The 57671-nt window shown below is 34.6% G+C and carries 32 protein-coding genes and 5 riboswitches (1 of these 37 running past the window's edge); of the genes, 31 read left to right on the top strand and 1 reads right to left on the bottom strand.

The features are described 5' to 3' along the window. The 14 genes from PP176A_RS04740 to PP176A_RS04670 form a co-directional block, all read left to right on the top strand. A protein-coding gene (locus tag PP176A_RS04740) for a hypothetical protein (RefSeq protein WP_071139318.1) crosses the window boundary here: on the top strand, positions 1 to 900 show its 3' portion. Its footprint begins 615 nt before the window's first position; 900 of the gene's 1515 nt are visible here — the last part of the coding sequence; its start codon lies beyond the left edge, outside the window; it ends in the stop codon at positions 898 to 900. Further along, positions 901 to 1872 (top strand): AAA family ATPase, encoded by a 972-nt coding sequence (locus PP176A_RS04735; protein WP_071139317.1) that lies wholly within the window; start codon positions 901 to 903, stop codon positions 1870 to 1872. After that, positions 1873 to 2718, top strand: a complete 846-nt coding sequence (locus PP176A_RS04730) for a DUF58 domain-containing protein (protein ID WP_071139316.1) — start codon at positions 1873 to 1875, stop codon at positions 2716 to 2718. After that, positions 2719 to 4269, top strand: coding sequence for a vWA domain-containing protein (locus PP176A_RS04725; protein WP_071139315.1), 1551 nt, complete (start codon positions 2719 to 2721; stop codon positions 4267 to 4269). Then, the gene (locus tag PP176A_RS04720; RefSeq protein WP_071139314.1) at positions 4259 to 6688 is read left to right on the top strand and encodes a VWA domain-containing protein; all 2430 of its coding nucleotides are present in this window, start codon (positions 4259 to 4261) and stop codon (positions 6686 to 6688) included. Before PP176A_RS04725 ends, PP176A_RS04720 begins: the two co-directional genes overlap by 11 nt. Position 6689: 1 nt before the next feature. Next, a complete protein-coding gene (locus tag PP176A_RS04715; RefSeq protein ID WP_071139313.1) occupies positions 6690 to 8009 on the top strand; it encodes a DUF4430 domain-containing protein in 1320 nt (439 codons plus the stop codon). 14 nt (positions 8010 to 8023) lie between these two features. Further along, positions 8024 to 9628 (top strand): S-layer homology domain-containing protein, encoded by a 1605-nt coding sequence (locus tag PP176A_RS04710; protein WP_071139312.1) that lies wholly within the window; start codon positions 8024 to 8026, stop codon positions 9626 to 9628. A 22-nt stretch (positions 9629 to 9650) separates the two neighbouring features. Further along, complete coding sequence (locus PP176A_RS04705; RefSeq protein ID WP_071139311.1) at positions 9651 to 10577, top strand: energy-coupling factor transporter transmembrane component T; 927 nt, start codon at positions 9651 to 9653, stop codon at positions 10575 to 10577. Continuing rightward, the gene (locus PP176A_RS04700) at positions 10559 to 12166 is read left to right on the top strand and encodes an ABC transporter ATP-binding protein (protein ID WP_071139310.1); all 1608 of its coding nucleotides are present in this window, start codon (positions 10559 to 10561) and stop codon (positions 12164 to 12166) included. Before PP176A_RS04705 ends, PP176A_RS04700 begins: the two co-directional genes overlap by 19 nt. Next, a complete protein-coding gene (locus PP176A_RS04695) occupies positions 12159 to 12839 on the top strand; it encodes an ECF transporter S component (RefSeq protein WP_071139309.1) in 681 nt (226 codons plus the stop codon). Before PP176A_RS04700 ends, PP176A_RS04695 begins: the two co-directional genes overlap by 8 nt. A 127-nt stretch (positions 12840 to 12966) precedes the next feature. Continuing rightward, positions 12967 to 13581 (top strand): hypothetical protein, encoded by a 615-nt coding sequence (locus tag PP176A_RS04690; protein ID WP_159429034.1) that lies wholly within the window; start codon positions 12967 to 12969, stop codon positions 13579 to 13581. Between the two features lie 243 nt (positions 13582 to 13824). After that, a riboswitch (cobalamin riboswitch) is annotated at positions 13825 to 14021 on the top strand. Positions 14022 to 14272: 251 nt separating this feature from the next. Then, positions 14273 to 15046 carry a DUF4430 domain-containing protein gene (locus PP176A_RS04685; protein ID WP_071139307.1) on the top strand — a complete coding sequence of 258 codons (774 nt, stop codon included), beginning with the start codon at positions 14273 to 14275 and terminating at the stop codon, positions 15044 to 15046. A gap of 598 nt (positions 15047 to 15644) precedes the next feature. Next, positions 15645 to 15841, top strand: a riboswitch (cobalamin riboswitch). A gap of 499 nt (positions 15842 to 16340) precedes the next feature. Further along, entirely contained in the window at positions 16341 to 17381 is a 1041-nt protein-coding gene (locus PP176A_RS04675) for a leucine-rich repeat domain-containing protein (RefSeq protein ID WP_071139305.1), read from the top strand. A 147-nt stretch (positions 17382 to 17528) separates the two neighbouring features. Further along, positions 17529 to 18431 carry an S-layer homology domain-containing protein gene (locus tag PP176A_RS04670; RefSeq protein ID WP_234958819.1) on the top strand — a complete coding sequence of 301 codons (903 nt, stop codon included), beginning with the start codon at positions 17529 to 17531 and terminating at the stop codon, positions 18429 to 18431. A 255-nt stretch (positions 18432 to 18686) separates the two neighbouring features. On the opposite strand, the gene PP176A_RS04665 is transcribed toward PP176A_RS04670, so the two are convergent. Next, positions 18687 to 18881, bottom strand: coding sequence for a PD-(D/E)XK nuclease family transposase (locus PP176A_RS04665; protein WP_143037640.1), 195 nt, complete (start codon positions 18879 to 18881; stop codon positions 18687 to 18689). Positions 18882 to 19037: 156 nt separating this feature from the next. After that, a riboswitch (cobalamin riboswitch) is annotated at positions 19038 to 19225 on the top strand. Positions 19226 to 19343: 118 nt separating this feature from the next. On the opposite strand from PP176A_RS04665, the gene PP176A_RS04660 reads away from it, so the two are divergent. From PP176A_RS04660 to PP176A_RS04585, 17 genes are all read left to right on the top strand, one after another. Next, positions 19344 to 26723, top strand: coding sequence for an S-layer homology domain-containing protein (locus PP176A_RS04660; protein WP_071139302.1), 7380 nt, complete (start codon positions 19344 to 19346; stop codon positions 26721 to 26723). Positions 26724 to 26908: 185 nt separating this feature from the next. Beyond that, positions 26909 to 27105: riboswitch (cobalamin riboswitch) on the top strand. A gap of 241 nt (positions 27106 to 27346) precedes the next feature. Continuing rightward, entirely contained in the window at positions 27347 to 31759 is a 4413-nt protein-coding gene (locus PP176A_RS04655; protein WP_071139301.1) for an Ig-like domain-containing protein, read from the top strand. A gap of 39 nt (positions 31760 to 31798) precedes the next feature. Then, entirely contained in the window at positions 31799 to 37477 is a 5679-nt protein-coding gene (locus PP176A_RS04650; protein ID WP_071139300.1) for a leucine-rich repeat protein, read from the top strand. Between the two features lie 66 nt (positions 37478 to 37543). Beyond that, positions 37544 to 39718, top strand: a complete 2175-nt coding sequence (locus PP176A_RS04645) for an S-layer homology domain-containing protein (protein WP_071139299.1) — start codon at positions 37544 to 37546, stop codon at positions 39716 to 39718. A 277-nt stretch (positions 39719 to 39995) separates the two neighbouring features. After that, a riboswitch (cobalamin riboswitch) is annotated at positions 39996 to 40184 on the top strand. Positions 40185 to 40621: 437 nt separating this feature from the next. Continuing rightward, positions 40622 to 41719 (top strand): sensor histidine kinase, encoded by a 1098-nt coding sequence (locus PP176A_RS04640; RefSeq protein WP_071139298.1) that lies wholly within the window; start codon positions 40622 to 40624, stop codon positions 41717 to 41719. 14 nt (positions 41720 to 41733) lie between these two features. Beyond that, positions 41734 to 41919, top strand: a complete 186-nt coding sequence (locus PP176A_RS04635; protein WP_071139297.1) for a GHKL domain-containing protein — start codon at positions 41734 to 41736, stop codon at positions 41917 to 41919. 23 nt (positions 41920 to 41942) lie between these two features. Then, complete coding sequence (locus tag PP176A_RS04630) at positions 41943 to 42686, top strand: LytR/AlgR family response regulator transcription factor (RefSeq protein ID WP_071139296.1); 744 nt, start codon at positions 41943 to 41945, stop codon at positions 42684 to 42686. Between the two features lie 322 nt (positions 42687 to 43008). Next, positions 43009 to 44751, top strand: coding sequence for an ABC transporter ATP-binding protein (locus tag PP176A_RS04625; protein WP_071139295.1), 1743 nt, complete (start codon positions 43009 to 43011; stop codon positions 44749 to 44751). Further along, entirely contained in the window at positions 44748 to 46490 is a 1743-nt protein-coding gene (locus PP176A_RS04620; protein WP_071139294.1) for an ABC transporter ATP-binding protein, read from the top strand. The genes PP176A_RS04625 and PP176A_RS04620 overlap by 4 nt, the downstream gene beginning before the upstream one ends. 37 nt (positions 46491 to 46527) lie before the next feature. Next, complete coding sequence (locus PP176A_RS04615; protein ID WP_071139293.1) at positions 46528 to 47466, top strand: hypothetical protein; 939 nt, start codon at positions 46528 to 46530, stop codon at positions 47464 to 47466. Positions 47467 to 47468: 2 nt separating this feature from the next. After that, positions 47469 to 47783 (top strand): thioredoxin family protein, encoded by a 315-nt coding sequence (locus PP176A_RS04610; protein ID WP_071139292.1) that lies wholly within the window; start codon positions 47469 to 47471, stop codon positions 47781 to 47783. Positions 47784 to 47828: 45 nt separating this feature from the next. Further along, complete coding sequence (locus PP176A_RS04605; protein WP_071139291.1) at positions 47829 to 50750, top strand: insulinase family protein; 2922 nt, start codon at positions 47829 to 47831, stop codon at positions 50748 to 50750. A 95-nt stretch (positions 50751 to 50845) separates the two neighbouring features. Beyond that, the gene (locus tag PP176A_RS04600; RefSeq protein ID WP_071139290.1) at positions 50846 to 54172 is read left to right on the top strand and encodes an FIVAR domain-containing protein; all 3327 of its coding nucleotides are present in this window, start codon (positions 50846 to 50848) and stop codon (positions 54170 to 54172) included. Between the two features lie 186 nt (positions 54173 to 54358). Continuing rightward, on the top strand, positions 54359 to 54565 hold the full coding sequence (locus PP176A_RS04595; RefSeq protein WP_071139289.1) for a DUF4177 domain-containing protein: 207 nt from the start codon (positions 54359 to 54361) through the stop codon (positions 54563 to 54565). 62 nt (positions 54566 to 54627) lie between these two features. Further along, on the top strand, positions 54628 to 55611 hold the full coding sequence (locus tag PP176A_RS04590) for a biotin--[acetyl-CoA-carboxylase] ligase (RefSeq protein WP_071139288.1): 984 nt from the start codon (positions 54628 to 54630) through the stop codon (positions 55609 to 55611). Beyond that, positions 55566 to 55892 (top strand): HAD family hydrolase, encoded by a 327-nt coding sequence (locus tag PP176A_RS15820; protein WP_083381792.1) that lies wholly within the window; start codon positions 55566 to 55568, stop codon positions 55890 to 55892. Before PP176A_RS04590 ends, PP176A_RS15820 begins: the two co-directional genes overlap by 46 nt. A gap of 136 nt (positions 55893 to 56028) precedes the next feature. Continuing rightward, the gene (locus PP176A_RS04585; RefSeq protein WP_071139287.1) at positions 56029 to 57528 is read left to right on the top strand and encodes an IMP dehydrogenase; all 1500 of its coding nucleotides are present in this window, start codon (positions 56029 to 56031) and stop codon (positions 57526 to 57528) included. The last annotated feature ends 143 nt before the right edge of the window (positions 57529 to 57671 follow it).

The raw sequence follows: 57671 nt of genomic DNA, 5'->3' as shown, positions 1-57671 counted from the left end.
TTAAAAAAACTGATAGATAAACTTTCGGATACTTATGATTATGAAGAAGGAGCCTATCATATTTTAGATGCCCAACGGGATTTGGATAATATAAATAAGAAATATGATCAAGATAATAGTATAATAGCAAGTATTTTTAACGGGACGGGGATTCAATCCTCCCTTAATAAAGAAGTGAGCAACATTTCCGGCGATTTGTCGGAAGAATATAGGCAAAAAGCCTTAAAAAATATTCAAGATATGAAATCCAATGGAGAAGAAAAGATGTCTCAAAAGGACTTAAATGTTATAAATCAAATGGAAAGGGAATTGAAGTCCGATGATTGGAAGGAGAATGTTAGGAATATTGCTGATGGAAAATCTCTTTCAAATTCCGTAGAGACAGCTCAGGTGGATTTGAATGACATGAAGGAGAGATTTTTGGACAAGGACGGGAACGGATTTGAGAGTATCGGAGGTAAGGATAAAACCGAAAGTTTTACCTCTGGAGAAAGGGATAATTACGAAGAAGGTGAAAGAAATAAGGGAGACTACAAAGAATCCATAGCAGGAAAAGGCCTTGGGGATTATGAGGATAGCGGAGGAATCGGAGGAGACGGCAAAGGGGAAAATGATGTTTCTTTGCAAGAAGGGAATGTGAAAAAAAGTACGAAGTCCACAAGAATAGACAATGAAAAATCCAACCTTTTAAATATACAGGGAGTCCAGGGAGAAAAAGGAGATATAATTACAAACTCCAATGAAAATGGTATAGGAACATCGGGAATTGATAATTTACTTACCGGAAGCTATAGAGAATTTGAGAAGGACAAATTAAAGTACATTAATAAATATAAGATACCAGAGAAAAATAAAGAGCTTGTAAACAGATATTTTGAAATATTAACGGAGGAAAAATAGATGGAAGAAAATATGATACTGAATTTCAAGGGAAAATTTGAGAGTGTACTGAAAGAAGTAAAAAAGCAGATTATAGGTCAGGATGAAGTGGTGACCAATACACTGATAGGAATAATTTGCAGCGGTAATATACTTATGGAGGGAGCACCAGGTCTTGGGAAGACCCTCTTAATAAAAACTTTGTCAAAGGTATTGGATCTTCCCTTTTCAAGAATACAGTTTACTCCCGATTTGATGCCTATGGATATTATCGGTACCGAGATAATAAAAAATAACGGAAACGGTATGGATATTTCCTTTGAAAAAGGACCCATATTCAGTTCCTTGATATTAGCAGACGAGATAAACAGAGGGACTCCCAAAACTCAAAGCGCACTTCTTCAAGCCATGGCCGAAAAATCCATAACTGTAGGCAAAAATACTTATATGCTGGAGGAGCCCTTCTTTGTTCTTGCCACCCAAAATCCTATTGAAATGGAAGGAACTTATCTTCTTCCCGAAGCTCAGCTGGACAGGTTCATGTTTAAGCTGAATATAGATATGCCTGATGAAAAGGTACTGATGGATATAGTGAATTTGACTGTGGGAGACAATGAAGAATTAAATATAGAGAAAAAGGCCGGAAAAGATGATGTTCTTCAGATGAAGGAAGTAGTAAGACATGTGGCTTTATGTCAAAGAGTAAAGGAAAAGGCCGTAGAAATAACACTTGAAACTCATCCGGAAAAGACCGGTTCGGATATTGTCAGGGAATATGTAAAATGGGGGTCAAGTCCGAGAGGAACTCAATCAATGATTTTGGGAGCCAAAGCTAAAGCTTTAATTGAAGGAAGGTATAACGTATCGTTGGAGGATTTATATTATTCCGCTTATTTATCCTTGAGACATAGGATTTGCTTGAATTTCAGAGCAATGTCCGACGGAATGACAGCAGATCATATAATAGAGGAAGTGCTGAAGAAGGTGAAATAAATGGATGATTTTCTCAGACAGATAAGTGATTTAAAGATCAAACCGAGGAAAAAGCTAACTTATGGGGAGATAGGAAATTATAGATCCCAGAGTCTTGGAAATTCCATGGATTTCTATGATCATAGACAATATATTCCTCAGGATGATGTCAGAAGAATCGATTGGAAGGCATACATGAGAACCAAAAATTTATATATAAGGCAGTTTACAGAAGAAAAGACAATACATATAAAAGTGATAATGGATAACAGCCTTTCAATGGACTATGGAACTTCCGTGAAATTCGATCTTGCAAAGGCCTTAACTAAAGGGATAGGATATCTGACATTGAACCAAGGAGATATATTCAGTTTTATTCCCCTTAATAATAGAACATATGGGGAAACATCAATTAAAGGTAAAGATAAATTTTATCAACTTTTTAAAGTGTTGGATAGCATAAGTTGTGAGGGCATGACCGATTATGAAAATATCATAAGATTAAATGAATTCAACAGAGAAAGAGGAGGAATAACCTTTCTCATAACAGACGGATTTGGTGAGAATATTGATAAAGTATTGGATTTTTTATGCGGCAGAGGAGAGGAAGTTTTATTTATTCAAATATTATCCGAAGATGAAGTAGAACCTGAAGTTAACGATAAGTTAAAGTTAATTGATAAGGAAACTAATAAAATTGTAAAGATAGATATTAACAGGACTATGAAGGATATGTACAAAAAAAAGATTAACTCCTTTATAGACAATAACAGGAACATGTCTCTTAACAGGGATATAGTTTATACTTTTGCATTAAGCAGCGATTCTCCTCAGGAAATTTTAAGAAAAACTATTGGAGGTATATAAATGAAACTTTTGAATATGCAGGGCCTCTGGCCGGTACTCCTTATACCTCTTATTTTGCTTCTTTATTTTAAAAAACATCAGGAAAAGGAAATAAAGATATCAAGTATAAAAATATGGGATGAAGTTTTAAAAGAAGCGGAAGGAATCAGGACAAAAAATATCAATAAATATCTTCTTCTGTTCTTAGAGATTATGATTGTAATATCAATAGCTTTGGCATTATCGGATCCGTATTTGGTTAAAGGAAAAGCTGAAGATGAAATAACGGTATTTTTGGATTCTTCCATCTCCATGAATTCTGTGGAGAAGGGAGAAAGCCACTTCCAATTGGCTAAAGAAGAAATAAACAAATTTCTTCATACTTTAAAGGATGATGTAAGGATAAATTTAGTCCTTATAGACAGTGATGAAAATGTACTTCTTGAGAGGGGAAGTAAAAAGGAAGGAATTGATATACTAAAAAAAATAAACTGCTCGGATCTTCCGCTGAATTTGAACAAGTTCTCGGAGATAAAATCTCAATTTAGTGGAGAAAAAGTTCTCATAACGGATAAGGATGTAAATTTTGACGGCAGTGTAATAAAAGTGGGGAAGGATTTTGATAATCTGGGAATTACATATGGTTACTATGATTATTATAACGGGGATTTGATATATAAAATAAAAAATTATTCTTCAAAGAAAAAAGAAGTTCATATATCAATATCCGATGAAGAAGGGAACAAGGCTATAGATAAATCGTCAATCGGACCTAAAGAAGAAAAGGATATGTTCTTTCACCCTGAAAATGAAGAAAATGTATTTATTGTCAGCATAGAAAATGAGGATTCCTTATCGGAAGACAATAAATATACGATTCCTGTGGGACAGAAATATAAGAAGAGCGTTGTTTTAGTAGGGGATAACCCTTTTTTTGACAGTGCATTGAAAAGTATTCCTCAAATTAATTATGTAAAGAAGGATAAGATTTCTTCCGGTGATGAAGAATTTGATTTATATATATTTGCCGATAATCAATCCGCTGCAAATAATATTAAAGATTCAGGCATGTGGTATTTAGATCCCGAACGGGAAATTTCCGGGTTAAAAACCCGGGCTGAAGAAATCCACGAAGATGATGGAAGTTTTTTATCCGATTTGGATATGAGCAAGACATATGTAAACAATGCTAAGTATTTAAAGGATATAAAGAATTTCCATCCTTTGCTGAAAGGAGAAGGGGGTTCCTTCATGGTTTACGGCATGGAGAGAGGCAAAAAGGTCATATATTCTTCATTGGACTTCAATAATACCAATTTTGCAATGACTCCATATTTTCCCGTAGTTATAAAGGAAAGTATCGACTGGTTTTTTGATGAAGATTATCTTTTAGATAAAGAAGAATTTATAAATCCACCTTTTCAGTTGGTTGTAGGGGATATGAATAATAAAGCTGCCAACGAAAGAAAAGCCGTTTCCTATACTCCTTTAAAGCCGATTAGAAATTATTTGATTCTTTTGGCTTTGGTATTGTTAGCACTGGAATGGAAGGTGTACAAAAATGCTTTCTAAAATTAAAAAGAATCTGTGGATTATTTTAAGAACGGGAGTTTTTATTCTTTTGATTCTTTCTCTTTTTGACATAAGAATTCACAGAGTTAATAAAAAAGACGATACCGTATTTTTGGTTGATCGATCCTTAAGCACGGCTGAAAATAAAGAATCAATAGAAAAATATATAAACGAACAAATTCAGAAGAAGGATAAAAAAAACCTTACAGAGGTTATTTCCTTCGGGGAAAACGCAATGACGGACATGCCTTTGACCGATAAGAAAGAAAAATTTGCATTTAATACAAATATAAACCCTGATTTTACAAATATTGAGAACGGAATTCGGTTTGCTTTGGACTCTTTTCCTCAGGATGTTAATAAAAATCTTGTGTTATTCACAGATGGGATTGAAAATTTGGGAAGTTATCAACAGGTAGAAGAAAAATTAAAAGAAGAAAATGTTAATTTGTTCATATATCCTTTAAAAAGAGCGGATAAAAATGACTGCCAGCTGAAATCCATGAAAGTACCTGCAAAAATTTATAATAACGAGGAATTTCCGCTGTCGGTAGAAATTTATTCAAATTACGGTACAACTGCCGATTTTCATCTCTATGGAGATGAGAAGGAGATACTGAATAAAAGAATAGAAATAAGAAAAGGCTTGAATTCATTAAAATATGATATCTCCCCCAAGGACAGCGATTGGAAGAGCTTAAAGGGAGAGATAAAAGCTGACGGAGATGCAAACTCTTATAATAATGTATTCACCATAGGATTAAATCCCGCCGGGAGCCCAAAGATATTGATTTTGGGCACAAAGGAAGATACGAAAAATGTGACTAATCTCTTAAACAGTATAGGTATTCAGATATCCCGTTATACTCCGAAAGAAGTGAACGGTTCTGTTGATTATTTGATACAGTTTGACGAAATAATATTGACCAATGTTTCCCATGATGATATATCGGAGGAATTGGAAAAAAATTTGGAATACTGTGTTAAGGAAGAGGGGACGGGCCTTCTGGTAATAGGAGGAGAGAACACCTTCTCCATGGGAAATTATAAGGATACCTTATTGGAATCGATGCTTCCCGTTAAAAGTCAGATAAAGGGAAATGAAAAGAAGCCCAATTCGGGAATTGTTCTGGCAATAGATACTTCGGGAAGTATGGAAGATGAAACGGGAGGAGTAAAAAAGATAGAAATTGCCAAAGAAGCGGCTATATCCTCTTTAGATATATTGGATGACAATGATTGGGCAGGAGTAATAGGATTTTCGGATAGAGCCGAATGGGTTGTTCCCTATGGGAAAATCAAGGATAAAAAAAATATTGAAGAAAGTATAGGAAAATTGAAAGCTCAGGGAGGGACCTTGATAATGCCTTCTTTAAAGGAAAGTATAAAGTCACTGTCTTCAGGTAATACCAAAATAAATCACATAATACTCCTGAGCGACGGGGAAGGGGAAAAGGAAGGGTATGAAGATATATTAAAGGAGATGGAAGAAAAGGAAATTACCTTATCGACAATTGCCGTGGGAAAGGATTCCGATGAGAAGTTTTTAAAATATCTAAGTGAAGAAACAAAGGGGAGAAGTTATTATGTAGAAGATCCGGCAGATATTCCTAAAATATTTGCCAAGGAAACTTATATGGCCACAAGAAAGTATATAAACGAAAGAGCCTTTTATCCCCAATTGGTCAATAGTCTGGGAATAATAAACGAAAATTTTCTGCCTAAAATAAAAGGGTATATTTCCACCAGCTTAAAGGACAGGGCAAATTTAATATTGAAAACCGATTTGGATGAACCCCTTTTGGCAGAATGGCAATACGGATCAGGCAATGTCTTGGTATGGACTTCCGATTTAAACGGAAAGTGGAGCAAATATTGGATAGAATGGGAAGAGTTTGAGAAAAACTGGTCTAATATAATAGACTATCTTTTAAGTCAAAGAAATTCGGGAGAAGATCATATTGAGATTATCCAAAAAGGTGGGAATGCTGATATATATGTGGATACTGAAAAAAATGGGGAAAAAGCCGATATATCCGTTACGGAACCCGACGGAAAGAAGTACGAACTCACTATGAAACAGTATGAAAAAGGAAAATTCAATCAAAATATAATATTAGATAAAAAAGGAAGTTATATAGTTAATTTAAAGGTAAGCAATGAAGACGGTTCAAATTCATTATATACAAGAGTGTTGTACTTAGATTATTCTCCGGAATATTTTTTGGAGGAAGAAAAGGATAAAAATTTGGAACTTATGAGTAAATACACTGTAATAAACGGTGAAACGGAAATTTTTTCACTTCCTATAAAGGATAAAAGCTATTCTGATATAAATATGAATTATATATTTTTACCTTTGGCTGGAATTTTATTTGTATCGGATCTTTGGGTCAGAAAAAAGTTTGGAGGGAATTAGTGTGAGAAAGAAAGTAATAAGGTTTATATCTGTTTTGTTGATTTTAATAATGTCCTTTTCAATTCTTACGGGATGCGGGAAAAGCAATACTAAAGAAATAACTAATATTGAAGATAAGGGAAATAAAGAAAACAATGACATATCAGGGTCAAAGGGAGAAAGTCCTGTAGAAATTTTAGAAAATAAAGAAGAGGATAAAAAGGAAGAAAAGGATAAAAATACGGAAGAAACAAAAGAAGAACAAGACAAATCTCAGGACAAAAAGACTGAAGAGACAAAAAAAGAAGAGAATGTGGTAGTGATAGACGGTGTAACATACAAAAATTATAAAGGGCCTGTCCAGGGAGAAAAGAAGTACAAGGAAGGCACACCGGCAAAGGAGAATTCCGATGAATATAAAGCAACGGGAGATATTGAAAGTCCATATAAGGTTAATCTGATAGTTACTACAGGATTTGGGCATAAAAAAGTTTTTGCGAAAAATGTGGGAATGGTAAAAGACGAAGTGGGAATGGAAGTCCTGTTTAGAAATCTTGATATTCAAACCGCATATGGGGGAGGATTCGTTAATGCCATTAACGGCATTGAATCAAAATATACATTTTTTACGGGAGACGAAAGAAAGGAAGAAGACTGGTTTTATTGGGTCAACGGCATCCTTGCTCCTATAGGGGTAGCGGAATACAGGCCTAAACCCGGAGATGTAATATGGTGGGATTATCACGATTGGAGTATAACAATGTTTATACCCGCAGTAATAGGCTCTTATCCTCAACCTTTTAAGAGCGGATTTCAGGGAAAAAATCCGGGAACCGTAATATTGTATACGTCTCCTTATGCCAATGAGGCTGAGAAGTTAAAGAAAAGCTTGCAAAAACAAGGAGTTACACAAATAGATATAGGAAAGTATGATGCAGCACTTATCGAAAACCCCAAAAAATATTATATTGTGCTGGGCGTTTGGAATGATTTGGTTGCCCAAAGCAATATAACAAACAGCAAGGGAAAAGAAATAAATCTGATGAAGGATATCAATGAAAAAAATAAATTTGTCGGAGTTAATTCAAAATTTGAAGGGGGGAAAGTCCATGCGTTAAACTTTAAAGGGGAAACTGTTTCTTCCTATGATCAGGGAGGGGCAATATATGCTTATGCAGCAGGAATAGGAAGCACAAAGCCCATATGGATGATAACCGGAACTGATGATGAAGGATTTAAAATGGCGTATAACGTGCTTCTCAATGAACCCCAAAAGATCAAGGATTGTTTCGGAGCAGTGGTTTCTAAGAATGGAGTTGAAAAAGTACCGTATTTAAAATAATGGGAGGGATATGAATGAATAGAAGGAAAAGAATAATTGTATCGTTATTGCTCGTTTTAGTTATATCGGCAAATATATGCACAGGTGTTTTTGCCGCTAACGAATCCTCGTTAACAAGGGAAGAGCTTTATAAGGCGGCTCAGAAAACAATAGAATATTATCATAAAACCTATAAATCAGGGAAATATCAAGGAATAATGGATTGGCCTGCCCTTGGATTATTCGGATTCGGAGAAGATGTAAGCAGTCCTAAGTGGACCGTAGACGGAAAAAATGCAGCTTATTTCAGAGAAGAAGAAGCTAAAAACGGGGTCGGTCTTTCCAAAACCAAGAATACCGATTTTCAGAGAACCATTATCGGTATTTGTGCGGCGGGAAAGGATCCGAGAAACTTTGCCGGGATGAATTTGGTTCAGATTGTAAAAGATACAATGCTTCCAAACGGGCATTTTGCAGATTCCGTAGCGGATAACAAAACAGGGAAACCCGTGGGGGACAATTTAATAAATGCTCATATATTTGGGGTTATTGCTCTACATTGTGCTGGGGAACCAGTACCGAATAGGGATAAATGTGTTGAATGGCTGGAAAATCAACAGCATAAGGATGGAGGATTTACTTGGGATGTAAAATACTTTGATAATCCTAAGGATTATGATTATATTGTTTCCGATGTGGATATGACGGCGGCAGCACTGATGGCTTTTGCCATACTTGGGGAAGATGAATCGAATCCTGTAGTTGCCAAAGCAATACAGTTTTTACATGATGAACAGCTTCCAAATGGGGGATTTCATTCCTGGGGGACTGACAATCCCGAAAGCTGTGCATGGACCATACAGGCATTGACCTTACTCGGACAGGATCCCATGGGGCCTGAATGGACAAACGCAAAGGGACAAAACCCCGTTACATCTCTTCTGAGATTTCAGAATTCCGACGGAAGCTTTGTTCATGTGTTGGAAGAAGATGATATGATGGATGTATATGAAAACAGTATGTCTACTTATGAAGCTTTATACGGAATGGCAGATGCCTATAACAATAAGTCGGCTTATGATATGCTTTATGAAAAGTACAGACCTGAAGGGGAAAAATATCTTTTTAAGGATTATAAACCGGGAGATTATGCATTTAAAGAAACGGCGGATTTGGTTTATGACTATATCATATCGGGATATACCGACGGTACTTTTAAACCGGATAATAACGTAACAAGAGCTGAATTTACAAAGATGCTGAACAACGGGAAGGGATTCAGAAACGAAGCGAGAGATTATTCGGGAGAAAGTAAATTTAATGATGTACCTGAAGACCACTGGGCCTACGGGAATATAGGAGTAAGTGCGGAAAAGGGATATATCACCGGAGTTACCGAAGATACATTTAAACCGGAAGATCCCATAACGGGAGAACAGCTTATGATAATTTTAATAAGAGCGGCAAGTCTTGAAGAAGAGGCCGACAAACTGAAAACAGGAGGCGGAGATTGGGTTGAAGGGTATATAAATTTGGCAAAGGAAAAAGGTCTTGTATATGAAAACTTTCAGCCTAAAGAACCCGTTACAAGAGCTCAATGTGCATGGAGCTTATATCAATTTTTGAATATTAACAATTAAATCTAATTGGAGGGAAGAACAGATGGAAAATATAGCTGAAAGTCAAAAAAAATATTTAGCCCGTGACAGGAATATTGGATTTTCATCTGTGCACCCCCTCCCTTGTTTAATATATTACATAGGAGTAATAATTTTTTCCATGATGATAAAGCATCCTTTATTTATATTTACGGGTTTGGTTTTAACCATATTTATCAATTATATAGGAGATGAAGGAAAAGCCTTAAAAAAAAGTTTAAAGTTTTATCTCTTTATAGGAATGATGGTAGCCTTGATAAACCCTTTCATATCCCATGAAGGAAATACAACGATTTTTTATTTTTTCAGCCGTCCTATCACTTTGGAATCAGTAGTATACGGGATTGTAATGATGTTTTCTCTCTTAATCATACTTTTTGTATTTATATCATTTAATCAGATAATGACCAATGAAAAAATTTTGTTTCTTTTTTCAAATATATCACCGAATACGGGACTGATTGTCATGATGATATTGAGATTTGTGCCTCTTTTAAAGGATAGAATTCAAGATATATCACTGATTCAGGAGCAAAGGGGAATCAGTACAAAAGAGGGAAAAATTAAAAAAAGGCTGGAAAACGGAATGAAAATACTAAATGTCCTTATCGCCTGGTCCTTGGAAGAATCCATTGAGACGGCAAGATCCATGAAAGGGAGAGGATACGGAGTTGTACACAGGAGAACTTTTTATAATAACTACAAGATGGATAAAAGGGACTGGACGGTTTTTTCGATGCTTTTGTTTTTAATATTCTTGATAATTGTTTTGCACGGTTTAGGTTACGGAAAATTTGAAATTTATCCGAAAGTGGGATATATATTGTTTAATTTAAAAGATGTATTTTTGTACATATTATTTATTTTATATATGAGTATTCCTATTGTTTTGGAAGGGACGGACAGATTGAAATGGAACAAATTCAGATAAAAAATTTATCCTTTACTTATCCCAATCAAAAGAAGAAGGCTTTGGATAATATCTCCTTTTCGGTAAAAGAGGGGGAATTTTTAGTATTATGCGGTCCTTCCGGGGGCGGAAAGACTACCCTTTTAAATCAGTTGAAAAGGGAAATTGTACCTTCCGGAGAAAAAAGGGGAGAGATATTGTATAAAGGGCAGTCAATTGAAGAAATGGATAGAAAAATCTCAGCCGAAGAAATAGGTATGGTATTTCAGGAACCTGAGACTCAAATTGTGACGGATACAGTATGCCATGAATTGTCTTTTTCTTTAGGAAATTTAGGATATTCCCCGGAGGAGATGAAAAAGAGGATCGGAGAGATAGTCAATTTTTTTGGAATGGAAAATAAGTTTTACGATGAGATAAAAAACATGTCGGGAGGACAGAAACAGATACTCAATTTAGCATCGGTACTGTGTCTTCATCCGAAAGTACTTCTTCTCGATGAACCTACTTCTCAGCTTGACCCGGTTTCGGCCAAAGATTTTATTCAGATGGTATATAGGTTGAACAGGGATTTCTTTATGACGGTTTTAATGACTGAGCATAGGTTGGAAGAAGTTTTTCCTATAGCCGACAGGATTATTATGATTAAGAATGGGAGAATAGAGTATGACGGAAGGCCTAAGGAGGTTGCCAAAAGTATATATGATAAGAAAGATAAATTATATATGAAATTTCTTCCGACAATAACCCAATTTTATTTTCAAAAGGAGAAGAATCCGGCAATCAGCAATATTCCCACTACGGTCAGGGAAGGGAGAAGATGGCTCAGCGGCATAGATATAAATAAAATAAAAGGAAAAGAAATTAATTCAAAAAATTTCGATTTCGTCATTATGGATTTGAAGGATATTTCATTTAAGTATGTAAGAGAAGGTCCATATATTTTAAACAAATTAGACCTGAAAATATACAAGGGAGAAGTATTATCAGTATTGGGGGGCAACGGAGCTGGAAAATCGACTCTTCTTAAAATAATAGGGAAAATGCTCAAACCTCAAAGGGGAAAGATCTTATCGAATGATTTTAAAATAGGATATCTCCCTCAGAATCCAATGAGCTATTTTCTTTATGACACCGTGGAAGAAGAAATATGTAAGGAAAAAGAAAATAAGGATTTTAGAAATGAAAAATTCGAAAGGATTATAGAACTTTTTTCTATAAAAGATTTATTGAAGAGGCATCCCTATGATTTGAGCGGAGGAGAAAAACAAAAGGTGATATTGGCTTCCATACTCATGACAAATCCAGATGTGATTCTCTTAGATGAGCCCACTAAGGGGATGGATGTTATATCTAAAGATGTTCTTAAACATATTATAGGTAAATTGAAAAACAAAGGGATGACTGTAATTATGTCCATTCATGACTTGGAATTTGCAGCGGAAAATTCCGACAGATGTGCTTTACTGTTTAACGGAGAAATAGCCGTTGAAGATATTCCCTCTCTGTTTTTCAGCAGAAATTATTTCTACACAACAGCTATTAACAGGATATTCAGAGATATAATACCTCAAGGGGTTATCAAGGAGGATTTGATAATTGATGATTAATTCGAAAAAATATATCATTTTAATTTTGCTTGGAAGTATACTTATATTGATATTTTCGGTATTGTGGACGGATAAACATTATATGATTTTCAGTATTCTGATAATTTTTTTGTCATTAGTTCCATTTTTTCTTAAGTTTGAAAGGAAAGAATTGAAAGCAGAAAACACGGTACTGATTGCCATACTGGCATCGACAGCGGTTCTTGGCAGGGTTCCCTTTGCAGCCATACCCAGTGTACAAGCCACATCCTTTGTTATAATAATGACTGCTCTTTCCTTTGGAGAGGAAACAGGATTCATGGTCGGCTCATTGGGGGCATTTGCTTCAAATATGTTTATGAGTCAAGGACCTTGGACCATATGGCAGATGTTTTGCTGGGGAATGATGGGGGTTTCGGCGGGAATATTGAGGAATACAAAATTTATGAAAAATATAATCGGACAGAGTATATTTGGATTTATATGGGGATTTTTATTTGGCTGGATAATGAATATATGGTATGTCCTATATTTCGGTGCTGACTCATTTTCCTTTCAGGTATTTTTAATGTCATGTATAACCAGCTTTAAGGTGGATTTGAACCATGCAATTTCCAATGTGGTATTTATACTCCTGTTCAGTAAGAGCTGGAAAAAGATTTTCGACAGAGTTAAAATAAAATACGATTTATAAGATAAAGATTAATTTTTTCTCTTTTTTCTTTTGTGATATTATTAGTATGAATAATCGTTATGTAATATTTCAGTTTATTGTCTTAATAGGTTTATTTTTCTAAATTGTATTGAGTAAGGAGGAATTATTGTTGATTGTTATAACCGTGATTATGGGAGTAATCGGAATACTTTTATTCATGTTTATAGCCTGCTCATTTAAAAGATTATTGTTAGCCAATGAAAGTGGGTTTTTACACTTGTTAATGTCATTAATGTTTCTTTGTTGGCTTCCAATCCCTTTTGCAATTTATATTAAAATGAAGGAATATGACTTTTTGCTGATTGGAACAATATTTGGCGTATTGTCACTTTTACTTTTTATATTTACGATGCTGTTACAAGCAGGTCATTTATCATATTCTGCAAAGGTTCAAGGTACAGACAAGATTTTATGGGAGAACAGAGATGAATGGATGTTGAATGGTCTTTTAGGCGGATTAGTTGAATTAATGGCGGGGTTTCTTAAAGGCATATGGGCTATATTTCTTACGATTTGCTTTAAATTAAACGGACAAACAATATTTTTCATGACAGGTATTGTTTATTGTATATTGACTCTTTTTTATTTAAGTATGTTATTTAACAGTAGTATCAATAAAAAACCAAAATTTTTAAAATACTTAAAACTTAATACTGCAGTTATGAATTTAGAAAATGTGGTATGGTTTGCCGTTTTATTGATATGGCTGGTAACGGAATAAGTAAAAAAGAGAAAATTCAAAATTGTTTTATGTTTACTTTTGTAGTCATATCAACCACCTCCCACCACATCCTGCTTTTTCCCGATTGCCTTTCTTTTATTTTACCAAAATATTCATGCTTGTACAATAAAATATCATTTAAAGAAAGTTTAAAAAATATTACAAAATTTGATTGTTAAATATTGAAGTAATTAGATTTATATGGTATACTGATTATAGTAAAAGAATTAAACTTTTAATAACTTAATAATAAATTGTTTAAGTTCTTTATCTCAAGACAAAGATTAAAAGGGAATCAGGTGAAAATCCTGAACGATCCGGTCACTGTAAGTGGGGAGCGTTCCTTCAAGAAGTCACTGTTTAAAAAATAAATGGGAAGACGAAGGAAAACGTTGTTTTGATCCACAAGTCAGGATACCTGCTTAGACATATTGCATTACCTTCCGATGAAAGGGATATGTAAAACTATACTTAACCTGTTTAATATGATAGATATCGTAAATTATAATATATGATGAGTTTAACAGCTCTGACTTTTATCGGAAGTTAGGGCTGTTTATTTTTATAATTTATTTTATAAAATTAGGGTAAGGGGGGACAAGGGATAAACATAAGATTTCAGAAGGGAGGAGATACAGAATATCAAAAGGTATCTTACTTTAAAAAATAAAAAATTTAAGGAGGAAATATCATGAAAAAATTTAGAGGAATTAACAAGTTTAAGAGTATTAGTATACTGGTTTTGGTGTTAACTTTATTTTTATCCAATATGGCTTTTGGAGCTCCTACCACAGTAAGCTATAAAATAGTGAGCACCTCGGATAAAGGCGGCATTGTATTTGAGAGTGAAGAAGTTGCTGCAGATACAAATGAGACATATTTTGACGTTCTGGAGAGGATTTGTTCGGATAATGACATTCCTTTAGATGCTTCCGGTTCGGGTTCCGGAATTTATGTCAGAGGAATAAACGGAGAATATGAAAAGAGATATCTTCCCAATGAAGATTATTATTCCGGATGGATGTTCAGGGTGAATAATGTTCTTCACGGATATTCCGCAGGAGATCCGGCTAATTCTAAAGTTGCAGAAGGAGATAAGATTACATGGTACTATGCATGTCCGTCTTATACCTATTTCCCAATCCTTGACGATAGTGATGTAAATTTTGATTCATCAGGAAACATGACAGTAGATGTTGATGCAGAGATATTTGAAGATGTATGGAATTGGCAGATAATTACGGTTCCGTTAGATGAAGGCAGAGTTGTATTAGAAGGCGAATCAGGAAATAAAATATATGCCACAATAAACGATGGAGAAGCTGTATTTGACGAAACTGATTTAGAAGATTTTGAGGAAGAAAATGTAAAAGTTTATGTTGAAGGAAAATGGTATGGGACAACAGAGAATCCAGACCATTGTCCAAAGATTGTCAAATCGGAGATAGTAAGAGTACAGTTATAGAATAATTTTATATCAATATATTTATTTTTATTAAAAGTTTTTAAGAGGAATTCAGTAAAAAATAAAGAAGATATCCGGGCGATATCTTCTTTATTTTTTATAAATATTATATTTTTGAATAATATTAATTTTGTATGATGTTGTTTATAATTAAAACATATTATCCTCATCTTTGACACTTACAAGGCATAAAAACTCTGATAAGTCTTGAGAATGGGACGTTCCAGTTTTTTTAACTTTTAAAAAGTACGTAATGTTTTTATCCTTTAAAATTTTTTTCTCCAAATAATATATTATTACACATTGTGCAACAACAATATTTGGAAGTTGACAAAAAAATAAAGTATTTTCAACGACTTCAGCGATTTTTTTTATTATTCGAATGTCAAAGACCCAAAAGAAAATCATTTCTCCCTCTTATTAAAATAAGAAAAGTGTAAAACTATCTGACACTTTTTTATTTTGCCAAAATATTTGCATATATGCAATAATAGATGTCATTTTTTAAAGAATGATATAAAATTTGATTATTAAATATTGAAGCAGTTAGATTTATATGGTATACTCATTCTAATAAAAAGATTAATTTTATAATAATTTAATAATCAACGGTTTAAGTTTTTTATCTCAAGACAAAGATTAAAAGGGAATCAGGTGAAAGTCCTGAACGATCCGGTCACTGTAAGTGGGGAGCGTTTCTTCAAGAAGTCACTGTTTAGATAATAAATGGGAAGGCGAAGGAAAACGTTGCTTTGATCCACAAGTCAGGATACCTGCTTAGACATGTGCATTACCTTCCGATGAAAGGGATATGTGAAATTATATTTGGTTGTTTTTTGATATAATAAATAATATTGTAGATTATAACACATGATGAGTTTAGCAGCTCTGACTTTTATCGGAAGTTAGGGCTGTTTATTTTTTTGAATTTCAAAATAGGAAAGGAAGAAAGTGAAGGAGGGATTACACGCAAAGGAAAATAAGATATCGTTTCTTATCGCTTGTTTTAGCATAATCCGTATAATTAAGTACCAATGAAGAACGATATGATTCTTACAACCTGGAAGAATTAAAATTCTATATAGGTGATGAAGAAGTGAAGACGAGGGATAATATAACCTGTAAAATTAGGTTGAATATTTAACATGTAAATCCTTTTGAAAGGGGGGAATGTTCAAGAGAGAAAATTATCCGTGATACACGGAAAGGGCGGCGCCGTATCATGGAAAGTAAGAAGCCGCTGATTAACTTAGTTTTTTCATCTTATTAAAATAAAAAAAGGAGTGTAGAAACAATGATAAGAAGGAAACGACAGTTGTTGTCAATAGTCCTGGTAGGGATCATGATGTTGGCCTCTTTTCCATTTTTCGTATTTGCTGAAGATGTTGGGCTGGATATACAGCAAAATGTAGAAACAGGTGCAGAAGCTCCGGAGAAAGAAGAAACGGAAGGTGAAATCCCTGAGGAACCTGAATCGGAGCCGGAAACTTTTGCTGCCGCTTCGGAAGAAGAAGTTCCAACTCCTGAAGAACTGGGATATGAATTTGATGCGGGAAAGAGAGAGATTACGAAATATACAGGGACTGAAACGGAAATTGTCATACCCAGTGAATTTAAAGTAAATGGGGAAGTAATTCCTGTTGAAAGTATCGGTACAGATGCTTTTAGTAGTTGTACAACCTTAAATAAAGTGACTTTAAATGAGGGGTTAAAAACAATAGGCGTTGGTGCATTTCAAGGAACGGCAATAGAAGAAATAGATATTCCGGGAAGTGTTGAAATTATCGATGAAAAAGCCTTTTATAGTTGTGTAAACCTAAAAGAAGCGACTTTAAATGAGGGGTTAAAAACAATAGGAAATGGTACATTTCAAGGAACGGCAATAAAAGAAATAGATATTCCGGGAAGTGTTGAAAGCATCCGTGAAAAAGCCTTTTATAGTTGTATAAATCTAAAAGAAGTGATTTTAAATGAGGGGTTAAAAACAATAAGCCGTCTTGCATTTGGTTCTACGGCAGTAGAAGAAATAGATATTCCGGGAAGTATTGGAAGTATCGATACCTCTGCTTTTTATAGTTGTACAAGCCTAAAAGAAGTGACTTTACATGAAGGGTTAAAAACAATAGGCTATGGTGCATTTCAAGGAGTGGCAATAGAAGAAATAGATATTCCTTCAACTATTGAGAAAATAGGGAGTAAAATATTTGATAAGGCAAAAATACAAAAGATAACGGTTTTAAATAAAAAAGAAAACATAGATATTGCGGAAGATGCTTTCCCGGCAGAAATTGAAGTTGTATATAAGGAGGATGAAGTGGAACCGGGAAAACCCTAGGAACCTGAGAAACCTGAAGGACCAGGAAAACCCGATAATTCAGACGACTCGAATTCAAATACGTCGAACGGTTCGGGAAAAACAACAACCGATTCGGATAAATCGACATCGACGGAAACAAAAGAAAGTGTAAAAGAACCGTTGGAAGTGGAAATACCCGTAGGTTTGAAAACCGAAAAAGAAATAAAATTAGAGAACGGAAAAATCAAGATTTCACCGGACACCTTTGGGGTAAAAGTAAAGCTTACGGCTAAGCAAGACGGTTCGACTTTGGAGTTAAATGCTGTGGATGAAAAAGGAAATACTGCAGAAATTAAGAAACCCATAGAGGTTCAAATAGCATTTGATGGAGAAGTAAAAAATCCTGACAATGTAACAGCAGTACTGATAAATGAAGACGGAACCGAAGAGTCTGTAGGCGGAGTTTATGATGAGGCGACTAAGACTATAAAGTTCTTGACAAACAAATGCGGAAAATTCGTAGTAAAAGAAGGAAGTAAGGAATTTAAAGATACGTCGGATGTGGAATGGGCGAAATCTGCAATAGAGTCTATGACGGTAAAGGGTATAATAAAAGGGAAAACGGAAAGTGAGTTTGTGCCATCGGATAATATTACAAGAGCGGAATTTGCCGCATTGGTTTCCAGAATGTTGAAATTAAATGAAAATTCAAATGGAGACATTCCTTTTGCGGATGTGGATAAAGATGAATGGTACTATGATTCGGTATCTGCAGTATACCAGAGTGGCCTGATCAACGGGAAATCAGATACGTCCTTTGATCCGAAAGGGAATATTACGAGAGAAGAAATGATTAAAATAATAGGAAATATATTGAAAAATAAATCATATGACAATAAAGATGAAAAAGCATTAGATAGATTTGAAGATAAAGATTCCATAGCATCATGGGCAAAGGACTCTGCAGCCATAGCAGTTCAGAATGGAGTTGTCGGAGGATTTGACGGTAACTTTATGCCGAAGAAAAATGTAACCCGTGCTGAAACCGCAGTGATGTTATATAGATTGTATGAATTGATCATGAGATAAATAAGGAATCCCGATTCGAGGATTGACCTTGAATCGGGATTCCTTATTTAGTAATGGGTAATGTAAAATAATCTGTGCTTTTGTGAAAATAAATAATTTTCTTTGTAATCTATTAGTTGTTATTTATACTAATTATTGACAAAAATGAGTGTTATTTTATTATAATGTTTACATAAAATATTTTACATTACTTTTTTAATAATTGGCATATATTGTTTATATAAATTATTTATTCTGTAATTCTTTTATTTCTTTTTACTTTAACTTCGGCAGTTCCAAAAAGTGAATCTGAAGGTCTTCGGTCAGCGGAAAATATTTATCCTTTTCCAATATCTTAAAACTGCTGTGAAGCTTTTTATTTTGAGGAATCATATCATAATCCGTTATATTCACGGATATTGTTTTCTTTAAAGCAGAATAATCTTCCGATTTGTTTATATATTTTATCATGTTATTCAGAATTTTTATACCGAAATATTTTAAAAATATCAACTGTTAAAAAGGAGAATATTTGACGATCACTTCGTGTTTTTCTTTTTATGATGTTGTTTATAATCAAAATATGTTATATAATAAAGATAGATTTGAAAGTAAACTATTGAAATAATTGAATATTACCTTTAGGTTCTCTGTTTTTAGAGATTAAAAGGGAATCAGGTGAAAATCCTGAGCGATCCGGTCACTGTAAGTGGGGAGCGGCCTTTCAAATATACCACTGAAAATTTTATTTTTGGGAAGGGGAAAGGTAACGTTGAGCCATAAGTCAGGAGACCTGCCTATATGGGGATAACGTTAACCTTCCGGGATTGAGGTAAAATGAAATTTATTATAAAGTGCTGACTGTTAAAAAGTCTCGGATTCTATGTGAAACCGGGGCTTTTATTTTTTTAGTTATAAAGAGGGGGAATATTAATGAAAAGGTTCAAACGTATTTTATCATTATGTATAATACTGACAATGATATTTACTAACGGGAGTTCTTTTTATGGAGAAATCTTTCGTTCTAAGGATTTTCCGAAGAGTATATCATATGCACAGGACAATTTAAATACGGAAAATCCTACAGATGAAGAAAACAGCGTAATTTCTGAGAAATCCAACAAGGAAAATACAACAATTCCGGAGAAGGGAGAGGAAGGAACGGAGGATACCGTGACTTCGGAAGAATCCGAGGAAAACAAGGATATTGTTCCTAATGAGGAGAGTCAAGAAAAGTCCGAACAGAATGATGAAATTAAAGAACAGTCGGAAGTGTCTGAAGGGATAAGCTTTGATAAAGATACATTTTCGGCAGAGGAAAATATAACAGGAGCCATAAATTATCCTGAACATAAAAACGAAAATGTGGATGTAATTTTTTATGATAGCTATACCGGAGAAGATAAAGGTTCGGTAGGCAATGTAACATTGGATGACAACGGGACAGGTAATATTGACATTTCGATACCGGGAGATCTTGCATCCAACGACATAAATGACAATATGTATGCTCTGAAATTTGTCATTGGAGATTCGGAGCTGTCCGTCAAAAAGGTAAATGTAGATTTCAGCGGTATGGTTAAATATGATAAAGAAGAAGTTTATGCTTCTAGGGATAACAGCATTGCCGTTTCCATAGATGAAAAAATTTTTAATGAGAATTTAAAAGTATATCTGGTAAATCCGGATAATGATGAAACAATACTGATTGCGGAAAAACCAGAGTCCAAGGATATGATTTTATCCGTTCCTGAGGATTTAAAATGGGGGAAAGCTCTTTTAAGAATAGAATCGGATTTGGAAACCTATACTTTGCCTTTCCCACTGAAAGAAAATGTTCTTCTCCATGAACAGACCGAAATACCCGAAGGGATAAGCTTTGATAAAGATATATTTTCGTCAGGGGAAAATATAACAGGTACTATAAATTATCCCGAGCATGTAAACGAAGATGTTGATATAATTTTTTATGATAGCTATACCGGAGAAGATAAAGGTTCGGTAGACAGTGTAACATTGGATGATAACGGGACGGGCCGTATTGACATTTCAATACCGGGAAATCTTGTATCCAACGACATAAATGACAATATGTATGCTTTAAAATTTGCCGTTGGTGATTCGGAACTGTCTGTCGAAAAAGTAAATATAGATTTTACTGATATTGTTACTTATGATAAAGATAGAATTAATACCTATGATGATACCGGAAAATTTGCCAATGACAGCATAACTGCCACTATAAATGAAGAAATTTATAACCCTGATTTAAAAATATATTTGGTTAATTCTTATACGAATGAATCAAGACCAGTAGAAAATACTGGTTCGGATATAGAGATATCTATTCCTGAAGATTTAAAATGGGCTAAAGCCGTTCTGAAAATAGAATCGGGCTCGGATATTTACACTGTACCGTTTCCGCTGAATCCGATAGTTACTTACAATAAAGGCAGTGTAGGCGCAGGAGAAAGCTTTGTTATAAATTTAAATATTCCTGAAAAAGCCAATAGCACTATTACTTATGTAAACATTATAGATACAACAGATTCCTCTTCAAAATTGAAGATTATAGGAGACAAACCATCTTTAGATAATGAGGGCAGATATACTTCCAATGAAATTGTTCTCAGTGATGAGGTATTAAAATATGGAACTCCGGGATTGAGGATTCGTTTATCCTCTCCAACCAAAGATTACTATGTTCCCTTTATCAATGTTGAAAATCCCGTTTCGAAATTTGATATAGGAGAAAACAGAATATTTGAGGCCAATAAGGATACTATAACGGCTGATATCGAAGCTACTGATTTAGCGGGAAAAGATTTTGAATTGGTTATTAAAGGTGAAACCGAAGATGGAGAGGATGAAAACAAGACCTTAAAGGAAGGACAATTTGACAGTAGTGGGAAAGCCAGTGTAGAGATTTTTCTAACTAAAGATATAAAGCCACTCAAATACGACTTAGTTCTTGAATCGGAGGGAATCGAGTATAAGCAGATTCCCATAAGAATAGTATATAGTCCTATGACCTTTGAGGCGGACAGATATGATCAAAATAATTTTATTCAGGGAAAATTCTATGCGGTATATGGTGAACCTGACTCTGAAGACGGATATGAGCCGGTTGATTCTTATAAAGCAGTATGGGGAAAAGATGTTGAATTTAATATAAATGTAAATTTAGGAGAGAAAGTCAACAAAGATTTTACTGTCACGCTGTCACCAGCGCTAGGTAGTGGAATAGAAACAGATGAAATTGAGGTTTCCGGCAGTACAGATTCTAATGGACTAGCAACTGTAAAGTTTACTTTGCCTCGTGATTTGAAATTAAGGGAAGACCAAGGGTCTACCAATTATTTATTTAATTTGGTTGTAGATGGCGAAACGTTATATAGTACAAGTTTAGAATGGGTTTTTTCCGTAAGAGAGTATTCGAAAATAAATAAAACAACTGACGGAAACAAATTGTATGTGGAACTTAATACTCCGGCCTGGGTTGACGGAGAAGTTACCTTGTCTCTCAATAATGAAAGTTCGGGGCAGGGAATCCCAATAGACGGAAAATCCATATATTCTTTAAATTTAGACGAAAAAGGGAAATATGAAGGAGAAATTCCTCTTCCCGACAAACTCGAGGGAGGTTCTTATAGCCTCCAGATAAGATACGGGGAAATTTATACTGCTGCTCTACAAGTACGCTATACGGCGGATATCACGATTAGTGTAGACAGTCTGATATTTAAGGATACCACATTTGACTTGAGCGTTAGATTAGATAGAGAGTCTTATAAAGGGAAAGAATACGAACTCAAAGTTTATGATTATATAAATAGGAAATATCCGTTGATTAGTGGGGAAGAAGTAGTGTTATCCCAAGGGATTTTGGAGGGCAATATTAATACAGGATTAAATACTCCCGAGAACATGGAAAAACTGAACCAACTTCCCAGCGGAAAATATGCTTTGGAGTTTTCAATTGATGGTGATAAATATTACGGATATTTTACATTGCTGGGCAGATTCGTAATTAACAAAAACTTTATAGTTGAGGGAAAAGAAACGGCAGTTGAGTTCCAATTCGGAGTTAAGGGTATTAATCCAAATACAGATTATAATGTATATTTATATAATGCCAATAATGAACCTGTAACGGATGAGGGAGGAAATCCGATAGGCATTGAAGGGAAGACTTCATTTACCAACTCAGGATATAATTCCGGAAGTATAGATATTCCTTCTACATTGGAAAAAGGTCTATATAAATTTATCTTAAAAATAAATGGGGAGGAATATCCAGCTTCTTTCCAAATAAGTGATGCTATTATTGATGAAGTGAGAAGTACTGTTGATGTCCTTTCCGACGTGGTACTTACTAATCATTACAGCATGGACTGGGTGTCCGTGGGAGTGAACAGGGCAGGAAAGAGTCTTCCGAGCAGTTATTTGGAATCGACGGAAAACTATATTGTAATGAATAAAGGAATTCTTCCCAACATAACAGATTACGAAAGAATAACTTTGGGAGTTACGGCAGCGGGAGGAGATCCTACCAATATAGGCGGGTATAACCTTATAGAAAAGATATATAACGGAGATATAGAAGGACAAGGGAACAACGGAGTTGCTTTCGGACTTATAGCAGTGGACAGTAAAAAATATGATATCCCAGCTGATGCAAAGTGGAATAGAGACAGGATGATTCAGTATCTTCTTAATAATGAATGTACAAATGGCGGTTGGCAATTAGCGGGGAAAGGAACAGATCCGGATCCCGATATGAGCGGAATGGTAATGACTGCTCTTGCACCCTATAACAATAAAGATTATCCTCAGGTACAAGCTGCCATCGCAAGAGCCGTAGATGCTCTTTCACAAATTCAAAGACCTGAAGGAGGATTTGTTTCTTGGGGGACGGTAAATTCGGAATCATGCTCTCAAGTGATAATGGGACTTTGTACCAACGGGGTAGATCCGACGGGACCTGAATTTACAAAGAATAAAAATTTAGTGGAAGCCCTTTTAAGCTTTAAGACTGCTGATGGAGGAATAGCCCATACGGAAGTAGGTGGAAGTCTGGCAACTAACGGTATGGCATCGGAACAGGCTCTTTATGCATTGGATCAATATATATTCTTTGTGGAGGGCAAAGGCTCCATTTACGACTGGACTCATGATGATGAAGATGAACATGACAGAATTGAACTGGGTAAAAAAGTAAAAATTTCTCAAGACGGTAAAATGTATTTTGCCGGAGGGATAGATGCTGAATTTCCTCAATCCTCATATAATCCCGATTCTTCTACTATAATGGTTTCAGATGTGACGGATTCAAAAAAACCGGGAGAAGAGAGTTCCCTAAAATTACACGGAAAGATAATAGAAATTTCTCTTGAAGGTGTAGATGAATCGGATGATATTTTACTTAGAATGCCTGTAAATTCAGGAGAAGATTTAACCAAATCCGCCATATATATTTTTAACAATGCTTCCAACAAATTTGAATATCTCGGGAATGATGTTTCCAATAAAAAGTTAACCGTAAACATTACCAATAATTCTTCAATATACGGAGTATTCGGGGATGAAACAAAACCGACGGGAGTAAAATTTGATTATGAAGTAAGTAAAAATAAAGTAACATTAAAAAATATAACGGCAGTAAGCCAATCGGGAATAAAGTATTTTGAAATCTATAGAGACGGCAAATATTTAGGAAATGCCGAGGGAGATTCTTTTGTTGATCCCGATGCCTTAAGTTATAATACGGAATATAAATATAAAATAAGAGCAGTTGATAATCTTGGAAATATTTCGGATTTTAGTGATGAAATCATAATAAAAACTAAAGATATAAATGATCCGACGGATCCAAACAATCCTAATCCTCCGGCGGATCCTAACGATAAAGAAGTTACCGTACAGATAAGAATTGAGGGATATGATCATACGGTAGTACCTATGAGAGATATAAAGGTATCAAGATTCGGATTGGATGATTATTTAGGACCGGCAAGCGGAAGTTCCGCCACACCGTCAAAAGGCTGGGGAAAAGAAAAATTCAAAGGATCTACTGTTGCCCATGCTACGATAAAGGCTATGGAAGCTGAAGGAGTTGATTATGATTATCAGGACTATGGTTGGTCTCTGTATCTTGCCATGGTGGACGGAGACAGGGAATTCGATTACAGATCTACATCAGGTTGGATGTACAGGGTAAACGGATGGCTTCCCAACTATGGATCCAATGCATATTATCTTAAAGACGGGGATGTAATAGAATGGTATTTCGGTGCCTATGGGTTTGAAAATTGGTATACAAAGATTTCCACCAACAAAACAAGTGTTAAAACTGGAGAAGAGGTAACCGTAACTCTCACGGGAGAGGCAACGGATTTAAACGATGAAAGCGGAAGAGGACCTACTATAAAAGAGAAAGTCGATAATGCGGAAATATACGTAAACGAAAGTGCATTTTCGGTAGATGGTGAGCCTGCAGTTACTGATGAAAACGGAAAAGCAGTATTGAAATTTAACAGCCCAGGGACATATTATGTATCGGCAGAAAGGTTTAGCGGAGAAGGTATAAGGAATATAGTCCGTCCCGTACCTGTAAAAATAACGGTAACAGGGGAAGAGATACCTCAGAAAGAAGTTATCAAAGAAGAGGAAGGAAAAGAGCAGGTAAAACCGATAAAGAATCCCGAATATGAAATAGAATACAAAACGGTAACAGATCCTAATTCCACGGAAGATCAGATATTAAGAGCGGTGGAATCGGCAGCAGGGAAATTAGCAAGAGACGGAAAAGAGATAAAAGAAGAAAAAACTGCATTAAAGATAGCTCAAGATATGAGAGACGTACTAACAATAATGAATAAAGCAACAGATAGGATAACTACAGAAGAAGGGATAAATATAATATTATCAAAGAATACGCAGATACAATCTATACTTATTAGAGCATCGGAAAAAGCTAAGTTGCAGGAGAGCAGAAAAGAAATAGAAGAAACTTCGGAAAAGGTACTGGAATTTGTACTCAAACTGATAAACAAAACACCATCGGAAACGAAAACGGAAGAATTAATAAATGAAACCATAACAAACCAAGGTAAGATAGTCAAAAATATAGGAAAGGAATATGGGAAGAAAATAGAAACAATATCTGCAAAATTAGTAGAAAAAGGAGCAGAAAAACTTTCAAGAGTAAAACTTTCAAAAGACGAAAAGACGATAGGAGAAGATTATATAAATAATAAATTTATAACTACAGCAAAAAAAATAGACCAAAAACTTAAAGAACAAAACATAGAACCTACAAGGAACATACAAAATAAGGAAGTAATAGAAATAGGGAAAGGACAGGAGTATGAAATAGGACTGTTCATAACAAAAGAAGCATTAAATAAAGCTAAAGAGGAAGGAATAGAAACAATAGAAATAAAAACAGAACTGGGGATAGTATCCTTATCTGAAGAATTGATAAACAGAGGTGAAAAATTAGATATAAAAATTATTAAAATAGCAGATGGAGTAGAAATATCAATAAAAGATGAGGCTGGTAAAGAGATAGTGCTAAACAAGCCAATAGAAATATCGATTCCTTATACAAAAGAAATAAAAGTACAGTCTAATATAGGAGTATTGCAGATAGGCAATGAAGGGAATAAAGAAGAACTGGGAGGAGTATATGACAATACAGACAATACGGTTAAATTCATAACAATGAATACAGGAAGATTTATTGCACAGGAGGGAGATAGAGAATTTGAAGACATTAAGGGAAACGATATAATAGGAGAATCAGTAAGAAGCTTGAGTTCAAAAGGGATAATCAAAGGAAGAACAGAAAAAGAATATGCTCCCAATGAGAACATAACAAGAGGAGAATTTGCAGCCTTAATATCAAGGATGATGAAATATGACGAAGAAGGAAATAAAGAATTGCCATTCAAAGATGTATCAAAAGATAAATGGTATTACAAATCAGTATGTGCAGTATATGGAGAAGGGCTTATAGATGGAAAAACGAAGGAAACCTTCGAGCCTCAAGCCAATATAACCAACGAAGAGATGGCAAAGATAATAGGAAACATACTGAAAAATAACTTTTATAGGGAACAGAAAGAAGAAGAAATAAAATATACGGATGCAGACGAAATATCGGATTGGGCAAGAAAAGGAGTAGCAATAGGAAAATATAACGGGATATTTGAGGGATTGGACGAAAACAGTTTTAATCCTAAGAAAGAGGCAACAAGAGGAAATACCGCAGTGATGTTGTACAGATTGTATGAATTGATCATGAAATAGATAAGAAATGCCGATTTGAGGGTTGACCTTGAATTGGCATTTCTTTATTTTGACAAGATATTTGCACATATGCAATAAAAAATGTCATTTTTAAAGAATCCCACAAATTCGGTTTTTAGATATTGCGGTAGTTAGATTTATATGCTATGCTGATTATAGGCAAAAGAATTAAATTTCATAATAACTTAATAATAAAATGTTTAAGTTCTTTATCTCAAGATAAAGATTAAAGGGGAATCAGGTGAAAGTCCTGTACGATCCGGTCACTGTAAGTGGGGAGCATTTCTTCAAGATGTCACTGTTTATACAATAAATGGGAAGGCGAAGGAAAACGTTGCTTTGATCCACAAGTCAGGATACCTGCTTAGGCATATTTGCATTACCTTCCGACGAAAGGCATATGTAAATTATACTTAGCTGTTTGATATAATAAATATTATAAATTATAGTATATAATGAGTTTAACAGCTCTGACTTTTACTGGAAGCCAGAGCTGTTTATTTTTTGTAAAATTTATTAGAGTGAGAAAGGATAAATAATAGACATGAGATTTTAGAAAGGAGGAGGCATAGAACAGCGAAAGATATTCTATCTTAAAAATAAAGAATACGAGGAGGTTGACTATGAAAAGTATAACTAAAGTATTGCTTGGCAGTATTATGGCATTGGTTATAATACTGTCAAGTATACCTGTGGCAGATATGAACGGTTATGCTGATAAATTAGGTGTGTTAGGATATCATGGGAATCAATTGGAAGATGATAGATTGAGTGCCGCAATAGAGGATATGAAAACATATTATTCTAAAGAAATAAAAGAATATACTTATTCTGAAGCAATGACATTAAAGAGTTTAGGTGTAGATGAAAAAACTATACGGGGGAAATTAAGATTAGAAGATTTATCTTTTGAAATAGGTGATAGTTATAGAGATTCAACTTCTAAAGAATATGCAAAATCTATTATGAGTCTTATTGCAGCAGGTTTTAATCCTGCAAGCTATGGGGGAAAAGATTATTTAAGCTTTTTAGCAGAGTCCCAAACGAAAGAAGGATTTTTTGAAACTAAAACGGATACGGGAGATGAGGCGGAAGATATAGCCTATTCCATAATAGCTTTGGATATGGCAGGGGCAGAATATGATGTGGATAAAGCTGTTAAATTGTTGGAAACCAAATTTACCGTTGAAGGGGATAAGGCCTTTGTAAAAGAATGGAGCTGGAGTTCGGATGGAGATCTGGAACTGACGGCTGTATCTTTAACAGCCCTTTCCAATCATCAAGATATTATTGGTACCGACTTGATTGATAAAACTATAAACTATATTGAATCCGAACGTTTTAACTCAGGAATGTATGGAGAAATAGATTGGTCTGGCAAAGAAGTAGAAAGTGCAAAGCTTACATCCAAAATGGTACAAGCTCTGATGGCCGTTAAAGAAAATATACCTGTTGAAACCATAAAAGGCCTTTTAGATTTAAGGGATGGAAATCAATTTAAAGAAAGTAAAAGTTCATATAATGATTATGCTACAGCTGAAGTTTTCTCAGCTTTAACGGATGTATATACTGAAAAATCCATGTTCAAAGAGATAAACGCAGGAATTGGAGACCCTACTGCTGTAAAAATATTTTTACCAGGGGGTTCCGGTGATTTAAAGATTGGAAAGAAAATGCAGTTGTTGGCTAAAACTTATGATGCAAATGGAAAATATGACTTTTCACAATCTTACATATGGTCATCGGATAATACTGAGATAGCAACCATAGATGAGATGGGAACAATCACGGGTCATAAGATTGGTACGGCTAATATTACCGTTAAAATAAAGGGATTTGAAAATGTGGAAAAATCAATTGCGATAAATATAGTTGGAGTAGAACTTAATAGCATAGATATAAAAATTGACGGAGAACTGTCAGAAATAGAGGTAGGTAAAAAAACAAAAATATCGGCTGATGTTTTAGATGCGGAAGGAGAAATGCTTGAGCAAATTGATATAAAGTGGAAATTATCACCGGAAGGATTGGCGGAATTAGACGAGGGCGGTATTTTGACTGCATTAAAATCAGGAAATATTACAATTACAGCATCGGTCGAAAAAAATGAAGACGAAGTGTTATCAGATAGTGTTGATTTAAAAATAGTAACAAGACAGGAGAGAATTGGTGAAGCATTAGAAGAAGTTAAAGAAGGCATTGTAAACAATCCCGACAAATATGAATACACTACGGCTATGGGTTTAAAGCTTATGGGAGTTGACGAAGACCATATAACCGAGAAAGCATCAAAATATAGCTATTTTCCCAATGCCAATACGAGGGCAGAGGATATAATGATGGCTATTGCCATTGGAAAAGATCCAAAGGATTATTATGATAAAAATTATGTTCAAGAAATATTGGATAGCAATTTTTATGAGGATACAAATCCAGAATGGTTAATCAATGCCATAATAGCCTTAGATATGGCGGGAGCAGATTATGACGAACAAAGAGCCGTAAATTCATTATTAAGTAAATTTATAAATAGTTCGGGAAGATATTATATAAAGAATACAAGTAATGATGACCCAAACAATGAACTTAACTCATTAGCCCTTATAGCTCTTTCAAAACATGAGGATTTGGAAGGTGTTGAAGAAGCTGTTCAAGGTATAAAAAACCATCTGAAATTTGTGCAAAATGAAAATGCATTAATAGAAAACTGTAAAACCCACTCTTTTGCAATTCAAGGATTAATAGCATCCGGTGAAGATATATATTCTGATGAATGGACAAAAGAAGATAAGTATGGGAATAAAATTACTCTATTAGATACATTATTGAGCTTAAAAGTAGGGGATCAATTTAAAGTATTGCCTGATAATGCATATCCAAAAAGCGGGCAAGAGGTATATGGATTTGCAGCTTTGGTGGATTTAAGTGCGAATAAATCCATGTATTATGAACTGGGTAATGAAAAACCTAAAGATTTCACCATAGAAATACAGGGAGAATCAAAAGAACTGACTTTGAAGCAAGGAGAAACAATTAAATTAGAAGCTAAAGTATTTGAAAATGGAGAACCTGTGAATAAGGAAGTTGTCTGGGAAAGTTTAGACAATACTATAGTGGAAGTTCAAGATGGAAATGTAAAGGGATTAAAAGAAGGACAGACCAAAGTAAGAGTAAAGGTAAAGTTCTTTGAAGATATATATGATGAAATAACTATTAGAGTAGAACAAATAATTGGTAAACCTGCAAAGATAATTATCAAAGGATTGAAAGATACTCCGATAGTAAAGGGAGATAAATTTAAATTAGAAGCTACTGTACTGGATGTTAATGGAAATGAATTGGAAGACAATGGGGTTGAATGGACGAGTTCTGATTTTGAAATAGTTTCTATTGATGAAAATGGCGATGCTGAGGCACATAAGGCCGGTTCTGTAAATATCACCGCAAAGATTAAGAATACAGATATTAAAGATAGTACTGCAATAGCAGTTTTCGAGAATGAAGAAGAAGCGGATAATACCCTTGATAAATTTATTGAAGCTGTAAAGGCTTATTATGAAACCGTATATTATACGGAAAACCAAGGTAACCTTGACGCGTGGGAAACCGCAACCCTTACCAGGGCAGGAATGAATTTAGATAAATGGTATGCCAATAAAAACTATGAACCGTCATATGATATAAATCTACAATACTTAGCAAGTAAGGCTAACCAAGCCCTTATTATGCTGGATATAGGTGAAAATCCGGCTGATTTTAAAGGCAGAAATTTAATAGAAGAAATAGTCCAAGAAATAAACAAAGGGGATTATGGCTACGGAAATCAAAATTATTTAAAGGCTGTAATAGCTGTAGACAGATACAATGAAAAATATGAAGACCAAAAAATTCCTTATGATGAAAGTGTAGTTATAAATAATATACTTTTGGCACAGACCGGGGAAGGTGGATTTAAAGAAAGGGGAGAATCTTCGGTACCGATAAATACCGGATATGCTTTGAAGGCTTTAAGCAGACATAAAAATTTTAACGGTGTGGGAGAAAGTATCAACAAAGCTATAGGATATTTACACTCCATACAGAAAGACGACGGAGCTTTTTATACGGAAACATATATCACAGGGAATAATGCCGAAGTAATCAGCGGCCTGTTATCCGTAGGGGAAGATCTGACATCCGAGAAATGGACTAAAGGAGATAGAAATCCGATAGAATCCATGTTTATATTATGGAAAGATAACGGCTCATTTGATAATTTGGAAGGGGAAAGTGAAAACAACAGGGGATGGATTGCTGCAACACAAAAATCCCTTTATACATTGGTGGATTTAAAAAAAGCGGGATACTCCGATTATATTGTAAGGTCAAGGACATTGTCGGATAAACCTGAAGAACCGGAAAAAATTTTAGATGTATATACAGCCATAGCTGTAGACAAGGGAGAAGACTATGAAATGAAATCCGACCCTAAACAAGTTACGATAAGTACTAAATCTCATAGTGCAGGATTAACAGCCTTAGGATCCTTGCAGGCAACTACATCATTATATGAAATGACGGGGAGTATGGTAACATCCATATACGGAATCGAAAATAAAGGTATGGGCGGATGGATATATGCTGTTAACGATAAAATTCCTGATGTTACTCCGGATAAGGCAACCTTAAAAGAAGGAGATAAGGTGGTATGGTTTTATAGCCCCAAAGGTATGGATGGACAGGTACCGACATGGGCAGAGCTTACAGAAGGGGAAGGAGATGAAAATGACAAGAATTTCAAAATAGAATCTTTATCAGGGGAAGCTATAGTTAACGGCAAACATACCGAATTGAAATACAAGGTGACCAATCTTACCGATGAAAGCAGAAAAGTAACATTTACAGTAGGTTTATATGACAAAAAGACGGATAAGTTGATTAACTATTCGTCAATAAACAGAGAATTTGGTCCGAAAGAAGAAATTGATATGGAAACCGTATTTTTAATACCATCAACCGGTGAGTATTATATTAAAAAATTTATTTCAAATATTTAGTAAAATAGATTCGAATAATAAAAGATGAGGAGTGAGGATATGCAAAAAAGATTCAGATTTTTATCTATATTGGTAGCATTGAGTATAATTTTATCTCCGATTTCTTTGGTTGTCAGCAATATGGCCGATGCCCGGGAAGCCAATATAGGTATAACGGAAGAACTCCAAGGAACAAAGGAATCAACAAATTCCGAAGAAACAAAACCTTCCGAGGAAGAAGAACAGGGAATAACGGGAAAGACAGAAGAACCAAAAGAAGAAGAGTTTGAACTTCAGGGTTCGGAGGATACACCATTTGAATTTGATGAAGAGACAGGAACTATAACAGGATATAAAGATGGAAACCCGCCGGCGGATTTAGTAATACCGGCAGAGATAAACGGTGTACCGGTAAAACATATAGGAGATAATGCGTTTTATTATTCACAGTATGGCGGGGGAATAAATAAACAGCTTAATAGTGTGGTATTGCCGGAAGGTTTAGAGTCTTTAGGGTATATGGCATTTCAAAAAAATAATTTTACAAGTATAGAATTACCTAGCACATTGACTACGCTGGGGAAAAGGTCTTTAGCTTATAATCAATTGACAGCTATAGAATTTCCTGAAAGTCTTACATCCATAGGTGAAGAAGCTCTGATGGAAAATAAGTTTACAGAAATAGAAATACCTTCGCATATAGAAGAAATACAGGCAGGGGCATTTAAGACAAACTTATTAACTAATATAATATTGCATGAAGGCTTAAAAAACATAGGCGCAAAGGCATTTGAAGACAACTCTGTAGAAGAAATAAATATACCGAGTACAGTACAAAATTGGCCCACAGGAAAAGATGAGCCGATATTTAGAAGAAACAACAGAGACATTAATAATAAAAGTGCTACAGATTTAATATTAGCAAAAGTATACAACAATTCAGGAGCAACAGCTAAGAATACTTTTGGAATAGTAAATCCGGCATCTGTAACTATAGAATATAAAGATAGTAAAGGTGCAGAAATAGCTTCAAGCAAAACCATAGTAGGAAAAGAATTAAAAAGGGCAGAAAAACAAGGTTCAACATGGATAGCGGTAGAAGGTTCAGGAAAAGATTTATCGAATTATGATGTGGATAAAAGTGTTGGATATAATTTAATAAATGTAATAGATGAAATATCGGAAAATTACTACCAAATGAATAAGCAATACACATTCGCACCGGAAGAAATAGAAGAATATATAACGCCGGAATCGCAAACGGTAACATTAAATGACAGGCAAAATATTATAGCATTCACATATACAAAAGAAGGAGAAGAACCGGTAGAAGATCCGACAAAACCGGCAAGTATAGAATTAAGCTTTCCGGGAGGGCAGCAGATAACACCGCTTTACCCGGGGGATAAACAAATAATATTCGCTAAAGTTTTAAACGGTGACGGAGAAGAATTAGAAAAAGAAGAAGTAACATTTGAGAGTTCAAATCCTGCTGTATTACGATATTTATATTTAGATACTTTTAAAGCCGGAGAAGTCTCGGAAGAAACCACCGTAACCGTAATAGCAAGACTGGACTCAAATCCGGAAATAACAGGGAGTATTGATGTAACGGTAACGCCTAGGGAAGAGGAAACTTCATTTGAGTTCGACGAAGAAACAGGTACTATAACAGGATATAAAGAAAGCGAAGAAATACCGGAAAACTTAGTAATACCGGAAGAGATATATGGTGTACAAGTAAAACATATAGGGAATAAAGCATTTTCCAACAAAAAAAATATAAAGGAAATTTCTTTTCCTAATACCTTAGAAACAATAGGAGAAGAAGCTTTCAGGTATTGTGAATTGGGAGAAGTTTATATACCCGGAAATATTAAAGAGATTAAGAAAGATGCTTTCAATAATGCCGGGTTAACAAAAATTACTTTTGAAGAAGGTATAGAAAAGCTGGAAATCAATTCTTTTGCCAACAACTCAATTAATGAAGTTATCATTCCGAATACGGTGGAAGAATGGCCGGAAGAAGGTGCCAATGCCGTATTTAGTGCAAATAAGATAAAAATAGATGATTGGACAGGAAAAGTTAAATTTGCAAGGGTATACAATAATTCGGGAGCAACACCTGAAAATACCTTCGGAATAGTAAATCCCGCATCAGTAACAATGGAGTATAAAGATGAGGAAGGTAAGGGTATAAAGAATAATAAAACGGTTGTAGGAAAAGAATTAAAAAAGGCTGAAAATATAGGTACCAGCTGGGAACCAAATCTGGTAATTGAAGAAGGGAGTAAGGAATACCTGTTAGATTATAATGATCCTTATGATATCGGCTGGGGTATAGTTTTAGGATTAGACGAATTATCTCCAAACTATTATCAAATGAATAAACAATACACCTTTGAGCCGGAAGATATAGAAGGTTATATAACACCGGAATCACAAACAGTAACATTAAATAATAAAGAAAACACAATAGTTTTCACATACACAAAAGAAGGAGAAGAACCAGTAGAACCTGTGACACCGATAGATTTAGACGAAGAAATAGAATTCCTGAAGCAATGCTATGAAGCATATATGACAGAAGACAGCAGCGGAAGCACAGGAAATGCAGGTTTAGAAATGATGGCACCGGGAGCGGCAAGATTGGCCGGAATGGATGTAGACAATATTCAAAAGCATCTTTATATAGATGAAGACAACAAATCCTCATATCAGTTGTCTCAATCCATAATAACATTAATAGGAGCCGATTTAGACCCAAGACAGTATAACGATAAAGGTAAAATCAGAAATTTAGTAAAAGAATTAGAAGAATCACAACAGTCGGACGGAGAAAATGAAGGGGAATTTGTAAAAGCAGATAGTGATAAAAACTCCGTAGAAGCACAGGCAAGGTCGGTCATAGCTCTGGACATGGCCGGCGGAAACTATAACAAAGAAAAAATAGTTTCAAAATTGATAGAGATATATGATAAAAAAGGTGACTCTCATACCTATAAAGATATAAAGACAGAGGGAATAGTATTGTTAGCCTTATCAAACCATAAAGATATAGATGGTGTACATGTTAAAATAGATGAGATACTGGCTTATTTGAAGACTAAACAAAATAAAGACGGAGGATTTGATATTGAATCTGGATTTGAAAAGGGAACCAACAGTCCGACAGCAACAGGAAGAGTTATTCAGGGCTTAATAGCAAATGGAATAAACCCATTGGAAGATGAGGAATGGATAAAGAACGGTTCAACTATGCTTAATGCCATAGTAAAGAGCAAAACCGTAAAGGATAATATGAAAAACAGTGGCTATGGAAAAGGCGAAGAAGATGAATATACTTATTATGAAGCAACATACACTGCTTTCGGTGCATTAATGGATTTAAAGAACCAAAGGTCCATGTTTGAACTATTAAGATTACAGACAGACCCGGGTGTGGTACCTGACAGAGTGGAGATAGTTAAACCTGATAGAACCGAAATGGAAGTGGGACAGTCTTTACCGTTAACGTCAAAGGTATATGATAAAGACGGGAAAATACTGTCGGGTCAAGAGTTGATTTGGACAAGTTCAAATGAAAATATAGCTGCTGTAACGGATGGAAACGTGGAAGCTAAAAGTGTAGGAGAAGCTACGATAACCGTTACGGTTAATGATACTGAAATCAGAGATAACCTTAAAATAACTGTTGTAGAAGAATTAAAGACATTGGAAGTAAATACGGCCATAATAGTATTTAACGAAGACGGAGATTATGAAATAAAATCCGCTCCGCAAAAAGTGATTATAGACAAAGACGAATATGACGGAGGGTTTACTGTATTTGGTTCGTTACAGGCGACTACTGATGAATATGAAGGAACGGCCGGTTGGATAACTTCCATATACGGAATTACGGGGCCGGATACAGGTGGCTGGATGTTTACTGTTAATGATAAGATTCCGGATACAACTGCTGATAAAGTAAAACTTAAAGAAGGAGATAAGGTTATTTGGTTCTGTACTTATGATTATATGAGGGATGAAGCACCAACTTGGAAAGAACTGACAGGTGAAGAACCGGAAGAATTAACTATAAGAATAATAGCTGACAGAACATCCGTAAAAGTAGGAGAAGAATTACCGCTGACGGCGGAAGTCCGTAAAGGAGATGCGATATTAACCGATAAAGAGATAATGTGGTTAAGCTCCAATGCTGAAGTAGCCACAATAGATAAAAGCGGAAAGTTAACGGCACATAAAGAGGGAGAAGTAAATATAACGGCAGCTCTCGCAGAAAATAAAAATATAAAAGATACTGTGAAGATAAGAGTGGCGGAAAAAGATTTAACAATAGAAGATGCAATAGAAGCCTTAAGAAAATATTACTTCTATAAAGATGAATTTACTTTCAGAGCTGCACTTGGATATAATTTCACAAGTGATAATTTAGAAGAAGATTTAATTGAAATAAATTCTAAATTTGAAACCAATGAAAATCCTGAATCCGTATCAGAACATGTATCTAATATAATGGGATTAATAGCAGCGGGGGAAAATCCCTATAGTCATAACAACAAAGACTATGTAAAATCTTTAGTAGATGCACAAAATGAAGAAGGTAAATTCATCATAGGGAAATATGATGATTATTCTACAATCCTTGCCTTTAGTGTATCGGCATTGGATATGGCAGATGCGGATTACAATAAAGATAATGCGGTAAAGGCCTTATTAAGTTATCAGAAGGCTGACGGCAGTTTCGGAGGAGTTGATGAAACCGGGATGGTATTGACGGCGCTGGCAAGACATAGAGACAAATCCGGGGTTCAAACCGCAATTGACACGAGTCTAAACTATCTAAGAGGAGAACAGGATGCAAATACTGGTGGATTTATAGTATGGGGTTCGGAAAACCCATATTCTGCATCGGCAGTTCTCCAAGGATTAATAGCAGCAGGAGAAGATCCCTTGTCTGAAAAATGGACTAAAGGTGGAAAAACCATGGTGGACTCCTTGATGAATTTCTATAAAGACGGACATTTTGAAAAAGAATCGGAATGGAATCCGGAGGAACCGGAAATAGACAGTGTAACGGAACAGGCATTTATTGCATTGGCAGATGTATATAAAGGTAAATCCATGTTTAATGAAATAAGGCTTAATACCAATGAAGTAGCCGGGATAAAGATAAATAAACCCGACACAGATAAAATAACGGAGGGTGAAACGATAAAATTATTTGTAACAGGATATGATGAAAAAGGACAAATAGTACCCGTCAAGGAAATTGAATGGACCAGTTCCGATAATGAAATTGCAGAAGTAGATAAAAGCGGCAGAGTAACAACTAAAAAACCGGGAAATGTGACAATAACGGCAAAAGTAAAAGGTAATGATATAAAAGATAGCATAGTGTTGGAAATACATGAAAAAGAATTCGAAATAGAGTACATCGGAGACATAGAGGTTAAAAACGGACAGCAAGCCAACGCAAAGGTAAAGCTGAGAAATCTAACGGAAGAAAGAAGGCCGGCAACACTGATAATTACTTTATATGATAATGAAACCAATAGACTGTTGAATTATTCAATAGTCAAAAAAGAACTGGAAGGCAAAGAGGAGCTGGAGCTGACTGCAGGTTTCTTAGTACCGGATACGGGAAACTATTGTATAAAGGCTTTTCTGTGGGATGATTTAAAATATCAAAATATAATAATGCAGGATGCAAAAGAGATAAAAGTAGCCAGTTAGTAATACTGATAATGACCTCAGGCTAAACCTAAGGTCATTTCAGCATTAAATCAAAGGAGTGGTAAGATGAGAAAAAATATGCGACGTATAATGCCTATAATGTTGATTTTATTTTTATTGACCTCTTCATTAGTTGTTGCGGAAACAAGCATAGATATCAATTATATTCAAAAAGGCAGTGAGGCAGTAATAAATATAAAGGGCGATAGAAACAGACCTGTAAGCATAACTGTAAAGGATGAATTCAGATATTATTACATGGATCAAGGAGTTACGGATGATTTAGGGAAGATACAGTTTAGGGCCAATTTGGATACGGAGAAAACTTATGATTGCCAAGTAAATATAGACGGTAAAACAGCAGCAAAACAAATAGTCATGGAAAAAACTATCATAGATCCTGATCCGGAAGGCCCTGATCCTACTAAACCGGAAGTAGCCAATATATATATAAAGGGATATAGAGGAACTATATTGGATGAATCAAATGTTAAAATTGAAAAGGGAGATACGGTATTAAGGTTTACTAAAAGAGAATTGGACAGACATAATATAACATATGAAGATCGTGCAGGATATATAGCCAGCATAGATGGACAGGGAGAATTTGACCAAGGACCGGACAGCGGATGGATGTATTCTGTAAACGGCAGATTTCCTAATGTAGGCGCAGGACAAGTAAGAGTCAACAATGGAGATAATATATCTTGGCTATATACTTACGATTTAGGAAAGGACATTGGGAATCCCCATGAAAGAGGGGATTCAAGTGGAGGTAGCACTGCGAACGGCATAATAGACCAAGCATTTAATACTGTAAACAGTAAAGATATCAGCCAAAAAAGAATAGGAGAAATAATAGACGAGATTACCAAATATTTTAAAGATAAAACAGCGGATAGCTTAAAGCCGGAAGAACTAGAAGGACTGTTAGCCGATGGAAAGAAAGCTACTCAAATTTTACTGATATCATTACAGAAGGTAAAAACACAAGAGCTAGTGGCAAAGGTAGCTAATAGTTCTCTGGAAATAACTCAAAATTTAGGCAACCTTATAGACAATAAAACAGAAGGTAATATTATAGAAGAAATTTGTACAATATCTCAAGAAAATATGGGAATTGCATTAGAGGCAGTTAATAGGTTAAGAAATAAAAATGAAGGTAATAAGATAATTGATAGTATGTTACAAATTTCCGAAAAGATAGAAAGTAAATTATCCGATATTACATTAGAACCAAATAGATTAAGCAAAAAGACAGTTGCAATAAAAGTGGTAGAAAAGGAAGAAAACAAAAATAATATAGTATTACCTCATATATTATTAAAAAAAGCAATGGAACAAAACATAGATAACATAAGAATAGTGTCAAGTTTAGGTGTGTTTGAAATAACTCCCGATTTTTTAGGCAGGGATATAGGTGAAGATATAAATATCAATATAAGTAAACAAGTAAACATATTGATTGTTGAATTCAAGCTGGGGGATAAAGTATTAACCCAATTTGAAAAACCGATAAAAATTATTATACCTTATGATAAGATAGTTACCGATAAAAACAAAATAACGGCTGTATTAATAAGAGAAAACGGGGAAAAAGAAACAATAGGCGGAGTATATGATGAAGGTAAGAAAGTAATTAAGCTTTTAACCAATAAACCCGGCAAGTTAACAGTAGAAGAAGGGAAAAATGACTTTAAAGATATATCTGAATACAAATGGGCGGAAGAAGCTATAGAATCCATGGAGGCAAAAGGAATTATATACGGAAAGACTGCTACGGAATTTGCTCCGAATTTAAACATAACGAGGGCAGAATTTGCAGCTTTGGTATCCAGAATGTTTAAATATAAAGAAGGGTCTGATGAGAAGATTATATTTAAAGATGTGCCCGACAATAAATGGTACTATAGTTCGGTAACAGCAGTATATGAAAATAGTCTAATGAGTGGTAAATCACTGACAAAATTTGATCCGGATGGATATATTACTAGGGAAGAAATGGCAAAGATTATAGGACAAATACTGGAAAATAGTTTTTATAAAGCACAGGACAAGGAAGAGCTAACTAAATTTAATGATAATGAATCTGTAGCTTCATGGGCTGAAAAGGGAGCGGCAACAGCAGTTCATAATGGAATTATAGATGGAAGCGAAGGAAAGTTCATGCCGAAACAAAAAGCAACTAGAGCAGAAGCAGCTGCAATGTTATATAGGTTGTACGAATTGGTCATGAGATAAATAAGCAATACCGATTCGAGGGTCGACACCTTGGGTCGGTATTGCTTTTGTATAACGGGAGAGCTCTTGTAAACTTGTCTTTAAATGGATTTAAAAGGCTTCAAATAAAGGAAGTCCTTTTGATTACCTTTGGCTCGCGTATCCGGGATTTATGTCAGAGAAATAAACGAAGAATTGAAATAAGATATTTTTAAATAATAATTAAAATTTTATGATGTTGTTTATAATTAAAATATGTTATATAATATAAATGGATTTAAAAGTAAGTTATTAAGTAATTGAATATTATCATTTAGGTTCTCTGTTTTTAGAGATTAAAAGGGAATCAGGTGAAAATCCTGAACGATCCGGTCACTGTAAGTGGAAAGCGGCTTTTCAAATATACCACTGAAAATTTTATTTTTGGGAAGGTGAAAGGCAGTGTTGAACCATAAGTCAGGAGACCTGCCTATATGGAGATAGCGTTAACCTTCCGGGATTGAGGTAAAATGAAATTTATTATAGACTGTTGACTGTTCGAAAGCCTCGGATTCTGTGTGGAAACCGGGGCTTTATTTTTTAGTTATAAATATTGGATAAGATATGCAGAGGAAATACAGCAGTGATGCTTTACAGACTGTATGACTTGATATTAAACAAGTAGGCTCTCTTATATTAATATAGAGGAAGATATTACAAAATATCTTCTATAGCGGGTTCTTAGAACCCGCATTTTTTATGAAATTTTCATGATATTGATTTTTTCATTTCCATTATATATACTATAAAGTGTTATAGTAATATTGATTTTTAGGCGTTTATGTTCGTTTTTAAATTATTCTTTGTCTTTGTAAATTCTTTTCTATAATTTATTGCAAAAGTATATAATAAAAATAGAGAATAAGAAATATTTTATAGAAGGAAATGAGAAAAGTGTGGATAGCAAAGTTAATTAACTCATTAGCCGGGTTTATTTCTTTAAACACAAGTTTGTCTTGTGGATTTTTGTTTGTGGAAAAAAACACAAAAGATAATATCAAAAAAATAACATGTTTTTCATTTATATTATATGTTTTATATTATATATCTTCTGTATTTTTGTATTATAACAATATAATTATATTAATAATGTTGGTACTATCGATTCCCGTGCTGAAAAAAATTTTACAATCTACATATTTACAAACCGCTGCGGGAATTTTGATTTCATCTGTCTTAAATTTATCTGTTTTGTGTCTTTTAAGTCTTATTTATTCCATAAGCAGATATATCGGAATAGAAGCTGTGAATCATTTATTCCTGAATATAATCTGTATATTGATTTATATACTTATAAATTATTTTATTTACAGGAAAGATGAAGAAAGCTTAGAAAGCCTTTTCATTGATCCGGATAATAATAGAATTAGTCAATACGGATTGACAATTGTTATCTTGCTGATATGTATTTTGATATGGCTTTATTTTGTTCTGACCGATTTTAACTTGTATTTAATAAAGAGTCAGGTTATTATTGTAACCTTTACATATATTTTTATTGCCTTTTTTATGTATTATATAAAAAGAATTTATATTTACCAAATGAAACAGATTGAAATATTTACGGATAAGCAGTATCAGAAGGAAATGACTAATTTTATGGAAATGATCAGATCACAGCGCCATGATTTTAATTTTCATATTCAGGCTATTTCGGGAATGTTGAGAAACGAAAAATATAATGAATGCAGAGAATATGTTGATACCATGGTTAAGAGCACCCAGAGCGTAAATGAGGTACTCCCTATTTATCATCCAGCTGTTAGTGCTTTTCTAAGTAATTTCAGAGAAATATTGTTACGTAAAGGAATTGAACTTAAAATTCAAATATATTATGATTTGAAAAATACTTCTTGTACGGTATATGAGATTAATAAAATACTGGGAAATTTAATTCAAAATGCAGTAGACGAGGTGGAAGATTCAAAGAATAGGCCGTGGATAGAAGTTATGTTTTTTAAACGGGGCGGTAATAGGTTATAAAGGTTTCAAATGAATTGAAAGATGCTGACAAGGATTTTGGAAATATATTTAAATTCGGTTATTCTACCAAAAGCAATCATGAAGGAATCGGATTAAATACAATTCAGAAAATTATCCAAAAACACGACGGAGCATTGTATACTGAATTGGAAGGAAATATTATTCATTTTATCGCCCAGATTCCGAATAGATATCAATAATTATTTCGAGGAGAAGATAATATATGGATTTGAAATTAAAAGTGTTGCTGGTGGATGATGAACAGATTTCTTTAGATGTTTTAAATGACGATTTAAAAAATTTTGATTTTGTTGAAGTCGTCGGCTTATTAAAAAGCGGTGAAGAAGTTATTAAATTTTTGCAGAACAATAAAGTGGATGTAATATTTTTGGATATAGAGATGAATGATATAGACGGATTTGAAGTGGCCAATCATATAAGAAAATATTACAGTGATACGATGATAGTGTTTTTAACAGGCCATACTGATTTTGCCCTCGAAAGCTATGAATATTATCCGACCGATTTCTTAACGAAACCTTTAAATTTGTTAAGGCTTGACCAAACTTTATCGAGAATTAAAAATATCAAAAGTCAAAAAATGAAAGAAAGAAAAATAAAAATAGGGGTAAATGTAGAAGGTGGATTTGAGCTGATAGATGTTGATGAAATATCTTATATAGAAAGAAGGGGAAGGAAAACTTGCATTATATGCAGCAATGGGGAAGTATTTAATGCAAAGGATTCTTTACAACAACTGGAGATGATATTTGAAAATTATGATTTCTTTCGTTCACATCAATCTTTTATAATACCTATAAAAAAAATAAAAAAGATAACCTTGGATGAATTTAAGAGAACTTATAATATCCAATTGAAAGGCGTGAAGGAGCTTCTACCGTTAAGCCGTGATAAATACGGGGAATTAAAACATCTGCTTTTAAAAAGAGGAATGAAATTTTTTTAATAAAGGCATAAAAGAGAATAGAAGATGAACCGATCTGTTATAGATTGGCTCATTTTTTTTCATCAATTATTATAAATTTATACATCAAAATATACGAAATAGACCGTATAAATACCCAAATAGACAAAGTCGATTGATAGAGGCACCTTAAAGTTATAAACTAAAATTAAATAATTGTTTAGAATGTTTGTTATTATCGGAGAAATAAAATTCCTGGGAAACATCTGATAATGGATTTGAAAAGAAGGGAAGTGAATAGCAGAGCAGAAAGAAAATTAATGTTTTTTTGAGGAAAAGGATATCATTTTGAGGGGGAATTATGATGAAGGAAAATGAAGCAGAGGTCAGGATAAATCCAAATAAAGGAATTTGGAAATCGTTTTTCAGGTTATGCTTAAAAGCAAAGCTTCCTATCGTGAGCATTATCATATATTGCATAATCAGTATGATTGGCTCGAAACTTTTTTTACTTGTTCCAAGTAAAACGGGGGAACTTTTTGCAGGAAACGTCAGTGTACAGATAGTGACTATGGTTATTGTTTCGTCAATACTTGTTAGCTTAATTGGTCAGATTAATACATTTGTAGGTGCGGTAGTTAATGCCAAAATAGACAGAAACTTCAGAAATGTTTTATGGAATAAGGTATTATCTCTTCCAATGAAATTTTTTGACAGGGTTCCGGCAAGCAGTTTAATAAGTCGTATAACCTCAGACACACAGAATCTCAGAAGTTTTATAATGGATGTGGTAATAAGTGAATTGCTTGGATTCTATACGCTTTATATTACTTTAAGGCAAATTTCCCAATATGACAAAAGCCTTGTATATATTCTTATTGCAATGATGCCTTTTATTGTAATTCTTTCTTTCGTTTTTGGACGGCTGTATTTAAAGGCTCAGTTTAAAATTCGTGAAGAAGTCTCAAATCTTACGCGCTTTTTAAGCGAACTCATAACAACGATGCCTATTATAAAAGCTTTTAACAAGGAAAGTTATGAGAGTGTAAGAGGGAACAATGCGGTAGACGGGCTTTATAAAGCAAATAAAAAATTATTGTATATACAATTAACTGAGAGCCCTGTGAGCACGCTTCTAACCCTCGGACAAAATGTTGCTTTGATATTGACGGGAATCCATTTTCTGAAAAAAGGGACAATGAATGCGGCCACATGGTATGCATTTTACCTCTTTGCTACCCAAATATTTAACAGAATAGCTTCCAAAAAAGGAGTATGGGAAACAATTAAATCAACACAAGGTTCTTTATACAGGGTTGCAAAGGTTCTTGAAGAACCAGAAGAAGGATTTCTTCCATATAAATATGAAGCACTTGAATCGGGAGATATTATTTTTCAAGATGTAAGTTTTTCCTATGATAATACCGATATACTGAAAAAAGTTTCCTTTGTTATACCTGAAAATAAAACCACGGCTATTGTCGGACCCAGTGGTATCGGGAAAACGACTGTTATAAAACTGATTGAGAGATTTTATCCTCCCAAAAACGGAAAGATAACAATAGGGGGTAATGATATTCAAGACTTTAATTTAAAAAATTGGAGAAACAAAATAGCCTATGTTTCCCAAGATGCACCTATGATGTCTGGAAGTATAAAAGACAATATTGTTTACGGTGTTAAAAGAAAAGTATCCGATGAGGAAATCATTCAGGCTGCTGTTGAAGCAAATGCCCATGAATTTATCATGAAACGGCTTGATGGTTATGATACTCAGGTAGGTCAGTTTGGATCGAAACTGTCGGGAGGGCAGAGACAGAGAATAGCAATTGCAAGGGCTTTGCTCCTAAATCCCGATATTTTGATATTTGACGAACCTACGTCTAACCTTGATGCAGTAGCCGTATCCGAAATTATGAAGGGAATTGAGAGCTTTAAAGAGAACCGTACCGTAATAATAGTGGCTCACGATGAAAGAGCTGTATTGGATGCGGATCATATTGTTGTATTTAATGAAGACGGAAGCATTTCTTCGGGGAGCCATACGGAATTATTATTAAGCAACAACTTTTACAGACGTATGATGGGTGGTGAAAAATTAGCATGAGTAAATTGATGGATAGAAAAGATAAAGAAGAACATTCTTCATGGAAAAACTTTTTTAAGTTCTACACGCAGATTAAGCTGCCTTGGCATCTGCTCATAATGACGGCAATTTTTAGTTTCGGAATCAAAAAAGTTAACCTTATGATAGTTCCGTATACATCCGCCATATATAAGGCTGAAATATCTAAAGAGGGTTTTCTTAAAGGTTTTATTATAATTACCATAGTATCTTTGTTTATTACATTGGGTTATAAGCTTGTATCAGGATTCTTCAATATGATTACTACCAGAAATGCGAGGAAAATAGTGTGGGAAAAGTTTCTTCATATTCCTATGAGTGTATATGACAAGGAATCCCCGCAAGGCTTTGTTTCACGTATAACCTCGGACGTTGAACTGGCAGTGAGTGCACCAAATTCAGTAATAGAGTTCTTTGCTTCAATATACGGCCTTGTTGTTGCTTATTTGGAGATGAATAAGATATATCATAATCTTTCTAAACTTATTTTGTTGGTGATTCCTGTTGCAATAGTTGTTATCATGATTATCGGGAAATTCCAGTATAAAATAAAGTTTGTTGTCCAGAAAGCTCTTTCTGCAATAACAAATTATTTTGGAGAACGTCTTGCAAGTATTCATTATATTAAGAGCGAAAGTATGGAAAATGAAGAGTATAAAACAGGTCTTGAAGCAAGTATGACGAAATATAAGGCAGATATTTTAGCCGCAGCACTGTCTTCATTGCAGGTACCTATAGGAAAGATAACAGAATATGCGATTATGATAATAGTTTTTGCAGGAGGAGCTTTTTATGTAAGATCCGGTAAGATGGAAGTTAAAGGTTTGGTGGATTTTTATTCCTATTCCATGATACTTATGCCGTCGTTTTTTGAAATAGTTACACAATGGCAGAGTATCAAAGGCAGTCAGGGAGGTACCGCTAAGATTGTGGCGCTTATGAATGTTAACAACGAAATTACGGATGGAAGGGTGTCCATGAATAGACCTGATACAGATATTAAATTACAAAATGTTAATTTTTCATATGACAACGAGAATAATGTTCTTAAAGATATAAATTTTACCATACCGAAAGAGAAGAAAACAGTAATAGTAGGAGTTAACGGATGTGGAAAAACAACTATATTTAAACTTCTTGAAAGATTTTATGAGCCGAATAATGGGGCGATAAAGTTCGGCGACGACAATATCTCGGATATTAAACTTAAAGAATGGCGTTCCGCAATAGGTTATGTATCACAAAACGGCCAGCTTATGTCAGGGACAATAAAGGATAATATTGCCTATGGAACAAACCATGATTACTCGGATGAAGAGATAATAAGAGCCGCAAAACTGGCTAATGCCTATGATTTCATTATGAAATTGGAGAATGGCTTTGGTACAGTAGTAAGCCCCTTTAACTCCAGGATTTCAGGAGGAGAAAAGCAGCGTATTTCTATAGCAAGGGTAATAATGAAGGACCCGGAATATTTGTTTTTAGATGAGGCGACCAACAGTTTAGATGTCATCTGCCGTCAGGATGTCCTTCAGGCTCTTGGTAATTTGATGGAGGGGCGTACCACAGTAATGATAAGTCACGATATGGATTTGGTAAAAAGAGCGGATCATATTGTAGTTATAAAAGAAGGAATTGCTGAAGCGGAAGGCACATATGAAGATGTTCTTGAATCAAGCGAAGTTTTTAAAGAGTTTATAGGAGCACAAGAGGTTGTATAGAAAAATAACATAAAAATAAACGGAAGGGGATTATCAGATGAAAAGTTTAAGCTCAGAAATAATTAAAGAATTTAATTTCAGAGAGGCAGATATATCCGGAGAAGATCTTACTTATACCATAGATAAAAACGATATTGAGAAAGAAATTCTTCGTATAAGGAAGAAAAATAAGATATCTTCCGAGGTGCCTGAGGTACGAAAAGGAGATATTGCCGTATGTTCCTTAAAAAGTGGAAATCCTAAGCTTAATAAGGAAAGTATCGCTATAAATGTAGGGCTTGGATTGTTTGAAAAGAAGATAGAAGATGAATTGATAGGAATGACAAAAGGCCAAGATAAAAATGTCGTTGTAGACGGCATCAATGTCGATATAAAAGTTTTGAGCATTACAAGGAGAGAGATACCGGAATTAAATGATGAAATGGTGAAAAAAGAAAAAATTGATAATATAACTACAGCAAATTGTTTAATTGCTAAGTTGTATGAAGATCAAAAAAATAAAGTTTTAGATTCCAAGCTGTATAATCTTACGGAAAATGTTATAAAACAGGTTATTGCTAAAAGCAAATTTGATATCAATGAGGAAGATATAGAATATCTCAGCGGGTTAGAAATTCAAAAAGCCAGGGAACTTGCGGCTGTTGAAGGCTTAACGCTGGAAACAATGACGGAAGATGACTTTAACGGAAGGATACCTGTGAAAAGTTATAAAGAGTTTTTAAAGATGGTAAAAAATATGGAAACAGCCAGGTTCCCTGTTTTATTACTCGGGATTTACAACGGGGGCAGGAATGGATATAAGCCGTCTCGGGAAGAATATGAAGAAAGTATAAGAGAGTATTATACTATGTATAAATTAAATCCTGAAGATGCCAAAAAAGCGATTACATTTGAATACTATGAATCAAACCAATATCAAAGCTATTACAGAGAAATAATTAAAAATTATTATATAAAAAAATATGAGGAGGTATAATTATGGCGATTCAGTTAGCAACAGCAGAAAATTACGAGGAAGTTATTAAAGAAGGATTTGTTATCGTGGATTTCTTTTCCGAAACCTGTACACCGTGCAAGATGTTTTCAAAGGTTTTAGATGAAATAGAATATGAAGTTCCTTTTGTAAATATTGTAAAGGTAAATACCACTAAATATCCTGAATTGAGCAAGAAGAATAAAGTATTGGGTGTGCCTACGGTGTTCTTTATGAAGGATGGAGAAATACGGGAAAGACATACGGGGGTTATGACTGAAGAAGAGGTAAAAAATAAAATAAAAGGATTTTTGTATTAAAAAAAGAAAGACGGCTGAACATCTATAAGAGAAGAGGTGAAGTATATGAAGGATCTACATGATTTGAAGGCTTATAGAATTTTACAAAAACAACAAATTGAAGAGTTGAGAGCAACAGGTCTTTTAATGGAACATATAAAGACGGGTGCAAAAATAGTTGTTTTATCCTGTGATGATGAAAATAAGGTCTTTTCCATAGGATTCAGGACACCTCCTGAAAATGACAAAGGAATTTCTCATATTTTGGAACATTCCGTATTATGTGGCTCAAAAAAATACCCTGCCAAGGAGACTTTTGTTGAGCTTATGAAAAGTTCCATGAATACATTCCTCAACGCAATGACATTTCCCGACAAGACAGTATATCCCGTTGCGAGCTGTAATGACAGGGATTTTAAAAATCTGATGAGTGTATATATGGATGGGGTTTTCAGAACAAATATTTATGAAAGAAAAGAAATTTTTCTTCAGGAAGGCTGGCACTATCAATTGGATTCTGCCGATTCGGATTTAAAATATAACGGCGTGGTTTATAACGAAATGAAGGGCTCTTTTTCATCGCCTGAAACGATACTTTATCAGGAAAATATGAGTTCCGTCCTTCCGGATACGCCTTACTCCTATATTTCGGGAGGATTGCCGGAAAGTATTACTGATTTAAATTATGAGGAGTTGTTATGCTTTCACAAAAAGTATTATCATCCTTCAAACAGTTATATCTACTTATACGGCAATATGGATTGGACTGAGAGGCTTACTTGGCTTGATGAAGATTACCTAAGCAAATACGAAAGGATCGATATAGATTCGGCACTTCCTATACAAAAACCCTTTAAGGCCATGACCGAAAGGACACTTTATTATCCTATCGGTGACGACGAGTCCGAAAAGGATAATACGTTTCTCTCATACAATACGGTAGTGGGAACGGCTAAAAACAGTGAACTTTCCGTTGCTTTTGATATATTAAACTATGCTATTATAGGAGTTCCCGGTGCTGCTTTGAAGCAGGCCATATTGGATAAAGGGATTGCCAAATCCGTCATGAGTATTTACAATTCTTCAATACAGCAGCCGGTTTTCAGCATTATAGCTAAAAACAGCAATCAATATAATAAAGATTGTTTTTTGACTACCATCAGGGATACGCTTACGGATATTGTAAAGAACGGAATCGATAAGGATACTTTAAGAGCCGCTATAAATATATTTGAGTTTAAATATAGAGAAGCGGATTTCGGAAGAATGCCTAAGGGCCTTGTATATGGTTTCCAGGTATATAACAGTTGGCTATATGATGAAAAACTTCCCTTTGGATATCTTAAATTCAATGAAATATTTGATAATCTTAAGAAAAAGGCATCTGAAGGATATTTTGAAGGGCTTATCGAAAAGTATCTCCTTCACAATCCCCATAGTTCTTTAGTACAGCTTGTTCCTCAGAAGGGCCTCTCAGCACAAAATGAAAAGAAACAAAGGGAAAGTCTTGCATCATATAAATCAAGTCTCTCGGAGGATGAAATTGAAGAACTTGTAGAGAATACTCATAAGCTTAAAAAATATCAGGAATCTCCTTCTAAAAAAGAAGAACTTGATGCTATACCTAAGCTGTCAAGAGAGGATATCGGTCCTAAGGCTCAGCCTTTATATCAAACTATCAGCCATGCGGAAGGAACAACCATAGTACACCAAGATATTTCTACAAACGGCATAGGTTATTTAAAACTGTCGTTTGATATTAAGAATATTCCCGGGGAACTTCTACCCTATCTCGGAATATTAAGTCAGGTTCTTGGAAAGGTTGACACAAAGAGATACAGCTACTTGCAGCTTTCAAATATTATAAATATGAATTCCGGTGGAATTGCTGTATATCTTAATTTTTATCCGGATTCTACAGAAAAGAACGGATTCAAAGCCATGTTCGAGATAGACGTTGCGGTTTTATATGAAAAACTTGACTTTGCCTTTGAAATAATAGAAGAAATTATTCTTACTTCCAAGTTGGATAATACGAAAAGGCTTTATGAGATTATTTCGGAGATGAAATCACAGTTTCAAATGCAAATTCAAAATTCAGGGCATATGTCGGCTGTATTGAGAAGCCTTTCGTATAATTCGGCGATGTCTTATTATAAAGAGATTGTTTCCGGCTTGTCCTTTTATCATTTTATAGAAGATACTGAAAAGAATTTTGACAACAACAAGGAAGTACTGACAGAAAAATTAGAAGAACTTATGAACCATGTATTTAGATCCGAAAATATGATTATAAGCTATACTTCCGAAAAAGAAGGATACAACGTTCTTGAAGAATTAGTGCTTAAGTTTAAAAGAGATCTTTATAAAGATGATATAAAGGAAAAACCCTTTAAATTTATACCCAAAAGGCTTAATGAAGGTTTTAAAACATCGTCTGCCGTACAGTATGTAGCTCAGACGGGAAATTATAAAAACGGATTTTCATATACAGGATCTCTGAGAGTCCTTAAAGTACTTCTAAACTATGGTTATTTATGGTCAAATATAAGGATGAAGGGCGGAGCCTACGGTTGTATGATTGATTTTCAGAGGAATGGTGATAGTTATATGGTTTCCTACAGGGACCCCAATCTTTCTGAAACCTATGAAGTTTACAAAGGTATACCCAATTTCTTAAAGAATCTCAATATGAAGGAACAGGATATTGTAAACTATATAATAGGTACCGTTAAGGAACTTGATATGCCTATGACTCCGAGGGCCAAAGGAATGAATTCCTTTAGCTGCTATATGTCGGGAATTACAGAAGAGGATATTCAGAAAGAGAGAGATGAAGTACTCAATACCACAAGGGAAACTATATTTTCTTTTTTTTCTCTTATTGAAGACATATTAAACCAGGAAAATATTTGTACAATAGGAAACGGAGAAAAGATAGAATCAGAAAAGCAAATTTTTGATACGGTAAGAAACCTATTTTCCTAAAAAAATTTGACTTTATCTAACAAGGTTGTAATGGGGATAAAGGATGAGATATTAAGTATAAAAATATCAGTAAGGGTTAGGGAGGATTTTATATAATGAGAAAAATTATATCATTAATGTTGGTTATAGTTTTGATTATTTCTTCATCGATATTTGCCGCAGCGCAAGCAGGACCTGAAGAAAATGTGGAAGAACAGACAAATAAGGCAGGAATATTTCTTCAGGAATCCGGAATTCTCAAAGGCGATAATGGAGATCTGATGCTTGATAAGAAATTAAAAAGACAGGATATGGTAGTATTATTGAGCAGACTGATGGGAGCAAAGAATATTGAAGGATTATCGAAAGTTATAAACTTGAGCTTCAAAGATATTTCCGACAGCAACTATACGGATTATTTGGCATGGGGAGTGGCAAACAAATTAATTGAAGGACATAGCCCCGAGAGATTCGGATTTAATGAAAACATAACGGCGCAGCAATTTTCCGCTATTATATTGAGAGTATTGGGATATGAGATTGAATATGACAAATCTCTTGAAACCGCCAAAGGATTTGGAATATTAAACGGTGCTGAGGTTGAAAGCTCAACTGAAATAACAAGAGGCGAAATGTCCGTTATTACATTAAATGCTTTGAAAACGTTTATAAAGGATTCCGAAATAACATTGGGACAAAAGCTAGGTATAGAAGTACCTGTGGAGACCCCTCAAAAGTTTGAAGTGGTTTCGGTAAATACCGATAACCTCAAAGAAATTTCCGTAGTTTTCAGCGAAAAAGTTGACAGAGAATCGGCTGCCATGCTCACTAACTATTCTTTTGATTTTGAGTTTGAATATGCGGAATTGTCGGAAGATGGAAAAACCGTGGTATTGACACTTAAAGATGATGAGAAATCGGTAATGGAGGCACAGAAAAACTATAAACTTATAATAAATAAGGTAGAAAATGAAAATAAAACGGCAAAGTTGGAATCAACGGAAATTCCGTTCACGGCCACGGATTCGACTATACCGGCGGTTAAAGAAGTCAGAGGCCTTGGAACAAAAGCTGTACAAGTTATATTCAGTGAGCCGATCAAAAGGAAGCCCGCAAGTTTGGCAAGTTCCTATAAGATCGACGGAAACACCGTGTCCGGCTCGGTTAAATACGAATATCCCGATACGGTTATAATTTCTGCGGATTTAACTGAAGGGGATCATAAAATATCCGTATCTGGAGTTGAAGACTTTTATAATTTTTCGATGGAAAAAGTTGAGATGAATTTTACGGCAGCAGAAGATGAAGATGCACCTGAAATCGTATCGGTTAATTTTTTGGATTTGAATAAGGCTGTGGTTGAGTTTAATGAGCCTATAAAATCAGTAAAGGACGGATATTATGATTCAAAATCCAATCCGGCGAAAAATCCTATAAAAATCAATTGCAATAAAATAATTTTGGAATTTAAAGGCAAAATAGAGTTTGGCAGTGCGACTTTATATATAGACGGAATAGAAGATTACAGTGGCAATAAAACGGACAGATCTACGGTAGTTGATTTAAAACCGAATATTATAAGTCCGGAAGTTGTCAGTGTGAAAGTGGAAGACGGAAGGAGTTTTACTATCGTATTTAATAAAGATGTAAATTCCAGTCAGGCCGAAAGAGGAACTAATTATACAATTGCATGGGCAAACGGAAATAAAATTAACGGAAACGGATTAAGTAACGGCAATCCCGTTGTTCCCATGAAATATTCAAACAGAAAGGTTACATTTTCATTGCCTAAAATAATGTCTTATGGGGAATATAAAATTCAAATAAATGGAATACAAGATACAAGCTATTTAAAAAATGATATGGTTCCTTATGACGGAAATTTTGTGGTTGAGGATTTAGGATCACCTATAATTGATAAGGCATTTATTAGCAATGAAAGGGAAAATGTTGAGACGGGAGAAGGGAAAATTGGGACTTATTTATATATTCAGTTTAGTAATGATATGAATACCGACGGAGAAAACAGTATTCTGGATATAAACAATTACAGTTATTCGATGAATGCGGAATTTGATAAAGACGGTAAATTTAAGTCGGCTGACTGGAAAGAGTTCCCTGAAAGAACCGATGTGGATTTATTTGATTTTAAAACCGTAAGAATTAAGGTTCCAGAAGAAGAAAAAGGCGGTATAAAAGCCGTAAGGGTAATTTCGGTTAAGAATAGGGTAGGAAATTATATTAAAGATTTTGTTGCTGTACGGAAAATTGAAGACAAGATGGATGCTGTTCATTTTGTAGCCAAAGCGATAGATGAAGATACGATACAAGTCGACTTTACAGGAATTAAGCTTTCGGTCATCGATGAAAATGATTTTTTCGTCAGGGTTAACGGGGAGGATATTTCTATTGTTTTGGAAAGTACTGAGGCAGAAGGAAGTGTAGGCATATTTAAAATAACAGGAGGACACAAAATTCCTCCCAACGTTAAGGGCTATGAATTTTGGTCCAAGCCTGATGTCAGATCTCAGACAGCATTCGGAGAAAAGGTTTCTGCCAACAGCAGCACAAAATTAGAAGATGATATAGCTCCTACAGTTGAGAAATATGGCAACGGAAGGGAATGTATTGTAGTTGACGGAAATAAAGTGGAAATAACTTTTGACGAACCTATCAAGGTTAATTATGGTAACACGAATATCGTAAAGGTAGGCTGTGAAGGATGGGGGAATGATGAATTTGTTGTAAAAGAGATAAAATCAGTGAGAGAAAAATTACTTATTATTCTTAATAAAGCTATAGAACCAAAAGATGAATTAAATATTATAACTGTTACTATAAATAGTGCCAATCAAACGACTAAGGATATAACAGACGAAAGTACGATGACGATGCCTGTAGGGAGGGGGCCTAATGCGGTAAGTGGACAAACACTGTATATACCGTATAAAGATGCTACAAGAGGTAAGATAAGTGTAAATAAAAACAAATTGGCGGAAATTATAAAGGAGGGGGAAGAAAAAGAGGAAGGAGATTATACGGAAGAAACTTGGGCAAATTTCCAATCAGCTTTGGAATCGGCAAGAGAGGTATATAATGATGAAAACTCTACTGAAGAAGAAGTGGAAGAAACAGTAAGCTCTTTGAGACAATCCATTGATGGATTGATGACAAAGGATCAGGCTGCGGCCAATTCAGTAATAGAAAAAATAAATTCACTGCCATCGGCTGAAGGGCTGACATTAGGGGACAAGGATGCGGTGTTAGCTTGCAAAGAAGCATATAATAATCTTACAAGTACTCAAAAAAGTCTGATCCCGTCTGACGTGTTGAGTAAATTTCTTGATATATTGGGTAAATTAGATGAACTGGAAGATGGTTCAGGGCAGGATTCAGAAGAAGGTATTGAAAAAAATCAACAGGAAGAAACTACACAACAATAATTATGAAATGCACCTCGAATGTTAGATAAAAAGTTCTGATATTTGGAGGTGCATTTTTCATGATAAAATTTAGGAAAATTCCTTGACGCTGATTATAAAATATGGTATGTCATAGTTACTGATAAATGGATATATAACTGTAATAATATATTTTTTAGGGATAAGAAAAGATAGGGAGTGATGAAAATGTACGAATACAAATTTGAAGAAGTACAGATTGCAAGGGATTTTAAAACGAAAAGAGGGGATTCCTTTGAAATATGTAAAGAGGTAATTTTAAGAGAAGCTAAAAATGGTTGGAGGTTAGTACAAATTGTTATTCCCCCAAATGAGAAAGCAGGTGTTTATGCCGCTTATTGCTATCAAATCATATTTGAGAGAGAAAGTAATTAATTTAATTATCAGCCGATATATGCTATATTATAAGTAGACTTTTACTATAAAAGGTGGTATATATGAAAGATGAAATTTTAAGGTTATTAAAAAACAATAAAGATGAATTTTTGTCGGGAGAAAAGATAGGTGAAAAGTTAGGAGTATCCCGGGCAGCTATTTGGAAATACATAAATGTGTTAAAAGAAGAAGGGTACGGGATAGAATCAGTTCCAAAACAAGGCTACAGAATTGTTTCGGTACCTGATGTACTGACATACGAAGAAATAAAAGAATATTTAAGCACCAAATTTGTCGGAAGAAATATTTGTTATTTTGATACGATATCTTCCACAAATATGGAAGCCAAAAGAATAGCTTTAAAGAATCCGGAAGGGACAGTGGTTATATCGGAGGAACAGGCAAAGGGTAAGGGAAGGCTTGATAGAAACTGGGTTTCTCCCCCCAAAAAGGGTATTTGGATGAGCATGATATTAAAACCCGAAACGGAACCTACGAAAGTAGCGAAAATAACTTTGCTGGGAGCGGCAGGGGTAAACAAGGCTTTAGAAGATATGGGAATATACTCTAAAATAAAATGGCCTAACGATATAGTTATAGACGGTAAAAAAGTCTGCGGGATTCTTACGGAAATGAGCTGCGAACTGAATATGATAAATTATGTTATAATGGGCATTGGAATAAATGTCAATATGGATAGAGAGGATTTTTCCGAGAATTTAATAAATAAAGCTACTTCGTTGAAAATAGAACAAAATAAAGAAATTAACAGAAAAGAACTACTGGCCGGCATATTAAACAGATTTGAAGAATTCTACATACCTTTTAAAGAGGATAATGAAATTTCGGAAGTAATAGAAATATGCAAAAAAAATTCTGCCTTGATAGGGAAAAAAGTCAGAGTAATAAAAGATGGAGAAACAAAAACAGGGAAAGCCTTGGATATAAACAATGAAGGCCAGTTAATTGTAATGTTTGAAGACGGAAGCATTGAAAATATATTTTCAGGCGAGGTATCCGTCAGAGGATTGGAAGGATATGTATAGAATTTATTTTTTCAAATTTCATATTTAGTGAAGAAATAGGAGTATCTAAACCAAATAAATTATTTTTCAATTTTATCTTTAGAAATAAGACTTTGGAGAAAAGACGCTGTATCATGGTTGGGGATGATGTTATTGAGGATATAGAGGGTGCCGCCAATTATGGATTAGATTCGGTTTTGATAAATCGAAAGGGAAAAACTTATGATAATATCAGTGGAAAAACAAAGTTTTATGAAATATCTAGTTTAGGAGTGTTGCCTGAAATTATACTTAATGGGTAGTAGAATTAAAAAAACAATATTTGATTAGGCTATCTAAAATTTAGGGTATTACAAAGAAAATAAAAAAATATATCGAAAAATGAGTAATGTTTTACCTGAGTTATTTTCTAAAAAATATTATAAGAGGTGATATAAAATGGCTGATATTATTGATGGTGTTAGTCATACATTTAACGAGTTTTTGTTAATCCCACGCTTAACCACGAAGGATTGTACACATGGAAATATTTCTTTAACTACTTATCTAACCAAGGTTTCTGATAAATGTGATCTTGATGCTATGAGATTAAACATTCCTATGGTGTCGGCTGCTATGCAGTTGGTTTCTGATGCAAGAATGGCAATAGCGCTGGCACAAGAAGGAGGATTATCATTTATATATTGTTCACAGTCAATTGAAGAACAATGTAAAATGGTAAGAAGTGTTAAGTTATATAAAGCTGGTTTTGTAGCAAGTGATACAACTTTATCACCCAAAGATACAGTTGCAACAGCTATGAGATTACGTGCAAAGACAGGACATTCTACTATAGCTATTACTGAAAATGGATGTAACAATGATATTCTTGTAGGATTGGTGACGAGTAAAGATTTGAGATTAAGTCGAATCGATCCTAATGATTCCCTTGATAAATACATGACACCAATTGACAAATTAGTTGTTGCATATGAAGGTATCAGTCTTCATGAGGCTAATGATATAATTTGGAGGCATAAACTTAACTGCCTTCCGATTATTGATAGGAATAAAAGGCTGAAGTATTTGACATTCAGAAAAGATTATGATGCAAGTAAAAAATATACTTCTCAGCTGGTTGATGCTCAAAAGCGTTTAATGGTAGGCGCAGCTATTAATACATGGGATTATATGGATCGAGTTCCTGCCCTAATTGATGCAGGTGCTGATATTTTATGCGTTGATTCATCAGATGGGTACAGTGAATATCAATTTGATGCGATAAAGATGATTAAGAATAAATATGGAGACAAAATAAAAATTGGCGGAGGGAATATTGTATATCCGGATGCATTTAATTATTTGGTGGAGGCGGGTGCGGATTTTGTAAAAGTCGGAATTGGAGGTGGTTCAATTTGTATTACTCGCGAACAGAAAGGGATAGGAAGAGGACAAGCAAGCGCTATTATTGATATTGCACGAGAACGGGATGCCTTATATCAAAGAACAGGAGTTTATATTCCCATATGTGCTGACGGCGGTATTGTCCATGATTATCATATTTCTTTAGCAATTGCAATGGGAGCGGATTTTGTAATGCTGGGAAGATATTTTGCAAGATTTGATGAAAGCCCAGGCAAAAAAACGCATATTGGAAATCAAGTTGTTAAAGAACACTGGGGTGAAGGGACAAAACGTTCCGCAAACTGGAGCCGTTATTTAGATACAGGCAGACCCGATATTATTTTTGAAGAAGGTGTCGATTCTTTTGTTCCATATGTGGGTGGACTAGATGAAAATTTGCAGATAACTCTGGCAAAATTGAAATCAGCGATGATTAGCTGCGGTGCCAAAACAATAAATGACTTCCAAAAGAATGCTCTTTTGACTATAGTTTCGCCATCAAGTATCGTTGAGGGCGGTGCTCACGATTTAGTGTCACGACCTATGATGGAGTGAGTTCATTGATTGTATATTGAATAAGGAATTAGCAATAGTTGCAGATAATCTATATAATATTGCCGGCATTGAATATGCTCAGTTTGTAAATAAGTTATGGTATTTTATATTTTTAAAGTCCTGTTAATCAGGACTTTAATTTG

Source organism: Sporanaerobacter sp. PP17-6a (genome assembly GCF_900095615.1).
Lineage (GTDB): Bacteria > Bacillota > Clostridia > Tissierellales > Acidilutibacteraceae > Acidilutibacter > Acidilutibacter cellobiosedens.
Note: the sequence above shows the minus strand (reverse complement) of the source record. Positions and strands in the feature narration are given on the sequence as shown.

Excerpts from the sequence above, each read along its gene's own strand:
- PP176A_RS04735 (WP_071139317.1), top strand. The coding sequence starts at position 901 with ATGGAAGAAAATATGATACTGAATTTCAAGGGAAAATTTGAGAGTGTA.
- PP176A_RS04730 (WP_071139316.1), top strand. The coding sequence starts at position 1,873 with ATGGATGATTTTCTCAGACAGATAAGTGATTTAAAGATCAAACCGAGG.
- PP176A_RS04725 (WP_071139315.1), top strand. The coding sequence starts at position 2,719 with ATGAAACTTTTGAATATGCAGGGCCTCTGGCCGGTACTCCTTATACCT.
- PP176A_RS04720 (WP_071139314.1), top strand. The coding sequence starts at position 4,259 with ATGCTTTCTAAAATTAAAAAGAATCTGTGGATTATTTTAAGAACGGGA.
- PP176A_RS04710 (WP_071139312.1), top strand. The coding sequence starts at position 8,024 with ATGAATAGAAGGAAAAGAATAATTGTATCGTTATTGCTCGTTTTAGTT.
- PP176A_RS04705 (WP_071139311.1), top strand. The coding sequence starts at position 9,651 with ATGGAAAATATAGCTGAAAGTCAAAAAAAATATTTAGCCCGTGACAGG.
- PP176A_RS04700 (WP_071139310.1), top strand. The coding sequence starts at position 10,559 with ATGGAACAAATTCAGATAAAAAATTTATCCTTTACTTATCCCAATCAA.
- PP176A_RS04695 (WP_071139309.1), top strand. The coding sequence starts at position 12,159 with ATGATTAATTCGAAAAAATATATCATTTTAATTTTGCTTGGAAGTATA.
- PP176A_RS04685 (WP_071139307.1), top strand. The coding sequence starts at position 14,273 with ATGAAAAAATTTAGAGGAATTAACAAGTTTAAGAGTATTAGTATACTG.
- PP176A_RS04675 (WP_071139305.1), top strand. The coding sequence starts at position 16,341 with ATGATAAGAAGGAAACGACAGTTGTTGTCAATAGTCCTGGTAGGGATC.
- PP176A_RS04665 (WP_143037640.1), bottom strand. The coding sequence starts at position 18,881 with ATGATAAAATATATAAACAAATCGGAAGATTATTCTGCTTTAAAGAAA.
- PP176A_RS04660 (WP_071139302.1), top strand. The coding sequence starts at position 19,344 with ATGAAAAGGTTCAAACGTATTTTATCATTATGTATAATACTGACAATG.
- PP176A_RS04655 (WP_071139301.1), top strand. The coding sequence starts at position 27,347 with ATGAAAAGTATAACTAAAGTATTGCTTGGCAGTATTATGGCATTGGTT.
- PP176A_RS04650 (WP_071139300.1), top strand. The coding sequence starts at position 31,799 with ATGCAAAAAAGATTCAGATTTTTATCTATATTGGTAGCATTGAGTATA.
- PP176A_RS04645 (WP_071139299.1), top strand. The coding sequence starts at position 37,544 with ATGAGAAAAAATATGCGACGTATAATGCCTATAATGTTGATTTTATTT.
- PP176A_RS04640 (WP_071139298.1), top strand. The coding sequence starts at position 40,622 with ATGAGAAAAGTGTGGATAGCAAAGTTAATTAACTCATTAGCCGGGTTT.
- PP176A_RS04630 (WP_071139296.1), top strand. The coding sequence starts at position 41,943 with ATGGATTTGAAATTAAAAGTGTTGCTGGTGGATGATGAACAGATTTCT.
- PP176A_RS04625 (WP_071139295.1), top strand. The coding sequence starts at position 43,009 with ATGAAGGAAAATGAAGCAGAGGTCAGGATAAATCCAAATAAAGGAATT.
- PP176A_RS04620 (WP_071139294.1), top strand. The coding sequence starts at position 44,748 with ATGAGTAAATTGATGGATAGAAAAGATAAAGAAGAACATTCTTCATGG.
- PP176A_RS04615 (WP_071139293.1), top strand. The coding sequence starts at position 46,528 with ATGAAAAGTTTAAGCTCAGAAATAATTAAAGAATTTAATTTCAGAGAG.
- PP176A_RS04610 (WP_071139292.1), top strand. The coding sequence starts at position 47,469 with ATGGCGATTCAGTTAGCAACAGCAGAAAATTACGAGGAAGTTATTAAA.
- PP176A_RS04605 (WP_071139291.1), top strand. The coding sequence starts at position 47,829 with ATGAAGGATCTACATGATTTGAAGGCTTATAGAATTTTACAAAAACAA.
- PP176A_RS04600 (WP_071139290.1), top strand. The coding sequence starts at position 50,846 with ATGAGAAAAATTATATCATTAATGTTGGTTATAGTTTTGATTATTTCT.
- PP176A_RS04595 (WP_071139289.1), top strand. The coding sequence starts at position 54,359 with ATGTACGAATACAAATTTGAAGAAGTACAGATTGCAAGGGATTTTAAA.
- PP176A_RS04590 (WP_071139288.1), top strand. The coding sequence starts at position 54,628 with ATGAAAGATGAAATTTTAAGGTTATTAAAAAACAATAAAGATGAATTT.
- PP176A_RS04585 (WP_071139287.1), top strand. The coding sequence starts at position 56,029 with ATGGCTGATATTATTGATGGTGTTAGTCATACATTTAACGAGTTTTTG.